This is a genomic window from Pseudomonas sp. BF-RE-21, assembly GCF_019947305.1.
Taxonomy (GTDB): domain Bacteria; phylum Pseudomonadota; class Gammaproteobacteria; order Pseudomonadales; family Pseudomonadaceae; genus Aquipseudomonas; species Aquipseudomonas migulae.
Map to the genome: position 1 here is coordinate 1 of NZ_JAGYGF010000031.1, position 57,671 is coordinate 57,671.

Here is a 57,671-nt window from a genome sequence, read left to right on the forward strand (position 1 = left end):
GGTCAGTAATGTAGATGGCGACTGACCAGCCGCCATCGCGAGCAGGCTCGCTCCCACAGGTTTTGTGCCAGGCATTAGTCAATTGGTGTCGCCGGGTTTTGGTGTTCGGGCCAGGCAGTAGACGTCGACCCGCGTTGCGCCCGCATCCATTAATAGACGAGCCAATGCCTGGGTCGTGGCGCCGGTGGTCAGTACGTCGTCAACCAACGCCAGGTGACGGCCCTTGATCAGTGCTCCGGGCATCAGCGCGAAAGCGTTACGCAGGTTCTTCCTGCGCGCATCGGCCTTCAGCTCCTGTTGCGCGCTGGTGTCCTGAATCCGTTTGAGCAGCTGTTCGTCACAGGGGATATCCAGGCTGGCGCTCAACCAGCGGGCCAGCATCGCGGCCTGGTTGAAGCCCCGTTGGCGCAGACGTTTAGCGGCGAGCGGAACGGGGACCAACGCATCTGGCCGTTCCAGCCCCTCATCGAAGCGATGTTGCAGGTATTGAGCAAGAAGTTCGGCGAGCAAGCGACCAAACGGCCACTTCGCGCTGTGCTTGAATCGGGTGATCAGGCTGTCGACCGGAAAACCATAGGTCCACGGGGCAATGACTTGCTCGAAGGGCGGCGGTTGCTGCAAGCACGGGCCGCACGTCAGGCCCGCCGCGGGTAACGGCAGGGCGCAGGTCTGGCAGTGATCGCCGAGCCAGGGCAGCTCGGTTTCGCAGGCCATGCAGATCGGCGTGGCTTCTTCGGCCGTCTCGTCGCAGAGCAAACAGTGTTGGTTGTTTTTTAACCAGATGTAAACCGGTCCTTCGTATCGTGGTTGACAGCGCATCGCTCTTCCTTAAATATACCGAACATCCGTGTCGCGTCTGTGGGTATTCCGTCCCCCGACCGCTTGCCCAGCATAAAACAAAGGAAACGCCCATGAGCGCCAGCACCTCTGCAACCCTGCGTCATGACTGGTCTTTGGCCGAAGTCAAAGCACTCTTCGTTCAGCCATTCAATGACCTGCTGTTTCAGGCGCAGACCGTGCACCGCGCGCATTTCGACGCCAACCGTGTCCAGGTTTCCACGCTGCTCTCGATCAAGACCGGCGCCTGCCCGGAAGATTGCAAATATTGTCCGCAGTCCGGTCACTACAACACCGGCCTGGAAAAAGAAAAACTGATGGAAGTGCAGAAGGTCCTCGAAGAGGCCGCTCGCGCCAAAGCCATCGGTTCGACGCGTTTCTGCATGGGCGCGGCGTGGAAACATCCGTCGGCCAAAGACATGCCTTACGTGCTGAAGATGGTCGAAGGCGTGAAGGCCATGGGCCTGGAAACCTGCATGACCCTCGGTCGTCTGGACCAGGAGCAGACCGAAGCGCTGGCCAAGGCCGGCCTCGATTACTACAACCACAACCTCGACACTTCGCCGGATTTCTACACCAGCATCATCACCACCCGCACCTACAGCGAACGCCTGCAAACCCTGGCCTACGTGCGTGATTCGGGGATGAAGATCTGCTCCGGCGGCATCCTCGGCATGGGCGAGTCCCTCGATGACCGCGCCAACCTGCTGATCCAGCTGGCCAACCTGCCGGAGCATCCGGAATCGGTGCCGATCAACATGCTGGTGAAAGTCGCCGGTACGCCGCTGGAAAATGCCGAAGACATCGACCCGTTCGACTTCATCCGCATGCTCGCCGTGGCGCGCATCCTGATGCCGAAGTCCCACGTGCGCCTGTCCGCCGGCCGTGAAGCGATGAACGAGCAGATGCAGGCCCTGGCGTTCTTTGCCGGCGCGAACTCGATTTTCTACGGCGACAAATTGCTGACCACCGCCAACCCGCAGGCCGACAAGGACATGCAACTGTTCTCGCGCCTCGGCATCCTGCCGGAAGCGCGCGAAGAGCACGCCGACGAGGTGCATCAGGCCGCCATCGAGCAGGCGCTGGTGGAGCAGAAGAGCAGCGAGCAGTTCTACAACGCCGCCGTCTAACCAACGCGAAACCCTGTAGGAGCGAGGCTTGCCCGCGAAAGAGTCACTGTGGTCGCTCAGTCAGGCCTCGGCGTTCCCTTCGCGGGCAAGCCTCGCTCCTACAGGTTATGTATGTTTTCCTTACTTGCGAGGCCTGCATGTCTTTCGATCTCGCCGCACGCCTTGCTGCCCGTCGTGCCGAAAATCTCTATCGCCAACGCCCTTTGCTCGAAAGCCCCCAGGGCCCGGAAGTGGTGGTCGATGGCCAGCCGTTGCTGGCGTTCTGTAACAACGATTACCTGGGTCTGGCCAATCATCCGCAAGTGATCGAGGCCTGGCGCGCCGGGGCTTCTCGATGGGGCGTCGGCGGCGGCGCTTCGCATTTGGTCATCGGCCACAGCACGCCACATCACGAGCTGGAAGAAGCGCTGGCTGACTTGACCGGCCGCCCGCGCGCGTTGCTGTTCACCACCGGCTACATGGCCAACCTCGGTGCGGTCACCGCGTTGATCGGGCAGGGCGATACGGTGCTGGAAGATCGCCTCAATCACGCCTCGTTGCTCGATGCCGGTTTGTTGTCCGGCGCGCGCTTCAATCGTTATCTGCACAACGATGCAGCGAGCCTGGCCAATCGTCTCGAGAAAGCCACCGGCAATACGCTGGTGGTCACCGACGGCGTGTTCAGCATGGACGGCGATATCGCTGACCTGCCGGCATTGGCCCGAGAAGCCAAGGCCAAAGGTGCATGGCTGATGGTGGATGACGCGCACGGTTTCGGTCCGCTGGGTGCCAATGGCGGCGGGATCGTCGAGCATTTCGGCCTGAGCCAGGAAGACGTGCCTGTGCTGGTCGGCACCCTCGGCAAGGCGTTCGGGACGGCGGGCGCGTTCGTCGCCGGCAGCGAAGAGCTGATCGAGAGCCTGATCCAGTTCGCCCGTCCCTACATTTACACCACCAGCCAACCGCCAGCCCTGGCCTGTGCGACGCTGAAAAGCCTGGAATTGCTGCGCAGCGAACACTGGCGGCGTGAGCATCTGAAAACGCTGATCCGTCAGTTCCGCCACGGCGCCGAGCAGATCGGCCTTGAGTTGATGGACAGCTTCACGCCCATTCAACCGATCATGATCGGCGACGCCGGGCGTGCGGTGCGACTGTCGCAGATGCTGCGCGAACGCGGCTTGATGGTCACGGCGATTCGTCCGCCGACCGTGCCCGCCGGCAGTGCCCGGCTGCGGGTAACCCTGACCGCCGCGCACAGCGAAGCGCAGGTGCAGCTATTGTTAAATGGACTGGCCGATTGTTTTCAACAACTGGGACCGGAGCCAAGCCATGCGTAATCGCCTGATTCTGCTGCCCGGCTGGGGCCTCGGGATTTCTCCGCTGGAACCCTTGGCGGCTGCGTTGCAGGGGCTGGACGAACACCTGCGCGTCGAGATCGAGCCATTGCCGGAACTGGAATCCAGCGACCTTGAAGAATGGCTCGATGAGCTGGATTCGACGATCCCGCAAGACGCCTGGCTTGGCGGCTGGTCCCTCGGCGGCATGCTTGCCTCCGAGTTGGCGGCGCGACGCGGTGATCGTTGCTGCGGCTTGCTGACCCTGGCGAGCAATCCTTCTTTTGTTGCCCATGAACAGTGGCCGAGCGCGATGTCCGGCGAGACGTTTGATGCGTTTCTGGCAGGCTGCAATGCCGATCCGCGCATGACCTTGAAACGCTTTTCGCTGCTGTGCGCGCAAGGCGCCGAAGACCCGCGCGGGCTGTCGCGGCTGCTGCTCGGTGGTGCGCCAAACGCCTCTGCTGCGGTGTTGATGAGCGGCCTGGAGTTGCTGGCACAACTGGATACCCGCCAGGCGTTGCAGGCCTTTCGCGGTCCGCAGTTGCACCTGTTCGCCGGCCTTGACGGACTGGTTCCGGCCGAAGCGGCGGGGGACTTGCTGGCGTTGCTGCCGGATGTCGAAATCGGTCTGATTGAACAGGCCAGCCACGCGTTTCTTCTGGAAGACCCTCACGGTGTGGCGGGGGCGATCCAGGCCTTTTTGCATGAGTCCGGTGATGACTGATTTATCCCTTCCCAGCCTGCCCGGCGGCCTGCCGGACAAACGCCAAGTGGCGGCGTCCTTTTCCCGCGCGGCGGCCAGCTACGACAGCGTGGCCGAATTGCAGCGTGACGTCGGCAGCCAGTTGTTGAGCCGTTTGCCGGAAGATTTCGTGCCTGGTCGCTGGCTGGACCTGGGCTGTGGCACCGGGCATTTCAGTCGTGTGCTGGGTGAGCGTTTTCCTGGCGGTCACGGCGTGGCGCTGGACATCGCCGAAGGCATGCTCAATCACGCGCGGCCATTGGGCGGGGCCACGCACTTCATCGCCGGGGATGCGGAGCGGTTGCCATTGCAGGATTCGACCTGTGATTTGATTTTCTCCAGCCTGGCGGTGCAATGGTGCGCGGACTTCGCGTCGGTGCTCAGTGAAGCCCATCGCGTGCTGAAACCCGGTGGAATGTTTGCGTTTGCTAGTCTGTGCGTGGGCACACTGTTTGAGCTGCGAGACAGTTGGCGTCAGGTGGATGGCATGGTGCACGTCAACCGCTTCCGCGAGTTCGGGGTTTATCAACACCTGTGTGCGGCCAGCGGTTTGAAGGTCGCGAGTCTGCAAACCCGTCCTCACGTGCTGCATTACCCGGATGTGCGCAGCCTGACTCATGAACTCAAGGCGCTGGGCGCGCACAATCTGAACCCCGGTCGGCCGGGTGGTTTGACCGGCAGGGCGCGGATCCTCGGCCTGGTCGAGGCGTATGAGCAGTTTCGTCAGGCCCAAGGCCTGCCGGCGACTTATCAAGTGGTGTACGCCGTTTTGGAGAAACCCTTATGAGCGCAGCGTATTTCATCACCGGGACTGACACCGATGTCGGCAAGACCACCGTGGCTGCGGGTTTGCTGTATGCCGCGCGGTTGGCCGGCCTGAGTACGGCGGCGGGAAAACCGGTGGCCTCCGGTTGCGACGTGACGCCCAAGGGCTTACGCAACGCCGATGCGTTGGCGCTGCTAGCGGAATGTTCAGTGCCGCTGACTTATGCACAGGTCAATCCGGTGGCCTTCGAACCGGCCATCGCTCCGCATCTGGCGGCGCGCGAGGCCGGCGTCGCGTTGACGGTGCAATCGTTGCTGACGCCAATGCAGCAGATTCTGGAGATGCAGGCAGATTTCACTCTCATCGAAGGCGCTGGTGGTTGGCGCGTGCCGCTGGCGGATCAGGACAACCTGTCGGACCTGGCCATGGCGCTGGGTTTGCCGGTGATTCTGGTGGTCGGCGTACGGCTGGGCTGCATCAACCATGCGCTGCTGACGGCCGAGGCGATAGCCCGTGACGGTTTGCAATTGGCGGGTTGGGTGGCCAACATCATCGATGCCAAGACCGCGCGCCTTGAAGAAAACCTGGCCACGTTGGCCGAGCGGATCCCGGCGCCGTGCCTGGGGCGCGTGCCGAAACTCAAGTTGGTGACGGCCGAGGCGGTGGCGGAACACCTTCAGCTGGATTTGCTGGACTGAAGTTTCAAGCACTGGTTTTACCTATGACAAGGCACTGTGCCATTAGTGTTTTTGTCGGGCCTTTTGCAGGCGGGTCTGGTTCAATGGCCGCTGTTGATCCTTTGTAGGACGAGTTCTCCCATGGAAATCTCAGGAAGTACCGCTTTTTATGCTGGTCTGAGCACTATTCAGACGGGGCAGAACCGTGTCGATCAAGCCTCCGGCCAGATTGCCAACAATTCGGTCGAGCGTTCGGTGACCAGCCAGTCCTCCGATGCTCAGGTCAATCGCCTGCGCTCGGTTGATCGCAGCCAGCAGTCGGACCTCGCCAGCAACATGGTCGAGATGGCTCAGGGCAAGTTTCAGGTCGAGGCCGGTGTCAAAGTTGCCAAAGCTTCCGATGAAATGCTCGGTACGCTGATCGACACATTCGCTTGATCATCTGCTGAAACCGCTCTGCCAACGCCGCGACCCTTCGCGGCGTTTTTGTGTGTAAGTCCTTCTCTCCCAACTAAACTTTTCTGCAGGACGTGTTGCTCAGTCAACGGCGTTGCGTTGTCGCGTGTGCAGCTTTGCGCGGGGAGTGAAGACGAACGGCAAAAGATCGGCGCTTGACAAGATTTGGGCGTAAACGTATGTTTCAAACAACTGTTTGACCGTCACAACAAATCAACGCGGTCGTTCATTCCCGGTTACATCAGCAGAGGTTTATCGCTATGCCTGACTACAAGGCCCCCTTGCGTGATATTCGCTTCGTTCGTGACGAACTGCTCGGCTACGAAGCGCACTATCAGAGCCTTCCGGCTTGCTCGGACGCAACTCCGGACATGGTTGACGCCATTCTCGAAGAAGGCGCCAAGTTTTGTGAGCAGGTACTGGCTCCGCTGAACCGCGTGGGCGACACCGAAGGCTGCACCTGGAGCGAGTCCGGCGTTAAAACCCCGACCGGCTTCAAAGAAGCCTACAAGCAATTCGTTGAAGGCGGCTGGCCAAGCCTGGCCCACGACGTAGAGCACGGCGGCCAGGGCCTGCCGGAGTCTCTGGGTCTGGCAGTCAGCGAAATGGTTGGCGAAGCCAACTGGTCGTGGGGCATGTACCCGGGCCTGTCGCACGGCGCGATGAACACCATTTCCGAGCACGGCACGCCGGAGCAGCAACACGCCTACCTGACCAAACTGGTCTCCGGCGAATGGACCGGCACCATGTGCCTGACCGAACCGCATTGCGGCACCGACCTGGGCATGCTGCGCACCAAGGCCGAACCTCAGGCCGACGGTTCCTACAAAGTCTCCGGCACCAAGATCTTCATCTCGGCCGGTGAACACGACATGGCCGACAACATCGTCCACATCGTGCTGGCTCGCCTGCCGGATGCACCGGCTGGCACCAAAGGCATCTCGCTGTTCATCGTTCCGAAATTCATGCCGAACGAAGACGGTTCGATCGGTGCGCGCAACGCCGTGTCCTGTGGTTCCCTGGAACACAAAATGGGCATCCACGGCAACGCCACCTGCGTGATGAACTTCGACGCGGCCACCGGTTTCCTGATCGGCCCGGCGAACAAAGGCCTGAACTGCATGTTCACCTTCATGAACACCGCACGTCTGGGTACCGCGCTGCAAGGCCTGGCCCACGCCGAAATCGGTTTCCAGGGCGGCCTGAAATACGCTCGCGATCGTCTGCAAATGCGCTCCCTGACTGGCCCGAAAGCGCCGGAAAAAGCCGCCGACCCGATCATCGTGCACCCTGACGTCCGTCGCATGCTGTTGACCATGAAAGCGTTCGCCGAAGGCAACCGCGCAATGGTTTACTTCACCGCCAAGCAAGTCGACATCGTCAAGTACGGCGTGGACGAAGAAGAGAAGAAGAAGGCCGATGCACTGCTGGCGTTCATGACGCCAATCGCCAAAGCCTTCATGACCGAAGTCGGTTTCGAATCCGCCAACCACGGCGTGCAAATCTACGGCGGCCACGGCTTCATCGCCGAGTGGGGCATGGAGCAGAACGTTCGCGACAGCCGCATTTCGATGCTGTACGAAGGCACTACCGGCATCCAGGCACTCGACCTGCTGGGCCGCAAAGTGTTGATGACTCAAGGCGAGGCCCTGAAAGGCTTCACCAAGATCGTCCACAAGTTCTGCCAGACCAACGAAGGCAACGAAGCCGTTCAGGAATTCGTCGCACCGCTGGCTGCAATCAACAAAGAATGGGGCGAGCTGACCATGAAGGTCGGTATGGCAGCCATGAAAGATCGCGAAGAAGTCGGCGCGGCCTCCGTGGACTACCTGATGTACTCCGGTTACGCCTGCCTGGCCTACTTCTGGGCTGACATGGCACGCCTGGCGGCCGAGAAACTGGCAGCCGGCACCACCGAAACGGCGTTCTACACCGCCAAGCTGCAGACTGCGCGCTTCTACTTCCAGCGCATCCTGCCGCGTACCCGCACTCACGTTGCAACCATGCTGTCGGGCGCCAACAACCTGATGGACATGAAAGAAGAAGACTTCGCACTGGGCTACTAAGCCTTAACGCAGCCTTCTGAAAAAACCGCTGCTCCTTCGGGAGTGGCGGTTTTTTTTCAACTCGACTTTGGTGAAAAAACCACGGTCGGGGGCAGTTCTCCCGTCTTTTGTAACGACCTTTGATGGGGGAACCGTGCATTGCTGGTTGGCCGGATAGTAGTCAGTAATGCGGCGTCAAAAAAACCTTAGCAAATCACTCAGAAAATCAGGGTCACTGCCGTTAAAGTAGTGGGCACAATGCCATCTATAGACATGACGGGTCGGAGCTTTACCCTTGCCGCGTTCTTCCGCTGTACGTTTCAGTCATTTCCTACCCTCACTTCTGCTTTTGCTTGCGGGGCTGGCGGCTGCGTACGTCAAGGACCTGAACGTCTTCTTCACTTCGCTGTTCAACGTGCTGCCTACGTTGGTGCTGTTGCTCGGCGGCGCTTATTGCGCGGTTTACCGACGTCAGCGTGAACTGTTTCTGATGGTCACGGTATACATCGCCTACTACCTGCTCGACACCCAGACCGACTATTACCGCGACAACGGCAGAGTGCGTGAAGACGCCGCCGTGGTCTTTCACCTGTGCTGTCTGTTGCTGCCGCTGATGTTTGGCATATTCGCCGCGTGGCAGGAACGCACCCATCTGTTCCAGGACATGATTGCGCGTTTCGCAGTGTTGCTGGCCGTCGGCAGCGTGGCGTTGGGCCTGGAGCAAAGTTACCCACAGGCGCTGTTGATGTGGCTGTCGGAAATCCGCTGGCCAGCCCTGCATGGCGCGTGGATGAGCCTGATTCAGCTGTCCTACCCCGTGTTTATCGCCTCGTTCCTGCTGCTGAGCTGGCAATACTGGCGCAACCCCAGACCTTTGCACGCCGCCCAGTTGGTGGGTTTGCTCGGGTTGTTCTGGGCGTTGCCGAAGACGTTCATCCTGCCGTTCACCCTGAACATCATGTGCAGCCAGGTGATGTTGATGATTGCCGCGGCGGTTGCCCATGAAGCCTATCAAATGGCCTTCCGCGATGAGCTCACCGGTTTGCCTGGCCGCCGCGCGTTGAACGAACGCATGCAGCGCCTGGGGCGCAATTACGTGCTGGCCATGAGCGACGTCGACCACTTCAAAAAATTCAACGACACCCACGGCCACGACGTCGGCGATCAGGTGCTGCGGCTGGTAGCCAGCAAACTGTCGAAAATCGGCGGCGGCGGTAGGGCGTATCGCTACGGCGGTGAGGAATTTGCGCTGGTGTTCGCGGGCAAGACGCTTGAAGAGTGCATGCCGCACCTGGAAGTCATCCGCGAATCCATCGCCACCTACAACATTCAACTGCGTAACCAGGACAACCGTCCTCAGGATGACCAGCAAGGTCGTCAACGTCGTTCCGGATCAGGGGCTTCGAGTGTGTCGGTCACCGTAAGCATCGGCGTCGCCGAACGCGTGGAACAGCGCAACCCGGAAAAAGTGCTCAAGTCCGCCGACGAGGCGCTCTACGCCGCCAAAGGCGCCGGGCGAAACTGCGTGGTGGCTTACGGTCAGAACCGTCGTGGTGCGGTGCGCGAGGCGGCTGCGGGTTGAGTGATGATGGCGCATTCAGCGTCTGGACTGTGATTGTGAGGCGTGGTCGGCGGCAGTAGGTTTGATCAATCTGCTGCCGGAGAAATGACCATGCCCGAGTACAAAGCTCCCCTGCGCGACATGCGCTTTCTGATCGACCACGTCTTCGACTTTCACAGCAACTACGCCGCACTGGGCGCCACGGATGCCAGTCCGGACATGGTCAATGCGATCCTTGAAGAAGGCGCGAAGTTCTGCGAGAACGTGCTCGCACCGCTCAATCGCAGCGGCGACGAAGAGGGCTGCCATTTCGACAACGGCGTGGTGACAACGCCTACAGGCTTCAAGCAAGCCTTCGCACAATACGTCGAAGGTGGCTGGCATGGTCTGGCGGCCGATCCCGCTTATGGCGGCCAGGGCTTGCCGAGTTCCCTGGGGCTGGTCATCAGCGAGATGGTCGGGTCCAGCAACACTTCCTGGGGCATGTACCCGGGCCTGACGCACGGCGCGATGTCGGCGATCCATGCCCATGGCACCGAAGAACAGAAAAACACCTACCTGAGCAAACTCACCGCGGGCCAATGGACCGGCACCATGTGCCTGACCGAAGCCCATTGCGGCACAGACCTGGGCATCATCAAGACCCGCGCCGTGCCAGCAGCCGATGGCAGTTACGCGATCTCCGGCAGCAAGATTTTCATCTCTGCCGGCGAACACGACATGAGCGACAACATCATTCACCTGGTGCTGGCGAAACTGCCGGATGCGCCTGCGGGCACCAAGGGCATTTCGCTGTTCATCGTGCCTAAATTCCTACCCGATGCCGAAGGTGAGGCGGGTGCGCGCAATGGCGTTTCCTGCGGCTCGATCGAACACAAGATGGGCATCAAGGCTTCGGCCACCTGCGTGCTGAACTTCGACGAGGCCAAGGGCTTTCTGATCGGTGAGCCGAACAAGGGCCTGAACTGCATGTTCACCATGATGAACCATGCGCGTCTCGGCACGGGGATGCAGGGTTTGTGTCTGGGGGAAGCGAGTTTTCAGGGCGCTATCAAATACGCTAATGACCGTTTGCAGATGCGCTCGCTGACCGGCCCCAAAGCACCGGAAAAAGCCGCCGACCCGATCATCGTTCATCCAGATGTGCGTCGAATGTTGCTGACCATGAAGGCCTTCAACGAAGGCAATCGCGCGCTGACCTACTTCACCGCGCAACTTCTGGATGCCGCGCACCTGAGCCCGGATGAAGCCGCGCGGCAGGACGCCGAAGACCTGTTGGCGTTCCTGACGCCGATCTGCAAGGCCTTCATGACCGACACCGGGCTGGAGGTGACCAACCACGGCATGCAGGTGTTCGGCGGCCACGGCTTCATTCGTGAGTGGGGCATGGAGCAGTTGGTTCGCGATTGCCGGATCGCACCGATCTACGAAGGCACCAATGGCATTCAGGCGCTGGATTTGCTCGGGCGCAAAGTGCTCGGCAGCCAGGGCAAATTGCTACGCGGCTTTACCAAAATCGTTCACAAGTTCTGCGCGGCGAACGCCGATCACCCGCAACTCGCCAGCTACGTGGCGCAACTCAACGGGTTGAACCAGCAGTGGGGCGAACTGACCACTCAGGTGGGCATGGCCGCGATGAAGAATCCGGACGAAGTGGGCGCCGCGTCGGTGGATTACCTGATGTACAGCGGTTACATCATCCTCGGTTACTTGTGGCTGCGCATGGCGCTGGTGGCTCAGGCACAGCTGGATGCGGGCAGCGGCGATGCCGATTTCTGCCGGGGCAAACTGGCGACCAACGAGTTTTACTTCAAGCGATTGCTGCCACGCACCGCCGCACATCGCGCGGCCATCGAAGCGGGTAGCGATTGCTTGATGCAACTGCCGGCTGAGTTGTTTGCGCTGTAGCGGTTGCGTTTGAATAGCTTCGCGGGCAAGTCGGATCGCCGCATCGCTCGCTCCTACAGGTCATGCACCAAATCGAAATGGCGCAAACCCTGTAGGAGCGAGGCTTGCCCGCGAAGGCGTTCTCGCAGACACAAAAATGCAATGACCAAAAATTACAAAACGGTCACAGCCTGACCCTATGTGTCGCAAAAGTTGTTGGGTTACACTCGGACCCAACGAAAACACTCTTCCTACGAATCACCTGTAAAGATCCTGCGAGGTTTGCCATGGCTGACTACAAAGCGCCCCTGCGCGATATGCGCTTCGTCCTCAATGAAGTATTCGAGGTCGCCAAGCTCTGGGCCGAGTTGCCTGCACTGGCCGATACCGTCGACGCAGAAACCGTTGAAGCCATTCTTGAAGAGGCCGGCAAGGTCACCAGCAAAAGCATCGCGCCCCTGAGCCGTGCGGCTGACGAAGAAGGTTGCCATTGGGCGGACGGTGCTGTCACCACGCCGGCAGGTTTCCCACAGGCTTATCAGACTTATGCTGAAGGCGGTTGGGTCGGCGTCGGTGGCGATCCGACCTACGGCGGCATGGGCATGCCCAAGGCGGTTTCGGCCCAGGTCGAAGAAATGGTCAACTCCGCGAGCCTGTCGTTCGGTCTGTACCCGATGTTGACCGCCGGTGCTTGCCTGTCGATCAACGCCCACGCCAGCGACGAGCTGAAAGCCGCCTACCTGCCGAACATGTACGCCGGCGTCTGGGCCGGTTCCATGTGCCTGACCGAGCCTCACGCCGGTACAGACCTGGGCATCATCCGCACCAAGGCTGAGCCTCAGGCGGACGGTTCCTACAACGTCAGCGGCACCAAGATTTTCATCACCGGCGGCGAACACGACCTGACCGAGAACATCATTCACCTGGTACTCGCCAAACTGCCGGATGCACCGGCGGGGCCGAAAGGCATTTCGCTGTTCCTGGTACCGAAGTTCATGGTCAATGCCGATGGCAGCCTCGGTGCACGTAACCCGGCGACCTGCGGTTCGATCGAACACAAGATGGGCATTCAGGCCTCCGCGACTTGCGTGATGAACTTCGACGAAGCCGTGGGTTACCTGGTCGGCGAGCCGAACAAAGGCCTGGCGGCGATGTTCACCATGATGAACTACGAGCGTCTGGGCGTCGGTATCCAGGGCCTGGCCTCTGGCGAACGTTCTTACCAGAACGCCGTTGAATACGCCCGCGACCGCCTGCAAAGCCGTTCGCCGACCGGCGCGCAGAACAAGGACAAAGTGGCCGACCCGATCATCGTCCACCCGGACGTGCGTCGCATGCTGCTGACCATGAAAGCCTCGAACGAAGGCGGCCGTGCTTTCTCGACTTACGTGGCCATGCAACTGGACACCGCCAAGTTCAGTGAAGACGCGACCACCCGCAAACGCGCGGAAGACCTGGTGGCGCTGCTGACCCCGGTAGCCAAGGCATTCCTGACTGACCTCGGTCTGGAAACCACCGTTCACGGCCAGCAGGTTTTCGGCGGCCACGGTTACATCCGTGAGTGGGGCCAGGAACAACTGGTTCGCGATGTGCGCATCACTCAGATCTACGAAGGCACCAACGGCATCCAGGCGCTGGACCTTGTAGGACGCAAGATCGTTGGCAGCGGCGGGGCGTTCTACAACCTGTTCGCCGACGAGATTCGTCACTTCACCGCGACAGCCAGCACTGAGCTGGACGAGTTCACCAAGCCGCTGAACGATGCTGTGACCACCCTCGACGAACTGACGGCGTGGTTGCTGGATCGGGCGAAAAACAACCCGAATGAAATCGGTGCGGCTTCGGTCGAATACCTGCAAACTTTCGGTTACGTGGCTTACGCCTACATGTGGGCACTGATGGCCAAGGCCGCCTTCGGCAAAGAAGCGCAGGACGATTTCTACGCGAGCAAATTGGGCACGGCGCGGTTCTATTTCGCACGCCTGCTGCCGCGTATTCACTCGTTGAGTGCGTCGGTGAAGGCCGGTAGCGAGTCGCTGTTCCTGCTGGACGCGGCGCAGTTCTGACAATGTAACGTCATGTAAGCATTCTCTTACATGACGTGCTGCTTTTCTCCCATAGATGCAAATTGGATCCACGGCTAATCTACTTCACATGGACGTCGCGCAGGAAGCGCAAAGCAACAACACGGACACGTAGGATTCTGCCAGGACGGCGGAGTGAAATGGATGTCAGGGAAACAGTCTGCAAAGCCCCGCTTCGGCGGGGTTTTCTTTTGCCCGCAGAAAAGTAGTCAGCTCATCCCGTCCAGGGTTGTCGGGACTTCATTCGGGCCATTCATCACTTCTTCAAGCAAGGTCCGCAACAACGCCAATGACGCTTGTTGCCGTTGCACATCGCGACACACCAACCCGACTTTCAATGGCACCCGTGGCTCGGTCAGCGGCTTCCAGAGCAGTTCGTCATTGCCCAGCATCTTCTGCGAGCGGCCGGGCAGGACGGTCGCCAACCGTGTGTGCGGCAGGCTGTCGAGAATCCCCGCCATGTTGTTCAGTTCTGCCTGCACTTGCGGGCGTCGTCCCAGGCTGGCCAGTTGCGTCTGCCAGATCTGTCGCACTTGAAACTCTTCACCCAGCAGCAACATCGGCAACTCGGCGGCCTGACTCATGGAAACTTTCTTGAATTCGCGCAGCGGATGATCCGCCGGGATGACCAGTGTCAGTTCATCTTCGTACAGCATCACGCCGTGTAGCCCCGGCTGACGGGGCGGCAGGTAACTGATGCCGATGTCCAGCGAACCGTTGAGCAGCCGTCGTTCGATTTCCAGTCCCGTCAGTTCATAGATCTGCACCACCAGGTGCGGCTGCGCCTTGCGCACGCGTTCGAGCATCTGCGGCACCAGGCTGGTGTGGACGGTTTGCAGCACGCCAATGGCCAGGGTGCGCAGCGCTTGTCCCTTGAAGTTGCCCAATGCTTCACGCGCCCGTTGCAGGCCATCGAGCAAGGGCAGGGCGTGGTTGTACAACGTGTGCGCGGCCAGGGTCGGCAGCAAGCGTTTACTGCTGCGCTCGAACAGGCTCACATCGAGGTGTTGTTCAAGCTGGCGAATCTGTTGGGAGAGTGCCGGTTGGGAGATTGAAAGCCGCTCGGCGGCCCGGCCCACATGGCCCTCTTCGTAGACCGCGACGAAATAACGCAGTTGTTTAAAATCCATAAGTTTTACTTATCGAAAATGCTGGGAAATCGAAATGGCTCAAGGTCCTGCCTGAGCCTAGTCTAACCGCATTCACAGGGCTTACAGGGCCATAGAACGCGATGACTACCGTTTACGCCGAAGGTGTTTACATAGGTAAGGCAAAACACTTCAAACGAGGTGTTTTCGGATGAATTTGTTCAATTTACGACGCAACGCTCCCAGCCTTGATGACCTGAGCGCGGACACTTTCCTGTCGTACAGAAGTGACAATCTTTCCAGTGAGTGCTTGATGCCCAGTGTCGAGCGGCCGAAACAGATTTTTGTGCGCGGTCAGGGCTCCTGGTTGTGGGACAGCGAAGACCGCGCCTATCTGGATTTTTCCCAGGGCGGCGGGGCCAATAGCCTCGGACATAGCCCTTCGGTACTGGTCAACGCAATCACGGCGCAAGCTCAATCGCTGATCAACCCCGGTTTCGGCCTGCACAACCGCGGCATGCTCAACCTCGCCGAGCGGCTCTGCATCAGCACTGGCAGTGACCAGGCGTACCTGCTCAACAGTGGCAGTGAAGCCTGTGAAGCGGCGATCAAACTGGCGCGCAAGTGGGGCCAGCAACATCGTGGCGGTGCGTCGCGGATCATCGTGGCCAACAACGGTTGCCATGGCCGTAGTCTCGGGACGATCCCGGCGTCGGACAGTTCCAGGCTGACCAACCGCTTCGAGCCGCAACTTCCAGGCTTCAGCCACGTACCGTTCAATGATCTGGCCGCCCTGCACGCCGCCGTTGATGCCCGGACCGTGGCAATCATGCTTGAGCCGATCCAGAACGAAGCCGGGGTCATTCCCGCTACCGAGGATTACCTCAAGGGTGTCGAACGCCTGTGCCGTGAGCTTGGCATCCTGTTGATCTTCGACGAAGTGCAAACCGGTCTTGGTCGACTCGGCACCTTACTCGCGGAACAGTCCTACGGTGTGCGAGCCGATATCGTCGTCCTCGGCAAAGGCCTGGGCGGAGGTGTGCCCTTGGCGGCGCTGCTGGCGCGAGGCAAAGCCTGCTGCTTTGACGTCGGCGAGCTGACGGGCACTCACCATGGCAACGCGCTGATGACCGCTGCTGGCCTGGCTGTGCTCGATAGTGTGCAGGACAAGGGCTTTCTCGAGCATGTCAGGGAAACCGGCCAGCACTTGGGCGAAGGCCTGGCACGTCTGGCTCATCGCTATGGACACGGCGAACTGCGTGGTCAGGGATTGCTCTGGGGTCTGACCCTGTCCGACGATTCGGCTGACGCCGTAGTCAAAGCAGCGCAGTACGAAGGCTTGCTGCTCGACGCCCCGCAAGCCGATTGCCTGCGATTCACCCCAGCGCTCACGGTCAGCAAATCCAACATCGACGAAATGCTCCTGCGCCTGGCCCGCGCCTTTTCCCGCGTGCGCACCGCACAACTGCAATGCCGCAAAGGGATTGCCGTCTGATCAGAACCGCCCTACACGAATTCCCGAACCGTCTCGCGGTATAACGCATCGCCCCACGTTTGATTCTTTTGACGTGGGGCGTTTTTTTGTCTCTGCGTTTTGCCAAGCGCACTTCGTCGCTTGAACGGGAGCTAAATCGGTGGCTTTTTAGAAAAGCCGGCAGGGAGTGCCGGTGCCAGTGAAGGATTCCTGGTTTTGATTTCTATACCACTCAGTGGTATGTTTTTTGGAAGGGATGCCGATTTCACCGAGAGGGAAAGTGGCGAAGACCTACGAGGGGCTGACAGAGTTGCAAGTCCAGTACCTACTGGATACGAGGGAGTTTGTGGAGATACACCATGAGTAAGAAATACAAAAGCGACGTGTTTGAGTCGATTCACGAATCCGCCAGTGCCTTGTACGCCATCGGCGCAATCAGCAAGGCAACCATGCGCGAGTTCGATGAATCCTGTCTCGCGACGGTGCCGGACGCGATTCCTGCAGAGCAGATCAAAGCGCTGCGTGAGCGCAACAACGTCAGCCAACCGGTGTTTGCGCGTTATCTGAACACGAGCGCGTCGACGGTCAAACAGTGGGAAGCTGGGGCTAAACACCCCAGTGGCATGGCGCTGAAGTTGTTGAGCATCGTACAGAAACACGGTCTGGAGATACTGGCCTGAGGAACAGCACTGAACCCTGACGAACGGTGTTGGTCGATTAGCAGTAAGGCTCACGTGAGCCCACTTCAATTCAGGAGCTACCCCATGGATTTCATTCGCATCCTCATCGCCATTCTATTGCCGCCACTGGGCGTGTTTCTGCAAGTCGGTTTCGCTGGCGCGTTCTGGCTGAATATTCTGCTGACGTTGTGCGGATACATTCCGGGGATCGTGCATGCGGTGTACATCATCGCCAAGCGCTAAGGTTCGCAGCGCAAGATAGATCGCATTCGCTGGCAAGCCAGCTCCCACAGAGTTTGTGCACGCTGAAGATCCTGTAGGAGCGTGGCTTGCCCGCGAAGGGCGCGACAAGGTTTCAGCTTTCGAGCGCCATCACCCGTCGATAAAACAACCACTCCTGCTCTAGCGCATGGGCCTGATTGCCGGCCTTGCGGAAGCCGTGACGTTCGTCCGCGTAATAATGCGCCTGTACCAGAATGCCGTTTTGCTGCAGCGCCTCGGCCATGTCGCGGGTCTGTTGCGGCACGACCACAGCGTCCAGTTCGCCCTGAAAGAAAATCACCGGCACGCTGATGTTGCTCGCATGCAGCAGGGGTGTGCGTGCGGCGTAGCGCTCGGCGTCCAGCTCGGGATCGCCAATCAGCCAATCCAGGTAATCGCCTTCGAACTTGTGGGTTGCGCGGCCCAGGGCAACGGGATCGCTGACGCCGTAAAGGCTGGCACCAGCGCGAAAGACCTTCTTGAACGCCAACGCACACAGCGTGGTGTAGCCGCCGGCACTGCCACCGCGAATAAACGCCTGGTCGCCATCGATCAATCCGCGCTCTGCGAGATGGGCGACTACTGCGCAGGCATCTTCCACATCCACTTCACCCCAACTCAAATGCAGCGCCTGGCGATAGGCCCGGCCGTAGCCGCTGCTGCCACGGTAGTTGAGGTCGGCCACGGCGAAGCCGCGTTGTGCCCAGTACTGGATGCGCGGATCAAGCATCGGGTAGCACGCCGAAGTCGGACCGCCGTGGATGAAAACCACCAGCGGCGGTTTCGCTTCGCCGGTCATCGCCGGGTAGAAGAAGCCGTGAGCCTCGCCCGAACCGCTCGGGTAGCGCAGGGTTTGCGCGATGCTGATCTGATCGGCGGGCAGCGGCGCGATTCCACCGGCCAATACCCTGACGGCTCGGGTCTTGCGGTCGATGGCGATCACGGCTGATGAACTGACCGGCGAAGCGGCGATGCAGTAGATGAATTGTTCATCCAGTGCGAGATGTCGGAATCGGCTGTAGTCCCCGGTGAAATCTTCTGTAGCGTCACCGCCAATGCCCAGTCGGCCGAACCCGCCTTCGGTCCAACTGGCCAGATAGCTGTTTTCACTCAAGGGCAGCCAAGTGCAACCACCCAACTGCCAGGGCGCGGGTCCATGATCCGCCGCAGCGCTGGGCAACGGGCGCAACCCATCGGAAGACTCCGCCCACGGCTGCCAGTAACCGCCGCGATCCGTCAGGCAAAGCAGTCGGCCACGGTCATCAAATCGCGGTTGTTGCAACGACTCCTGAATATCTTCACCCGCCAGGCAGCGCACTTGAGCGTAACGGCCATCGCTCTGGCGCTCGGCAACCATTAGGCGCGTCGCGGTCCATGGCTGGTCCGGACGGCTCCATTCGATCCAGGCCAGCCGTCGAGCATCGGGGCTCAGTGTCGGCGAGGCATAAAAGTCAGCACCCTCGGCCAACAGATGCCGCGTGCTGTCCGCCAGATCGATGGCCACCAGACGATGTCGATCCCGATGTTCTTCAACGGCCAACACTTGCCCGTTGGCAAATTGCAGATCGCCGTAGCGGCATTCACCGGACGTCAGCGCTTCGGGCGTTTCGCCTTTGAGCGATTGGCGATACAGCTGCTGATCCGCCTCGTTGACGAAAACTACCCCGTCATCTGTCAGACAGAATGCTCCGCCGCCATATTCGTACACCCGACTGCGCACGCTGAAACCCATTGGCGTCAGGCAATGCGCCTGGCCATCACGCCAATGCCAGATTCGACAAGCGGCGTCCTCGGGACGGTACTCGTTCCAGAACAGGCCATGCTGGCCAACCTGCAGTTCGGCAAAGTCGACACCGGCAGCGACCGCTTTGGCGGCGCTGAAGGGTTCAGCTTTTTGCGATGAGTCGTGAGTTTCGTTCATTGCGAAAGGCCAGTTGTTCGATGGTCTGGGTCGCGTGCTCGGCTTCTTCGCGGGCCTTGAGAATCACGCCGTGATGTTCCGACTTGCTGCACACCGGGTCGGCGTTGCTGGCGTCACCGGTGAGCATGAAGGCCTGGCAGCGGCAGCCACCGAAGTCCTTTTCTTTCTCGTCGCACGAGCGGCAGGGCTCGGGCATCCAGTCGTAACCGCGAAAGCGGTTGAAGCCAAACGAGTCGTACCAGATGTGCTGCATGCTGTGATCGCGCACGTTAGGAAACTGCACCGGCATCTGTCGGGCGCCGTGACACGGCAGCGCGGTTCCGTCCGGGGTTACTGTCAGAAAAATACTGCCCCAACCGTTCATGCAGGCTTTCGGTCGTTCTTCGTAATAGTCCGGCGTGACGAAAATCAGCTTGCACGGATGCCCTTCGGCTTCCAGTTTGGCGCGGTATTCGTTGGTGATGCGTTCGGCCCGGACCAGTTGTTCCTTGGTCGGCAACAGACCGACCCGATTGAGCTGCGCCCAGCCGTAGAACTGGCACGTGGCGAGTTCGACGAAGTCCGCCTCAAGGGCGATGCACAGCTCGATGATCCGGTCGATCTTGTCGATGTTGTGCCGATGGGTGACGAAGTTCAGCACCATTGGATAACCGTGTGCTTTCACTGCGCGAGCCATTTCCAGCTTCTGCGCGAAGGCCTTTTTCGACCCGGCCAGCAAGTTGTTCACCTGCTCGTCGCTGGCCTGGAAGCTGATCTGGATATGGTCCAGGCCGGCCTTCTTGAAGTCGCTGATTTTCTGCTCGGTGAGGCCGATGCCTGAGGTGATCAGGTTGGTGTAGAAACCCAACTTGCGCGCCTCGGCAATCAGTTCGGCGAGGTCCTGGCGCACCAGCGGTTCACCGCCGGAAAAGCCCAGCTGCGCCGCGCCCATTTCCCGTGCTTCGCGGAACACCTTGATCCACTGTTCGGTGCTCAACTCTTTGCCTTGCTCGGCGAAATCCAGTGGATTGGAGCAGTACGGGCATTGCAACGGGCAGCGGTAGGTCAGCTCGGCCAGCAGCCACAACGGCAGGCCGATTTCCGGTTTGGGCGGTAACTTGTCCGACACGGAATCAGGCAAGTTCGATCCAGTGCTGAGCACGGGCGACCTCCATGAATTGCTCGATGTCATCACCGAGCTCCGGCACGCCGGGGAACTGCTCGTCGAGTTCGGCGATGATCGCTGCGACATCGCGTTCGCCGTCGATCAAACCGCCGATCAGCGCGGCGCTTTCATTCAGTTTGATCATGCCTTCCGGGTACAGCAGCACATGGCCTTTCTGCGCCGGTTCGTACTGGAACCGGTAGCCTGGACGCCAGGTTGGGGTCTTGCTGCGATCAAAACTCATAAGCTGATTCCTTTGTGCCAGACCCGTTGCTCGGTCACGCTGTGATACGGCGGGCGTTTCAGTTCGTAGGCCATGCTCATGGCATCGAGCATGCTCCAAAGAATGTCCAGTTTGAACTGGAGAATTTCCAGCATGCGCTCCTGTCCTTCACGCGTCGTGTAGTGCTGCAGGGTGATCGCCAGACCGTGTTCGACGTCGCGGCGCGCCTGGCCCAGACGGGTGCGGAAATATTCGTAACCGGCCGGGTCGATCCACGGGTAATGCTGCGGCCAGCTGTCGAGGCGCGACTGGTGGATCTGCGGCGCGAACAGCTCGGTCAAAGAGCTGCTGGCGGCTTCCTGCCAACTGGCCCGGCGGGCGAAGTTGACGTAGGCGTCCACGGCGAAACGCACGCCGGGCAACACCAGTTCCTGCGAGCGCAGTTGGTCCGGGTCGAGGCCGACGGCCTGTCCCAGACGCAGCCACGCTTCGATGCCGCCGTCTTCGCCGGGGGCGCCGTCATGGTCGAGCAGGCGTTGAATCCACTCGCGACGGATTTCCCGGTCCGGGCAGTTGGCCAGAATCGCGGCGTCCTTCAGGGGGATGTTCACCTGATAGTAGAAGCGGTTGGCGACCCAGCCCTGGATTTGCTCGCGGGTCGCCCGGCCTTCGTACATCGCCACGTGATAGGGGTGATGGATGTGGTAATAGGCGCCCTTGGCGCGCAGGGCGGCTTCGAATTCGGCGGGGGACAGTGGGGTGTCAGTCATTTTGGTCTCCGGGGAATAACCGGTGGATTCTGTTGTGTCTGTTCGGACGCTTTCGCGGGCAAGCCTCGCTCCTACAGGGATAGCGCTGCCTCTGTAGGAGCGAGGCTTGCCCGCGAAGAGGCCATCCGCTACAACACAATACTCATGCCGTCATACGCCACTTCAACGTCCCGCCGAGCCAGCTCGGCGCGCTCCGGCGAATCCTCATCAAGGATCGGGTTGGTGTTGTTGATGTGGATAAGCACCTTGCGCTGCTTGGGCAACTGTTCCAGCACTTCCAGCATACCGCCGGGGCCGTTCTGCGCCAGATGGCCCATTTCCCGACCGGTGCGGGTGCCGACACCACGGCGCTGCATTTCGTCGTCGTCCCACATCGTGCCGTCCACCAGCAGGCAGTCGCTGCCGGCCATGATCTCCAGCAGCGGCGCGTCGACCTTGCCCAGGCCCGGCGCGTAGAACAGCTTGCCGCCGGTGTTCAGGTCTTCAATGATCAACCCGATGTTGTCGCCCGGATGCGGGTCGAAGCGGTGCGGCGAATACGGTGGCGCGGCACTGCGTAGTGGCAGTGGAGTGAAACGCAGACTCGGGCAGGTCGGGATGGTGAAGCTGCAGTCGAGTTCGATGCGGTTCCAGTTCAGCCCGCCGTTCCAGTGGGTCAGCATGGTAAACAGCGGGAAACCGGTGCTCAGGTCTTCATGGACCATGTCGGTGCACCAGACGTTGTGCGGGCAACCCTCGCGCAGGCTGAGCAGGCCGGTGGTGTGGTCGATCTGGCTGTCCATCAGGATGATCGCGCTGATACCGGTATCGCGCAGGGCGCGGCCCGGTTGCATCGGGGCAAAATTCTGGAGCTGGGCGCGGATGTCCGGCGAGGCGTTGCACAGCACCCAGTTCACGCCGTCATCGGAAATCGCGATGGACGACTGGGTCCGCGCCTTGGCGTTCAGGCTCCCGTCGCGAAAACCTGCGCAGTTCACGCAGTTGCAGTTCCACTGGGGGAAACCGCCGCCGGCGGCGGAACCTAGAATCTGGACAAACATGGGTGCTCCATCATTTCAACGCTGAAAATAAAAACGCCTCGGCAAACCGAGGCGCTGAACGGCAGGACAAGCTTAGCGGCTTGCGAAGTACATGGTGACTTCAAAGCCGATACGCAGGTCGGTGTAAGCAGGTTTGGACCAGGACATGGGAGCGCTCCTTCAGGTGATGGGACGGTTGAGATCTATACATATAGTCCACCTCCAGCCGGAGATGTTCAGATAGTTAGGTGGCTATGTTACTCAAAATTACAGAGCGATTGGCCTGCAATCTCGGAAAAAGCTAATTGCACCAGCGGTAATGATCATTTTGTCACTTGCCAAGGCGCCTCCGGTTGCGAACTGCTGGCCAGACCGCGCCAGCCGCCCTCGGCGTTGATCAGGCGTTGTGCGGCGGCGCGCAGGGCAGAACGATCGATGTCCAGAATGGCTTGGGGAAGCTGCGCCAGATAATCCGACGAGTGGCCGGCCAGCTTGCCCTGCCAGAGCAGTTCGGCGGCCTGGGCGACGGGCAACGCAGCGATCTGGAATTGATCGGCCAAGGCCTGACGCTGGGCAACGAAGGTCGCCTCGTCGATGCCGTCGATCATTGCGGGCACGTCGTTCAGAAAGTCTTCCATGTGTTGCAGCAGGTTCAGAGGCGCGACGCTCGGTGATTGCACGCCGAACAGAACACCCGTCTGCCCATGGACCTGACGCAGCGCACTGAACACCGCATAACCCAGTTGCAACTCAACACGAAGACGCTGGTAGAACGGTGTCTGACAAATATGCGCGAGCAAACGCCACGCAGCTTCGTCAGAGATTTCCTGCGTGGCCGTCGGACAGAACAGCAACAGCGCGTGTTCGCTGGAACCGGTGTCGACGGCGGTCCACAGACGCTGCCCGTTGATCGAGGACGGCGGCGACGGTTGAGTGTCCGCAATGCCGGGCACGCGACTCAGGGCGAACCCCATCGCTGCTTGAGTCTGTGCCGACAACCCGTTTGCCAAACCTTCCCAGCGCGCCGTCGACCACAGCTGCTGCAAGTCATCAGCGACTGAGCTTTGCTCAAGGCAATGATCAGGCAGCGCTTTCAGCAGTTGTTTAATCGGTATCAACGCGGCGCTTTTCGGTTCTTCCTGTGAGAAACCGGCGTCAGGGTTTGTCAGCTCTTTCAGCGCATGTTCGAGGACGGTCGGCATCGACTCTTGCAGCCCCGTCATTTTCAGTAGCCATTCATTTCCTGAAGCGCTGAAGGAAACGTCGACGCCTGCCTGACGGGCATCCTCGCGCAGCGGCTGCAGGCGATTTTCCAGACCCTGCTGATGGCGGGGTTGAGGTCTGGACTCTAATCGCCAGCGCAGATAAATCGCGCCTTCAGCGCTGTTGTCCGGCAGGGCTAGGCTGAATTGCATCGGCGAGTTTTCGCGACGGCTGCGCGAGCGGTCCTGCGCGAATGTCCGCAGGCCACGGTGTTTGCTGGTCTGGCCGCGAATCAGTCCGGCATTTGAGGGTGGCGCCTCGGTGCGCAAGAACGGATTCGGTGTCGGCAGTTGCCATTCACCGCTGAAGTTATCCACAGCGCCGATTTTCTTCAGGATGTCCTTGAGCGCTACAACGCCTTGCTCGGATAACCCGGTTTCAAGCTGTTCGCTGTCGAGTCGGGCCAGCTGCATAGCACTGCTGACTTGTTGCTGGCGCTGAAGCACGGCAGCGTACTCGTCACGCAGAAGGGCCCAATCTTGTTGAGCAGCAAAAAAGCCCAGCCAATCCAGGAGCTTCTCGCTCAGGATGCTCGCCGACGCGGTCGTTGTGAATTCAACGTGCAGCACGGCCTGTCCGGCAAATTGATACAGCGGCTTGGCATTCAGATGCTCAGCCAAACCACATTCGCGCAATACAGTCAGCAGCCCGCCGGGTTTCGCGGCGTTCAACCAATGGCACAGAAACGCCAATGCTTCGGTCGACGCATTGGGCAGTGCTTCGAAGGTAAACAGCAGATCCTGCCGACGCTCGCCAGCCTGTTGATAACTTGCGACTGAAGACTCCATCAGCGGCACAGGAGCCTGTTGTGGGAGGTTTTCTCCCTGGGAAATCACCGCGCCGAACGTCAGCGCCATTTGCTTCAACTCTTCGATACTTTGCGGGCCGGCCAGGCTCAGCGTCATCTGTCCGGTCTGATAAAACCGCTGATGGAAATCCTGCAGCGCTTGCTGAAACTCCGGTTGCTGCACGGGCAGGCTGTCGCGGTTGCCGGCATGAAAGCCGCGCAACGGATGAGTCGGCGAAAGCCCATCGAACAACGCCAGTTGCTGCTGTGCCGTAGGATCCTGCGACCAGGCGACAAACTCCGCGTGCAGCACTTCCCGTTCCCGCAACTGATCGTCCAGATTCATACGCGGATGAGCGAGCATGTCTGACAGACGCTGCAGTCCTCCGTTGAAAACTTGAGGCGGCAATTCGAAAAAGAAGTCGGTGGTGCGCTCGCTGGTCCGTGCATTCACCTGCCCGCCATGACCTTGTACGTAGGCCATCAGCCCTTGTTCCGCAGGAAAACGCTCGGTACCGAGAAACAACAGGTGCTCAAGAAAATGCGCCAGGCCTGGCCATGCCAATGGCACGTCATGACTGCCCGCGGCGACCCGCAACGCGGCCGCACAACGCTTCAGATTCGGGGCATGACGCAGCGTCACCCGCAGGCCGTTGGCCAGGGTTTCAGTGTGAGGGCGAGGGGGATTCAGCGCAGGCATGAGCACTTCCAGAACAGGGAAGCGCTAATGCTAGCGGATTACTGGGTGTCAGCGCTTGCTCAGCTCGCCGTAAAGCTCGGGGCGGCGATCGAGGAAGTAACGATTGGCGGCGCGGGAATCGATCATCAACTGGCGATCCAGCTCACCGACAATCAGCGCTTCATCGAGGCCCGCCTGAGCGATGCGGTTGCCATCCGGTGCGGCGATGCTGCTCTGGCCGCAGTAGTGGATGTCGCCTTCGTTGCCGCAGTAATTGGCATACGCCACGTAACACTGGTTTTCGAAGGCGCGGGCGCGGACGGTGACGTCGGCGATGAAGTCGTAAGGAATCATGTTCGCTGTCGGCACCAGAATCAGCTCGGCGCCGGCCAGGGCCAGACGCCGCGCGTTCTCCGGGAACTCCATGTCGTAGCAAATCAGGAAACCGAGCTTCCAGCCGTTGAGCTCCACCAGCGGAAAATCATCCTGGCCGGCGCTGAACATCGAGTGATCGAGGTCGCCGAACAGGTGAGTCTTGCGGTAGTTGCACAGGCGTTCGCCATTGGCGTCGATCAGTTGCACGGCGTTGTAGATCTGCCCGTCTCCGGTGCGCTCGGGATAGCCATACAAAATGGCGATCCCCGCGGTCTTGGCAATGCGCGCGATCTGCTGCGCCGACTCTCCGTTGTGCACCTCTGCCAAGACACTGACGGCATCGACGCCGATGTTGTAGCCGGTCAGGAACATCTCCGGCAGCACCAGCAAATCGGCGCCTTTGGCCTCCAGCGCCAGTTGATGCAGGCGTTGCAAATTGCCGGCGACGTCCAGAGGCAGCGGTGGACATTGGTAAAGGGCTACGCGCATTTCGAACTCCTTTTACTCGGGCAGGGCGATCGGACCGATCTCGTTGAACACATCTCCTGGACCCGGGTTCTCGGCGTGAGTTTCACCGCCGAAGTGTTTCATGATGCCCCACACCGCATTGAGCGAGGTCTGCACCGCGCCTTCGACCCACGCCGGTGTCCACGAAACGTCATCGCCGGCGATGAAAATCCCGCGCTGTTCGGCCGGCATATCAGCCTGCATGAAGTGCGCGTACATGCGCTGGTTGTAGCGGTAGTGACCGGGCAACGCGCCTTTGAATGCGCCAAGGAAATGCGGGTCGGCTTCCCACGACACGGTGATCGGATCGCCGATGATTCGCGCGGCGATGTCGACTTTCGGGTAGATCTTTTTCAGCGCGTTCAACGCCAGTTCGACGCGTTTTTCCACCGGGTGTGGAAGCATTTTCAACGCATCGCTCATCCACGAGTACGACAGGCAAATCACGCCCGGCTTGTCGTCGCCGTTGTCGAACAGATAGGTGCCGCGGGTCAGGCGATCGGTGAGGGTCATGCTCATCAAGTCGCGGCCGGTTTCCGGATCCTTGTCCTTCCAGAACGGGCGGTCGACCATCACGAAGGTTTTCGACGATTGCATGTAGCGGGTGCGGTCGAGGGCCATCCACATCTTTTGCGAGAACAGGGTTTCGTCGCACTCGATCTGGGTGGTCAGCAGCCAGCTCTGGCAGGTGGTCAGCACCGCCGCGTACTCGCGGGTATCGCCGTTGTTATCGGTGACCGCAAAACGGCCGTCCGCGGCGTGAGCGATTTTTTTGACCCCGGAGCGTGGTGCGCCCCTGTGCAGCGACTTGAGGCTGGTGCCTTCGGGCCAGTGCACGCAACGTTCCGGCGCATGGCGCCAGATGCCTTGCGGCACTTGTTCGACGCCGCCGACGACCAGGTGTTGGTGATCGTCGCAGTTAGTCATCACTACGCGGAAGATTTCCAGCATCGAGTTCGGGAAGTCCGAGTCCCAGCCACCGGTGCCGAAACCAACCTGGCCGAATACTTCGCGGTGATGGAACGACAGCTTGGCGAAGGCTTCGGAGGTGGCGACAAAGTCGTAGAAGGTGCGGTCGTCCCACAGCGGAACCAGGGTGTTCCACAACTCTTTGAGGCGCGGCACGTCACGGTCGCGGATCGCTTGCTGGATATCGGAGAACTGTGAGCCGGCTTCCAGTGCATCCGCCCACGCGTCAGCCACTTCCTGGAACAGTGCCGGCAGATCCGCCAGTTTCTGTGCGTAATGGGTTTTGCCTTCCAGGTCGATGACGGTGCTGCCAGAGGCAGGGGTCAGCGGATTGGGAAAGGGTTTGGTCTCGAGGCCGAGCTTGTCGACGTAGTGGTAAAACGCGGTGGACGACACCGGGAAGCGCATGCCGCCCAGTTCGGCGACGATGCCATCGGTCCCGTTGAACGCCTGCGAGCGCAGACGGCCGCCCAATTTCGAGGCTTCATAGACGACGGGCTTGAGGCCCAGTTTCATCAGTTCGTAGGCCGCGACCAAACCGGCGATACCGGCGCCGACAATCGCTACTTCGGCGCCGTGGTTGTGCGCAGGAATGCTGCCGAGGCCGGCCGGGTGTTCGATCCAGTCGTCGAAAGCGAAAGGAAAGTCCGGGCCAAAAATGGTGACTGGTTTTTTACCGTCTGCAGGATGGCGATTGTTCTTGTTCATGGCTGACCTTGCTGGCGACCGGACGCGGGGTGCGCGTCTGAGTATAGGAAAAGATGGCAGCCATTCTAGAGAGCGTAGAACACGTTAATAAGACGCAATGTGTCGTCGTTTTGCTAATTAATTGAGCAAAATGACGAGCTGTTGCTACACACCGTCCAGTGTGGGAGCGAGCCTGCTCGCGATGACGGAGTGTCAGTCGACATTGATAGTGATGGGTAAATCGATTCGCCGGCAAGCCAGTCTCGCTCCCACCTTGGCCGGCGTTAAACCGGCTGGCCGCGATCTATCTTGCTGCTGAGAATGATCGACGTGGTCGTCTTCTCCACCCCGTCCACACTGCCGATCTGATCCAGCAACTGATCCAGTTGCTCCGGCGAATCAGTGCGCAGCCACGCCACATAATCAAATTCGCCACTCACTGCACACAACTGCTGAACCTGAGCCATCGCACTCAAGCGCCGCAACACTTCCTTGCCAGAGCGCGGTTGCACCGTGATCCCGACGTACGCCTGCAATCCGCCGTCCACCACACGCTGGCCCAAGCGCACGCCGTAACCGGTGATGACCCTGGCCTTCTCCAGACGCGACAGCCGTGACGTCACGGTGGTGCGGGCGATGCCCAATTGCCGGGCGAGCATGGCCACGCTTTCGCGGGCATTGATTTGCAGGGCCGCGATCAATTGGCGGTCGATTTCGTCAAGAACGGGCGGGCGAGTGTCAGGCAATGGTCGTCTCCAGCAACACAAATCAATGGGTCAGCATGTTACAGCACCGCTCGCATACCGGATGTTTGATCTAGCCTCAGTACCGTTCATGCCATTTTTACCTGCGACAATTTGCCATAAGTAACTAGGTAGTACATTATTCCGCGCTTGTCACAAATGGGGAAAATTACCGACATGAATAATTCTGGGGCTGCCGGCGGCGGCAAATGGTTGCTGTCGGGGCTGGGTGTCCTGATTGCGTTGATCGGACTCGGCCTGGCCGGTGGCGGCGGTTATCTGGTCTCGCTGGGTGGCAGCTGGTATTTCCTGCTGATGGGCCTGGCGATGCTGGTGTCCGGGCTGATGATCGCCCGTCGCAAGCCGCAAGGTGCGTGGCTGTATGGCGTGGCGCTGATTCTTACCGCGATCTGGGCCGTATGGGACACTGGTTTCGAATACTGGCCACTGGTCTCGCGCGTGCTGACCTTCGCCGTGATCGGCGTGGTCGTTGCGCTGATCTATCCGACGCTGGTCCATGCTTCAGGCGCGACTGCCGGCCGTGGCGCTTATGGCCTCGCCGGTATCCTGGGTGTCGGCGTTGTCGCAACGATGGCCTACATGTTCGTGCCGACCCATGTGGTCAAGGCCAGCATTGAACCGGCTGTTACGCCGGTCGCTCCGGGTACCGAGCAGAAAGACTGGGCCCATTGGGGCAACACCACCGCAGGCAACCGCTTTGCCGCGCTGGACCAGATCAACAAAGGCAACATCGACAAGTTGCAGGTGGCGTGGACCTTCCGCACCGGCGACATCCCGCAAAGCACCGGCGCTGGCGCTGAAGACCAGAACACCCCGCTGCAAATCGGCGACACGGTCTACACCTGCACCGCTTACGGCAAAGTCTTCGCGCTGGACGTCGACACCGGCGCCCAACGCTGGAAGTTCGACCCGCAAGGTACTGCGCCAAACTGGCAGCGTTGCCGTGGCCTGGGTTACTCCGAAACCCCTGCGTCTTCGGACATCCAGCCGACTGCCTGTACGAAACGTCTGTTTCTGCCGACCGGCGATGCCCGTCTGATCGCGATCAATGCCGAGACCGGCAAGCCGTGTGAAGAGTTTGGCAACAAAGGCACGGTCGATCTGACCACCGACATGGGTGAAGTGAAGCCCGGTTACTACCAGCAAACCTCGACCCCGCTGGTCGCAGGTGACGTGGTGATCGTCGGTGGCCGTGTGGCCGACAACTACTCCACCGGTGAACCGCCAGGCGTGGTCCGCGCTTACGATGTACGCAGCGGTGAACTGGTGTGGGCGTGGGATCCGGGCAATCCGAACACCACCAAACGTCCACCGGCTGGTGAGACCTACACCCGTGGCACACCAAACGTCTGGTCGGCGATGTCCTACGACGCCAGACTCGGTCTGGTCTACTTGCCCACCGGCAACGCCACGCCAGACTTCTTTGGCGGCCAACGCACGGCATTCGATGACAAGTGGAGCTCGTCCATCGTCGCCATCGACGTGAAGACCGGTCAGGTGCGCTGGCACTTCCAGACCACCCATCACGACCTGTGGGACTTCGACCTGCCGGCTCAACCGTTGTTGTACGACGTGCCGGACGACAAGGGCGGCCTGCAGCCAGCCTTGGCGCAAGTCACCAAACAAGGCGAGATCTTCCTGCTCAACCGCGAAACCGGCGTGCCGATCGCGCGCGTCGAAGAGCGCCCGGTTCCGCAAGGTAGTGTGCCCGGCGAACGCTATTCGCCCACCCAGCCGTTCTCGGTGGACATGCCGTCCATCGGCAACAAGACCCTGACCGAAGCCGACATGTGGGGCGCCACGCCGTTTGACCAGTTGATGTGCCGCATCCAGTTCAAAGGCATGCGCCACGAAGGCGTCTACACCCCACCGGGCATGGACCGCGCGCTGCAATTCCCGGGCTCGTTGGGTGGTATGAACTGGGGCAGCGTCTCGGTAGATCCAAACACGAACTACATGTTCGTCAACGACATGCGCCTGGGCCTGGCCAACTACATGATCCCGCGCAACAAGATCGCCGCCGGGGCCAGCGGTATCGAAATGGGCGTCGTGCCACAGGAAGGCACACCGTTCGGGGCGATGCGCGAACGCTTCCTCTCGGCGGTGGGCATTCCGTGCCAGAAGCCGCCGTTCGGCACCATGTCCGCCATCGACCTCAAGACCCACAAACTGATGTGGCAAGTTCCGGTCGGCACCGTGCAAGACACCGGTCCGCTGGGCATCCGCATGCATTTGCAGATTCCGATTGGCATGCCGACCCTCGGTGCTTCCCTGGCCACCCAGTCCGGCCTGTTGTTCTTCGCCGGCACCCAGGATTTCTACCTGCGGGCGTTCGATACGGGTAACGGGAATGAGATCTGGAAGTCGCGTTTGCCGGTGGGTAGCCAGTCGGGTCCGATGACGTATGTTTCGCCGAAAACCGGTAAGCAGTACATCCTGCTGACGGTGGGCGGTGCGCGTCAGTCGACGGATCGTGGGGATTACGTGATTGCGTATGCCTTGCCTGAGTAAAGGCTGAATCGCACGTACGAAAAAGCCGCGCGATTGCGCGGCTTTTTCATTTTTGAAATTACTCCGTTATCTGCCAGAACGGGTCTTGGTGCCACTCCTGTGGAAATCCCATTGCTCGCTGATTCAGACTGGGAAATTCCTGCATCAGCTCTAGTAAACGGCGATCCCAATGGGTGTGTGGGCTCACTTGGTGCATCAAGTGTTTAAGGATGCACAAAACCGAAAAAATTCGCGGATGCTGTCCCTGTTGAAGTAATGCCTGTGGCCATTGAAAACTGGTTTTCTTAGGCAGTTCCGGTCGTATCCCCAGCTCCCGATTCCACAGCCGCGCGTGATGGGCGCAAATGTTGCGAATGGTGGTCAGGGTATGCAGCCACGACTGCAGCAGAGGTGCAGGTAATGCAAGGTACTTGGCGATAACTTTCTTGTCTGCATCGCGGGCAAGTCCCTTGTACAGGTGAGAAAGATCTCCCAGGGTCAGCTCTTCCAGCATGGCCCATCCGGGCATCAGTGACGGCTGGTCGTACGTTACCGGATAGTGCCGGGCATAGCTTTCTTTCGCACGTTGCCGCTTAAGGTGATCTTTACGCCGGGTATCGGTTTGCAGGCGGTCTATCCGTTGGCATTCCTTTTCGTAATCGCGTTTGGCGGTGTTTTGCTTGGTGCGTATGGTCTCCATCAATCGAGCATGGTCATAGGTGTGCTGAAATAGCCGGACTTCCATGTACCAATGCCCGCCGTGAGTAGGGCCCATGTGGTTACTGATCAATGAACGAACGGCAACTTCGACACGCTCGATGGCATCCATTGCAAGTAGGCGCAGCCTGCGGTCGAACTCATAGAGCGTGGTCAGTTCACGAAATTCGGAACCCTTGCGGAAAGGGTGATCTTGAGCGTCTGCATGCTGAAACGTACGCATGTAAGGTGTGAGGCGGAAGAAGCTGACAGCTTGCAGGAAGTACCGTGCTCGAGCCTCATCCTGGATTTGCAGGCCACGTTGCTTGAGCAGTTCGATTTGGGCAGTGATGTCGATCGCCGGTTTACCAAAGACTCTCATGCCCTAAAAACTCCGGGCAAAAAAAACCCGCTCAATTTGTGCTTGGCTGCTGACGCAACTATAGGCATGGCGGGTGTGTTGCGGCGAAGACTAGGTAGAACCGCTTCGCTTTGCAAGTTTTTTGCTGAAAGGTCGATAAGCGGATAGGCCAGGTTTTGCATGAGGAATCTCGCTGTTTTTGTTGACGAGGAACCTTGTCTTTTTCAGGTTTTGAGACTGATTGTACTAGTTGCAAACACAGGCCCGAGCTCGATAGGTCACGTAACTGGGCCTATAAGAATAGAGCTTCAACAACTTGGGAATCTTCCTACTTCGCTCGACAAAATGGACACTAACAGTCAGTCATAGTCGAATTCGAAGAGTGCGGGGCGATGGAAATGACAACGAAGATGTCTCCCGCTATACGGGATCACGCATTACAGATCGCCCATCACGAAATGGGCCACTACGTCGTGGCCCGCGCTTTGGGGTTTGCAACCGGCGGCGTGACTCTGTCCGTGACCATGGATTTGCGCCATCAAGGGGGCGCTGCCATTACCCTGGCGCGCCCGATTTCATCGATTGACGCAATGAAAGCGCACGTGGAAGCCCGAATAATGGTCCTGATGGCTGGCGCCATGGGGCAGACACTGTCTTCGACACATCGGTCCGGGAATCGCGTCGACAAGACGAAAGCCGTCACCATCCTGAAAGGTGCGCTGGGGGCGGAACAGGATTATGCAAAAGTAAAAGAGCTTCAGCATTTGCTGCGCAACATCACCTGTCCCGATACGGACCCTGCGTCATCTGACCGTATTGCGGCTGAGCTTCAAGCGATGACTGATCGCATGTGGGGCCGGACTCAAGCAATCGTCGAGGATCTGGCGGACACGATTACCGAATTGGGGCGCGTGTTGGTCGACGCCATGGTCATCGTGGAGCAGTGGGGCAGGGCGGCGGATACGTATGAGGTGGTGTTTACGCGTGAGATGCTTGAGCGGTTGCGGCCAGTGCAGGCCATTCCGGCGTTGGGTGTTTCGGCGTAAGACAACGCACCACCGATCATCCTGTGAAAGCCCCGAATTCTCGGGGCTCATTCCACGGCCCATCGGCCGTTATTTTTTGGACTTCGTATCGGTGCGATCAGGTCCGCGCTCCAGCACCTTCATCACATCATCGACCACGGCCTTGCTCATCGACGTCAGGTAATGCGCGGCCCAGGCGTGGCGGTCGGTGTCTTTGGCGTAGGCGGCGTCCATGGTCAGCTCCTTGGCGAGGTACAACAGATTTGAGGCCTGAGCTAGAGCATCGGCGAGGGGGACGCCACTACTGACATGGAACAGCGGTTGGTTTGAGCAGTAGATGAAGGGGGTGAGGCCGATGGTTTTCAGTTCTGAGGGGTGGGGCGGATTTGTTTGGGGCATGGTTTTACTCCAGGGTTCCAGGAGCTGCCATTTTTCGTTACCACACGAAAAGGTGGCAGCTGTACGCAGGGTGGTAAACCGGGAACCAAGGAAACCGGCACGCCCGAGGGCGTCCCACGCACAGCCGCCATATCAAGAATTCAGGCCTGAAAACTACCTTCGTTCGTAATGCGTGCATTAGTGCGCTGGTTTCGCCGGGTTACCACACCCGATCACTGCATTTGCAGCGACGTCCGGAGACTATCCCGTCGAAGAACAGCGCAACAAGGCATCAAAGTGCCCACAAAACACGATTCGGAGTTTGCCTACAAGGTCTGCGGACGTCATCCGATATTGCGCCACCTGAAGTAAACAAAACCAAACGCCATTCACGCAAAAGCCGCGCATTGCGCGGCTTTCTTGTTTGGACGGTTTCGATGTCGCTGGGCAAGTTGGGCTTTATGCTGCTGTGCGGTAAGGACTGGTTGCGGCGACCTGGTTCGACCAAACGCTAGGGACAGAAACGAAAAAAGACGCCATAGGCGTCTTCTACGATTCGGTAAAGCAGATCCGGACACCACTTACGAACCGCCTTGCGCGGTTACGGCTTTCGCCGCTGGGAAGCGCTCAATCTCATCCGGTCAGTCGCTTCGACGAGTCAAATCTAATGAAAGTTGATATTCACGTCAATCATTAAGTCTGACGAAAGCCGCGCAGTGCGCGGTTTTCTTGTTTGGTGGGCCCACACGGACTTGAACCGTGGACCAAAGGATTATGAGTCCTCTGCTCTAACCAACTGAGCTATAGGCCCTCAGTAGGCCGCGGATTATAGCGACGGTTTCTCGGCTGTGCTATCCGAAAAATCCGATACGGCTATACGAAGAAACGTCGCGGCGAATTCGTCCGCCCGCAACGGCAAGCTGACGATGTAGCCCTGAATCTGTTCGCAGCCTTCTTCGGCGAGAAATAGTTGCTGCGCCAGAGTCTCGACACCTTCGGCTATCACGGTGAATTGCATGCTGCGGCCCAGCGCGATGATGGCGCGAACGATTGCCGCATCGTGGGGATCATCCGGCAGGCCGCGGACAAAAGACTGGTCGATCTTGAGAATATCCAGCGGCAGGCGTTTGAGGTAGCTCAGGGAGGAATAGCCCGTGCCGAAGTCGTCGATGGCCAGTTGCACACCCAGGTGTTTGAGTTGATGCAGCACCGCCAGCGCTTCCTCGGCCTGGCTCATGATGAAGTTCTCGGTAATTTCCAGTTGCAATAACCCGGGCTGAAGACCGTTGTCCTTGAGCAGTTGTTCGATCCGGCCGAGCAGGTTGGGTTGACGAAGTTGTGCGCCTGCGAGGTTGACCGACAGCGGGCCGAGGCATTCATAGGTCTGATTCCATTCGTACATCTGCCGACATGCGGTCTCGAGCACCCAGTCGCCGATTTGCAGGATCATCCCGTTCTCTTCGGCCAGCGGAATGAAGTGCTCTGGCGGCACGGCACCGAAGGTCGGGTGATGCCAGCGGATCAGCGCTTCGGCCCCGACAAGGCGATGGTCCTCCAGGCTGATTTTGGGCTGGTAACACAGGGACAGCTCATTGCGCTCGATGGCACGGCGCAGTTCGTGCTCCAGTGCGACGCGCTCGCTGGCCTGGGCGGTCAGGTCGCGGGTATAGCTTTCGACCCGGTTGCGGCCCTTGGCCTTGGAGCGATACATCGCCGCGTCGGCGTTTTTGACCAGCGTGGCGACGTCACAGCCGTCTTTGGGATACAGGCTGGTGCCGATGCTGGCACTGATGAAGAACTCATGCTCGCCCGCCTGGAATGGCGCGCTGAAGCAGTTGAGCAACTTGGTTGCGATATTGTCGGCGTCGGTGGATTGCTGCAGGCCCGGTAGCAGGATGATGAACTCGTCGCCGCCCAGTCGCGCCACGGTGTCGATATCACGCAACTGCTCCTTCAGACGCACGGCGATGCCCTTGAGCAGCAGGTCGCCGACCGGGTGGCCGAGGCTGTCGTTGATGTGTTTGAACCGGTCCAGGTCGAGGAACAACACCGCGCCCTGGCCGCCGTTTTCCTGCTGGTTGTTGAGCGCGGTCAGCAGCCGGCTTTCGAACAGTGTGCGGTTGGGCAGGCCGGTGAGCGGGTCGTGGTGCGCCTGATAATCGAGTTTGGCTTGCGCGTGCTTCAGGCTGGAAATGTCCGCGAACACGGCAACAAAGTGGGTGATGAACTTGTCGCGGTTGCGCACGGCGCTGATGGTCAGCCAGCTCGGGTACAACTCGCCGTTTTTGCGCCGGTTGGAAATCTCGCCCTGCCAATGGCCTTCGGCGGTCAGTTGATGCCACATCGCCGCGTAGAAAGCGCTGTCATGCAGGCCCGAGGCTAGCAGGCGCGGGGTGTGGCCCAGTGCTTCGCTTTCGCTGTAGCCGGTAATTTCGGTAAACGCGCGATTGACCGCGCTGATGTGTTGCTGCGTGTCGGTGATCAAAACCCCCTCGGCGGTGCTCTCGAACACCGTCGCGGCTTGTTGCAGTTTTTCCTGCATCAGGTGTCGCTCGGTGATGTCCCGGGCGATGGTCAGCATGCAGTCTTCATCGCCGATCGGCAGCGGCCGGCTGGACACCTCGCAGAGGCGGATCTGCCCGTCGCTGCGGCGGATATGGCAACTGAAGTCACGGACGAAACCGTCCCGGTGCAGCAGGTCGAGCATCTGTTTGCGTTCGTTGAGGTTGACCCAGATCCCCAACTCAAGCGCCGAACGATCCACCGACATCGCACTGTTGAAACCGGTAATGCGGCTGAAGCCTTCGTTGACCTCCAGCAGCAAGCCATCGCTCTGCCGGGACAGCAGCAAACCGTCGGGGGACGCGTGGAAGGCTTTGGCGAATTTCTCTTCGGACGTTTGCAGCTGTTGCTGGGTTTCCTTGAGCTTGCTGATATCGCGCACAACCACCACCAGCGCCGGGGTCGTGTCGAGGTCGAAAGGTTCGGCGGAGATCAGGCCGGTAAACACTTGGCCATTGCTGCGGCGAAAGGGCATCTCCAGGTTGCGGATGCTGCCGGCCTGCAAGCGTTGCAACAGGCCTGGCCCAACGCCGGGTATGCCCCAGATGTTCAGGTCGGTGGCGGTCTGACCGATGACTTCCTCGGCTTTGAGACCAATTTGCTCCTCGAACGCTTCGTTGACCTCCAGCAGGCAGCCATCCGACAGCCGTGCAATGACCAGAATGTCCGGGCATTGCTGGAACACCGAGGCAAACTTCTGCTCCGACAGGCGCAACGCCTCTTCGGTGCGCTTGGTTTCGCTGATGTCGATCATCAACCCGCGCATCACCGGCTCATGACCGTGCTCGATCAGGCTGACGATGTCGCGCACCCACAGGCAACGGCCGTCGGCGGTGATGACCCGGTAATCGAGGCTGTGATCGCGCCCGGCCAGGACCTCGTGATCGCAGAAGGTCTGGGCGCGGGTCAGGTCGGCGGGGTGGATGATGTTGCGCCAGAACCCCGGAATCAGCCAATGGGACAGGGGATAACCAAGCAATTCTTCGGCGTGGGGCGACACATAGCTGTAGGTGAAATCGGTGATCCGCGCTTCCCAGGCAATGGCCGAAAGGCTCTCCACCAGCCCGCGATAATGGTATTCGCTGCTGCGCAGTTCCTGTTCAAGGTCGACGCGGCGGGAGATTTCCGAACTCAGTCGGCGATTGATCCGGATGACCACCGCCAGCACGGTGATCAGCAACAGCAACCCCGGCAGGCCGTAAACGATCAGATCGGACCAGAAGGTTCGATGATCGAGGACGTTACCGACCCAATGTTCCTGGATGGCGCTGATTTCTGCCGGTGTCATGTCCGCCAGGACTTTGTCGAGGATGCCGACCAGAATCTTCTTGTTCTGAGGCACGCCCATGGCCAGTTGATAGCGATAGGGTGTCTCGCCGCTGACATAGAGCCCATCGAGCTTGAGTTGGCGCAGGCTCCAGACGCTGGAAGCGAGATCGCCGACCACCGCGTCCACTTCATCGGTCGCCAGTGCCTGCAAGGCTGAACTGACGTTGGGCATGCCCACAAGGTTCAGGTCGGGGTGGTGAGTGCGCAGCAGTTCATGAGGCGCGTAGTTTTCCACCACGGCGATTTTCAGACCGTACAACTCTTCAAGCTTGTGCGGTTGAGCGCCTCCGACGTGGGCAAGGATGACGATCGGAAAGTCGAGGTAGGGGCGCGTAAACGCCAGGTATTTCTGACGCTCCGGGGTCGACATGATGCCCGGCAACAGGTCCAGTTTCGCTTGTTTGGCCTGCTCAAGCACAGCCGTCCAGCTCACAGGCTCGATGGGCGTGAGCTTGATGGCCAGGCGTTGGCGAATCAGGTCGATGTAATCCGCCGCAAGGCCCTGATAGCGGCCCTGATCGTCACGAAACTCAAAGGGTGGCCATGACGCATCGACACCCAAGCGTAAGTCAGGGTGGGCCGTCAACCAGCTACGTTCTTCGTCGGTCAGAGTCAGCGCGCCAGCCGTTGCGGTCCAGGTCATCAGCGACAGCAAAAAAAGCACGGTCGGCAGTCTGGGCATAACGGTCTCGTTATGGCTCGGGGGAATGTTTCGAGTGTAGACGGGCAATTCGGCGGGAGGGAAGTGCGGGGGATTTAATCTGCATAAAGCAAAACCCCCGGCCTGGGCCGGGGGTTTTGTGATCACTCGTCGAGGAAGGAGCGCAGATGCTCGCTTCTCGTCGGGTGGCGCAGCTTGCGCAGCGCCTTGGCTTCGATCTGACGAATCCGTTCACGGGTCACGTCGAACTGCTTACCAACCTCTTCAAGCGTGTGGTCGGTATTCATGTCGATACCGAAGCGCATGCGCAGAACCTTGGCTTCACGGGCAGTGAGGCCGGACAGGACTTCGCGAGTCGCTTCTTTAAGGCTCTCAACGGTAGCAACATCGATTGGCGACTGCATGGTCGAGTCTTCGATGAAGTCACCCAGATGGGAGTCTTCGTCATCACCGATCGGGGTTTCCATGGAGATCGGCTCTTTAGCGATCTTCAATACCTTGCGGATCTTGTCCTCAGGCATTTCCATGCGTTCGCCCAGCTCTTCCGGGGTCGGTTCGCGACCCATTTCCTGCAACATCTGCCGGGAAATACGGTTGAGCTTGTTGATCGTCTCGATCATGTGCACCGGAATACGGATGGTGCGGGCCTGGTCGGCGATCGAGCGAGTGATCGCCTGACGGATCCACCAGGTGGCATAAGTCGAGAATTTGTAGCCGCGGCGGTATTCGAACTTGTCTACCGCTTTCATCAAACCGATGTTGCCTTCCTGGATCAGATCGAGGAATTGCAGGCCACGGTTGGTGTACTTCTTGGCGATGGAGATCACCAGACGCAAGTTCGCTTCGACCATCTCTTTCTTCGCGCGGCGGGCCTTGGCCTCACCGATCGACATGCGACGGTTGATGTCCTTGATCTCGGCGATCGTCAAACCTGTTTCGGTTTCCAGCGCGGTCAGCTTCTGCTGGCAACGAATGATGTCCGGCTGCAGGCGACCAATGGCTTCAGCATATTTGCTTTTGCCTTTGGCCAGAGCATCGCTCCAGCTTTCGTCAACTTCGTTGCCCGGGAACTGGCGCAGGAAGTCGGCACGCGGCATACGGGCATCACGCACGCACAATTGCATGATCGCGCGCTCTTGCTGACGCAGACGATCCAGGGCACTGCGAACACGCTCGACCAGGCCTTCGAATTGCTTCGGCACCAGTTTGATCGGCATGAACAGCTCAGCCAGGGCCAACAGTTCAGCGATAGCTGCCTTATTGTTGCGACCGTGCTTTTTCAGAGCCTTGCGGGTGATTTCCATCTGATCAGCGACAGCGCCAAAACGCTGTGCGGCGATGATCGGATCCGGACCGCTTTCGGCTTCTTCTTCGTCATCCGAAGCTTCGGCGTCATCGTCGTCGGTATCGTCGTCCGCTTTCACGGCTTTCGGATCGACTGGCGGCGGCACTTCTGCAGCAGGCGGCGCAATGCCGTCGTCCGGGTCGATATAACCGCTCAGGACGTCGGACAGGCGACCACCTTCGGTGGTGACGCGAGTGTATTCGGAGAGAATATGGTCAACCGTGCCAGGGAAGTGCGCGATTGCGCCCATCACTTCGCGGATGCCTTCTTCAATACGTTTGGCGATTTCGATTTCGCCTTCACGTGTCAGGAGCTCTACCGTACCCATTTCGCGCATGTACATGCGCACCGGGTCGGTGGTGCGACCGATGTCGGTTTCGACCGCTGCCAACGCTGCTGCTGCCTCTTCGGCCGCGGCTTCGTCGGTATCGGCGTCGGCCAGCATAAGGGAATCCTTATCTGGCGCAACCTCGAATACGTTGATCCCCATGTCATTGATCATGCGGATGATGTCTTCCACCTGTTCCGGATCTGAAATATCCTCCGGCAGGTGGTCGTTGACCTCCGCGTAAGTCAGGTAGCCCTGCTCACGACCAAGTGTGATCAACTCTTTGATACGAGACTGCTGTTGCGCTTTTCCGGACATAACACCCTATCCACTGAAGGTCTTGGCGGGCAAAAAACAAGCCGAGGATTATACCTGAGCTATGACCTCACGCGCCAGTTGAGGTCGGGTTTGGTACAGTCATATTGCGTTTTAATAGGTCGCGCATCTGATTTGCGATCTGATTTGCTTCCTCTGCGGTCAATCCCGGCTGTCTTGCTTTTCTGATAAGTGCTTCCAGGCTATCGGTGTGTTGACCGGCTGATAGCCTAGTAATGGTGTCTAAAAACTGTTGTTCAAGGTTGCCGCCTTCAATCAGCCATTCCTTTTCCGCCAATGCTTTGAGAAGGCGTCCCTGCTCCGTCCCATGCCAGCGGGCCATTAACTGAATTGAGTTTAGCTTAGGATTTTTTTGCACGGCCTCGATAAGGGCTACCAGCAATTGCGCGTAGGTGTTGCTCTCATTGGCGAAGTGATCGGCGGTTTCTACCCTGCCAGCCAGTTCCGGATGATGAATGAGCGTGCGAAGCGCAATCAGGGTCGGGGCTTCCACGGCAATCGGTGTGCGCGGGGCGCTTTGTTGATCGCGATCACCGCCACGCTTGCCATTTTTGTCCCACGGTTTCTTGTCCCATTTCTTGCCGCCGGCGCCGGGTTTCTTCGGCGTCCATTCCTGCTGCGGCACGTACATCTCTTGTGCCTGCGGCTGATGGTAATCGCTGTAATCCGGCATCGCGTCGTAATCGATGCCCGGATCATAAGCGGGCGGCGCGTCCTGAGGTGCGCTTTGCACCAGCTGGGTCACCGCTTCGCCGCTGAGCCCGGTGATTTCGGACAGGCGCTTCCGCATGAGGATCCGCAGGTTCGCGCCCGGAACCTTGTCGATCAGCGGCGCCGCGAGGGTGGCCATGTGGGCCTTGCCTTCGAGCGAGCGCGGGTCCGATTCCTCGGTCAGTTGCTGGAAAAAGTAGTCTGCCAATGGCTGCGCGTGCTGGTTGATCCGCGCGCGGAACGCATCGGTGCCTTCGGAGCGGACCAGCGTATCCGGGTCTTCGCCCTCGGGCAGAAACAGGAAGCGCGCCCGTCGCCCGTCTTGCAGGCAGGGCAGGGTGGCTTCCAGTGCTCGCCATGCGGCGTTACGGCCAGCCTGGTCGCCGTCGAAGCAGAACAAAACGTTGGGCACGACGCGAAACAGACGCTTCAAGTGCTCTTCGCTGGTGGCGGTGCCGAGTGTGGCGACGGCATTGCGCAGGCCTTGCTGGGCGAGGGCGATGACGTCCATGTAGCCTTCGACGACGATGATTTCGTCGAGGTTACGGTTGTTTTTGCGTGCTTCATAAAGGCCGTAGAGTTCCTGGCCCTTATGGAATACCGGGGTTTCCGGTGAGTTCAGGTATTTCGGTTTGTCATCGCCCAGCACCCGTCCACCAAAAGCAATGATGCGGCCGCGGCTGTCTCGGATCGGAAACATCACGCGATCGCGGAAGCGGTCGTAGCGCTTGCCGGTTTCGGCGTTTTCGATCAGCAGGCCGGCATCGACCATGGCTTTCTGTTGCAGCGTGTCGCTGCTCAGGTGCTTGAACAGATTGTCCCAGCCGGGCGGAGCGAAACCGAGGCCGAAGTCCCGGGCGATCTCGCCCGTCAACCCGCGACCCTTCAAGTAATCCACCGCGGCTTTGCGCGACGGATGGCTTTTCAGTGCCTGGCGATAGAAATCGGCGGCGGCAGTGAGCAGCGGGTAAAGCGGCGAATCGGTCGGCTGCCGCGGTTTGTGCGGCCGGCCGCTTTCTTCGCGGGGGATTTCCATGCCGGCGGCTTTGGCCAGTTCTTCGACAGCCTGGATGAAGTCCAGGTTGTCGTGGTCCATCATGAAGCCGAGGGCGTTACCGCCAGCACCGCAGCCGAAGCAGTAATAGAACTGCTTGTCGGGGCTGACGCTGAAAGACGGGGTTTTTTCTTTGTGGAACGGGCAGCAGGCAGTGTAGTTCTTGCCGGCCTTTTTCAGTTGCAGGCGCGAGCTGACCACATCGACGATGTCGGTGCGGTTCAGAAGGTCGTCAATGAAGCTCTGGGGAATTAGCCCGGCCATGGCGGTCTCGTCATCTGCGCTGAAATGGACCCAAAACGAAGGGCCGGCGAACGCGGGTCATTGCTTGAGGCGCGCAAAGTGTGCGGCTCGACCAGTGTCGTCTGCGTAATCGCTGTCGGGAAGTGTATCTGCCGAAAATCCACTGACGTTAATACCAATCAGTATTCGACTATTTGAAAGTGTTTCGCTGAATCCGCTGCGGCCAGTCGATGGCCTCGGATAGCTCATAAGCGGGCACGCAAGAAGGTGCCTTGGGCTGATCGTCGTGAGAGGAATCAGTGGGTGTGCTCGTCAGTAGCCTTGGAAGGCTCGTCAGAAAAGACGTGCACCGCTGGCAAAAGAGCCAGGTCTGACGCTGTGAAGCAGGTTTGTCTCGGTCGCGTCTGCGGCTTTGACGGTGAAGCATCAAGCGTTGTCCGCAAATGCCATTAGCCCGGCTGAGGGCCGGGCTTGGCAGAAGCTTGCTACGAACGTCTGTGTATTAGTACAGACGAACGGCGCGGCGCTGTTCGCGCTGAACTTTCTTGGCGTGACGCTTAACAGCGGCTGCTGCTTTGCGCTTACGCTCAGAAGTTGGCTTCTCGTAAAATTCGCGGCTACGAACTTCAGCCAGTACACCGGCTTTTTCGCAGGAGCGCTTGAAACGACGCAGAGCTACGTCGAAGGGTTCGTTCTCTTTTACTTTGACGGCTGGCATCCAGAGCTACCTTCATTCATTACCGGGGTCAACATCCTCGCGGCAAAAGAGCACTTGAAGACGTCGGTTTTTAAGGGTTGCGGATGTTAACCCCTCATCGCTCGGAATGCAAAGCCTCTGATCGAAAACCGCTAGTCGGGGCATCACATGGCGACTATTATGCGCGCCTTCGAATTCAGCCTAAACAAGGCGCAAACCCATGCTAGTACTGGGATTAGAAACCTCCTGCGACGAAACCGGTGTCGCATTATATGACAGTGAACGCGGCTTGCTGGCCGACGCGCTGTTCAGCCAGATCGACCTGCATCGCGCCTATGGTGGCGTGGTGCCGGAGCTGGCTTCGCGTGACCACGTCAAACGCATGCTGCCCTTGATTCGTCAGGTGTTGGCCGAGGCGGGCTGCGTGCCCACCGAGATCGACGCGATCGCCTATACCGCGGGTCCGGGGCTGGTCGGGGCGCTGCTGGTCGGTGCTTCCTGCGCTCAGGCGCTGGCCTTTGCCTGGGGCATTCCGGCGCTCGGCGTGCACCACATGGAAGGCCATTTGCTGGCGCCGATGCTGGAGTCGCAACCGCCGGAATTCCCGTTCGTCGCTTTGTTGGTGTCGGGCGGTCATACGCAGCTGGTTCAGGTCGACGGGATCGGTCAATACACGCTCTTGGGCGAAACCCTCGACGATGCTGCCGGTGAAGCCTTCGACAAGACCGCGAAGATGATGGGGCTGAATTATCCGGGCGGTCCGGAAATCGCTCGTCTGGCGGAGCAAGGCGTTGCAGGACGTTTCACTTTTCCGCGTCCGATGTGCGACCGTCCGGGCCTGGCTTTCAGCTTCAGTGGCCTGAAAACCTTCGCCCTCAACACCTGGCAGCAGAGCGTCAGCGCCGGGGACGACAGCGAGCAAGCCCGTCGCGACATCGCGCTGGCGTTCCAGCAGGCCGTGGTGGAGACTTTGACCATCAAGTGCAAGCGCGCCCTGAAACAGGCGGGCATGAAGCGTCTGGTCATCGCAGGGGGCGTCAGTGCCAACAAGGCGCTGCGCTCTTCACTGGAAAAAATGCTCGGCGACATGAAGGGCGACGTGTTTTACGCCCGTCCGGAGTTCTGCACCGACAATGGCGCAATGATTGCGTTTGCCGGCTGCCAGCGCTTGCAGGCCGGTCAACACGAAAGTCTGGCGATCAGCGTGCAGGCTCGCTGGCCGATGGAGCAATTGTCAGGGCTGTGATGAACGGCGCTCACGTCCGGTATTTAAAAATGCCGTTCGCGCCCGGCAAACAGGTCGCGTAGATTGCCCCGATGACGCCAGACGATCATGCCCGTGAGCGCGCTCATGGGCAGCAAGGCCGCCGGTTCCTGCCAGGCCAGCAGCGGCAGGGTCAGCGGTGTGGCGATCAGCGCGGCGAGTGAGCTGGTGCGGGTCAGGTAGAACGTCAGCAGCCAGGCACAGACCGCCAGCAGGGCTGCTGGCGGGTAAAGCCCCAGTAACATGCCGGCAGCAGTGGCGACACCTTTGCCACCGCGAAAGCGAAAATACAGCGGGAACAGGTGACCGATGACGGCACAAACGCCGATCCAGGCCTGTTCTTGCAGCGAAAGACCCGCAACACCGGCGATCAGCACCGGCAACAGCCCTTTGCAGAGGTCGCCGATCAAGGTCAGGATGGCGAGTTTCTTGCCGGCCAGACGCAACATGTTGGTGGCACCGGCATTGCCCGAGCCACTCATTCGCGGATCGGGGCTACCGGTCAGGCGGCTGAGCAAAATGGCGAAGGACAGAGAGCCGAGCAGGTAGGCGAGAGTCGCCAGTAACCAAAACATGCTAACTATTCCGGGCGAGGACGCCCTGATTCTAACGGCGCATTGCGCCCTTGTCGTGCAGCGGAGAAAAGTGCTTGGACAGAGTGTTTATCGAGGGCCTGGAAGTCGACACCGTGATCGGTGCCTACGACTGGGAGCGAGGCATCCGACAGTGCTTGCGTCTTGATCTGAGCTTCGCCTGGGACAATCGCCCGGCCGCGGCGGGTGATGACTTGACCCTGGCGCTCGATTACGCGAGCGTTTCGTCGCGCATCCAGGCCTTTGCCGAGCAAGCGCAGTTCCAGTTGGTCGAGACCTTTGCCGAACGTCTGGTTGAAGTGCTGATGAGCGAGTTCAACATTACCTGGATGCGTCTCAAACTGACCAAGCCAGGTGCCGTCCCGGCGGCTACCGGTGGTGTGGGCGTGGAGATCGAGCGCGGATGTCGCTGACTCAGGTGTACCTCGGGCTCGGTAGCAATATCGAGCGCGAAACCCATTTGCAGGCTGGCCTGGAAGCCCTGGCGGGTTTTCTGGTGGATATAAGATGCTCGGCTGTGTTTGAAAGCCAGCCGGTGGGGATCAAGAGCGGGCCGTTCTTCAATTTCGTGGTCTCGGCTTACACCGATTTGCCGCTGATAGAACTGGACCGCCGACTGAAATTCATCGAGGCGGACAATGGCCGCTATGCACCGGACCGCAAGGGTTTGCCGCTGGATATCGACGTGTTGTTGTTCGGTGATCTGGTGGGTAACTTCGACGGATTGATTCTGCCGCGTGCAGAGATCCTGAAAAATGCCTTCGTGTTGTGGCCGTTGTCGCTCATTGCGCCGGATCGTGTGCATCCGGGTGTAGGCAAAAGCTTTGCGACGTTGTGGGGCGAAGCGCAGATTGATCAGGTGTTGGCGCCGGTGGCGTTTGAATGGCGTGGGAAGCCGTTGACTCCCCAGAATTTGCTGTGACCTGAATGACGCCTTCGCGGGCAAGCCTCGCTCCTACAGGGCAACGCATACGTGTAGGAGCGAGCGGTGCGGCGATCCGACTTGCCCGCGAAGCTTTTCAGGAAGGCGCCGTCTCTTTGTAAATCTTCAGCGCTTTAAGCCGCTCACGCTTGATCGCCTCTCCCAACTCCGGCCCCTTGAATCCCTTCTCCAGCAACGGTTGTACCGCCACGCTGCGGGCTGCATTCGCCGCCCCGCGCAAATAATCCGCCTGTGGATAACTTCTCTGCTCCAGCCCTTTGCGCCCGCGCGCGTCCATTTCACACGCCGCAATAAACTCCTCAAACCGCTGCGGGCGACGATAGACGTCAAAACTCTGAAGCAGCTCCAGCAGCGTCGAGGGCTTTAGCTCCAGGGCGCGATGGCCATGGGTGTGATATTGCCCCACCAGCAAAGCCAGTTCCTGGCAGTCCTTCGGTGCCTTGAAGCGTTCATTGACCGCTTTGATCAGCTTCAGGCCGGTGTGTTCGTGGGCGATGTGCCGCGGCCAGTCTTCTTTCGGCGTCAGTCCTTTGCCCAGGTCATGCAGCAGGCAAGCCCAGCGCACAGTCAGTGGTTGTTTGTGCAACGCTGATTGCTCAAGCACGCTCAAGGTGTGTACGCCCGTGTCGATTTCCGGGTGATGAGCTTCCGGTTGCGGTACGCCGAACAGGGCATCGACTTCTGGCATCAGCACCTTGAGAGCGCCGCACTCGCGCAGCACTTCGATAAATACCTGCGGTTGATCTTCCAGCAGTGCGCGGGAAATTTCTTTCCAGCTACGTTCGGCGGTCAATGCCTCCAGTTCGCCCGACTCGCTGAGTTGGCGCATCAGCTCCAGCGTTTCCGGTGCGACGGTGAAGCCCAACTCCGCATAACGAGCGGCAAAGCGCGCAACGCGCAGAACACGGAGCGGATCTTCGGCGAATGCGGGGGAAACGTGACGCAGAACGCGAGCTTCGAGATCGCGTTGGCCATGGTACGGGTCGGTCAAATTCTGTTTATCGTCTTCAGCCATGGCGTTGATCGTCAGGTCGCGACGAATCAGGTCTTCTTCGAGGGTGACTTCAGGGCTGGCGTGAAAGGTAAAGCCGCCGTAACCGCGTCCGCTTTTGCGTTCAGTCCGGGCGAGGGCATATTCCTCACCACTTTTTGGATGAAGAAACACCGGGAAGTCCGCGCCCACCGGGCGATAGCCCTTGGCGAGCATTTCTTCGGTGGTGGCGCCGACCACGACCCAGTCGATATCGGTGACAGGTTTGCCCAGCAGGCGATCGCGTACCGCACCGCCGACTTTATAAATCCGCATAAAAAACCTCCGTTAGCCCGACAGAATAACCGTTGCGTCGAGCTTGCGGAGGCACGAACAGGATCAAAGATGAATGACGGCCAGGTCCAGCCGGCCGTATTCGCCTTCGCTGTGCTCGCTTCTGGGCGGTACGTGGTGGGTTTTCATCACCTGATCCCCTTGCAGGGTTTCCAGGTGAATGTCGAAGCCCCAGAGGCGGTGCAAGTGTTTAAGCACTTCCTCGGTGGACTCGCCCAGCGGTTTGCGGTCGTGTTGCTGGTGACGCAGGGTCAGGGAGCGGTCTCCGCGGCGGTCGATGCTGTAGATCTGGATATTGGGTTCGCGATTGCCCAGGTTGTACTGTGCGGCCAGGGTTTCCCGAATGGTGCGGTAGCCATCTTCGTCGTGGATGGCCGGTACCAGCAGGTCGTCCTTCTGATCATCATCGAGAATGCTGAACAATTTCAGGTCGCGGATCACCTTCGGCGACAGGTACTGCAGGATGAAGCTTTCATCCTTGAAGCTGCTCATGGCGAACTTGATGGTCGATAGCCAGTCGGTGCCGGCGATTTCCGGGAACCAGCGGTAATCTTCCTCGGTGGGGGTTTCACACATGCGCCGGATATCACGGTACATGGCAAAGCCCAGGGTGTAGGGGTTTATTCCGTTGTAGTACGGGCTGTCGAAGCCCGGCTGGAAGACCACGCTGGTGTGGGACGTCAGGAACTCCATCATGAAGCCGTCGGTGACCAGCCCTTCGTCGTACAGGTCGTTCATCAGGGTGTAATGCCAGAACGTGGCCCAGCCTTCGTTCATCACCTGAGTCTGGCGTTGCGGGTAAAAATACTGGGCGATCTTACGCACGATCCGCACGATCTCCCGCTGCCAGGGCTCCAGCAGCGGCGCGTGTTTTTCGATGAAGTACAGGATGTTTTCCTGCGGTTCGGCGGGGAAGCGTGCGTTGTCCCGGTCGCTGTACTTGTCCGCGCCTTTCGGGATGGTGCGCCACAGATCGTTGATCTGTTTCTGCAAATGCTCCTCCCGGTCCTTTTGCCGACGACGTTCTTCCTCGGCGGAAATCGGGTAAGGGCGTTTGTAGCGGTCAACCCCGTAGTTCATCAGCGCATGGCAGGAGTCCAGCAGGTCCTCGACCGCGTCGATGCCGTGGCGCTCTTCGCACTGCATGATGTACTGCTTGGCGAACACCAGGTAATCGATGATCGAGCTGGCGTCGGTCCAGGTGCGAAACAGGTAGTTGCCTTTGAAGAAGCTGTTGTGCCCGTAGCAGGCGTGAGCCACCACCAGCGCCTGCATGCAGATGGTGTTTTCTTCCATCAGGTAGGCGATGCAGGGGTCCGAGTTGATCACGATTTCGTACGCCAGCCCCATCTGCCCGCGAGTGTAGGATTTTTCGGTGCTGAGGAAGTGTTTGCCGTACGACCAATGGTGATAACCCAGCGGCATACCGACGGAGGCATACGCATCCATCATCTGCTCGGCCGTGATCACTTCGATCTGGTTAGGGTAGGTGTCGAGCGCATAGCGAGCCGCGATACGACTGATTTCGCGGTCGTAGGCCTGGATCAGCTCGAACGTCCATTCGGAGCCGGTGGAAATGGGTTGGCGCTTCTGCTCTTTGGCGGTCATGTCACTAACCTGCGCTGGAAGAGTTCACGGAAGACCGGATAGATATCCCCGGCCGAGACCAGTTGTTGCTGGGCAAAAGTGTCTGAAAAGGCTTCGGCGATGCGCTCGTACTCGAACCACAGGGCCTGATGTTCGCGCGGGGTGATCTCAACGTAAGTGTAGTACTGCACGAACGGCATGATCTGGTTGATCAGAATGTCGCGGCAGATCGGCGAGTCGTCATTCCAGTTATCGCCGTCGGAAGCCTGGGCGGCGTAGATATTCCACTCGTTGCTCGGATAGCGTTCGGCCATGATCTCCTGCATCAGTTTCAACGCGCTGGAAACGATGGTGCCGCCGGTTTCGCGGGAATAGAAGAATTCTTCCTCATCCACTTCCCGGGCACTGGTGTGGTGGCGGATGAAAACCACGTCAATCTTGTCGTAGTTACGCTTGAGGAACAGGTACAGCAGGATAAAGAAACGCTTGGCGATGTCCTTGGTCGCCTGGGTCATGGAGCCGGACACGTCCATCAGGCAGAACATCACCGCCTTCGAACTGGGGTTGGGTTGCTTGACCAGCAGGTTGTACTTGAGGTCGAAGGTGTCGAGGAACGGTATGCGATGAATGCGCGCACTGAGTTTTTCTATTTCCGCCTCGATTTCCTGAATATCGCCGAAGTTGTCCGGTTCTTCCTGCCTGAGTCGCAGCAATTCCTCTTTGGCTTCGCGCAGTTTCGCCCGGCTGCTGCCGGACAGGGCGATTCGTCGGGCGTGGGCCGAGCGCAAGGTGCGGATGATGTTGATCCGCGACGGGTTGCCTTCGTTGCTGATGCCTGCACGAACGGTTTTGAAGGTATCGGTGCCGGTCAGGTTGCGCTTGACCAGATTGGGCAGTTCCAGGTCCTCGAACATGAACTCGAGGAACTCTTCCTGGGTGATCTGGAAGACGAACTCGTCCATGCCTTCGCCCGAGTTGCCAGCCTTGCCGGGCCCTCTGCCGCCGCCACCTCCGGGCGGACGGGCGATGTGCTCGCCACTGGTGAACTCTTTGTTGCCGGGGTGCACGACGGTCTGTTTGCCCCCGCGACCGTGGTGAAGCACCGGCTCGTCGATGTCGCGGCCGGGAATGCTGATCTGTTCGCCGTGTTCCATGTCGGTGATGGAGCGCCGGCTGACCGCCTCTTCGACAGCCTTTTTGATGTGATCACGGTAACGCCGCAGAAACCGCTGACGGTTCACCGTGCTCTTGTTCTTGCCATTGAGACGTCGGTCGATCACATAGCTCATGACTGCTCCTTAGAAGCTGTCCTGAAAGGGGCGAGCGGTGATGCAGCATCGGACCGAAGGCCAAGGGATATTCAACGCTCCCCCAAGCGCTTTGGATGCTGCCTGAACTCGCTACCGACTTTCGAACACCTTCCAGAGGCCTGTGTAACAGAAAATGCGTACACAGGCCTCTGGCTGACGACAACCGGTCTGACCGGCAGCGGGTTATTGTGATTTTCTGACCCGCAGGTACCACTCGGACAGCAGTCGTACCTGTTTGTCGGTGTAGCCCCGCTCGACCATCCGTGTGACGAAGTCGTTGTGTTTCTGCTGGTCCTCTTTGCTCGCCTTGGCGTTGAAGCTGATGACGGGCAGGAGGTCCTCGGTGTTGGAGAACATTTTCTTCTCGATGACCACCCGCAGTTTTTCGTAGCTGAGCCAGGTCGGGTTCTTGCCGTTGTTGTTGGCACGGGCGCGCAGCACGAAGTTGACGATTTCGTTGCGGAAATCCTTCGGATTGCTGATGCCGGCCGGTTTTTCGATTTTCTCCAGTTCTTCGTTCAGCGCCACGCGATTGAGGATCTCGCCTGTTTCCGGGTCGCGGTATTCCTGGTCCTGGATCCAGAAGTCGGCGTACAGCACGTAACGATCGAAGATATTCTGGCCGTACTCGCTGTACGACTCGAGGTAGGCGGTCTGGATTTCCTTGCCGATGAACTCGATGTAACGCGGCGCCAGGTACTCCTTGAGGAAGCGCAGGTAGCGTTCGCGGGTTTCAGCCTGGAATTGTTCCTGTTCGATCTGTTGTTCCAGCACGTAGAGCAAATGCACCGGGTTGGCGGCGATTTCGTGCGGATCGAAGTTGAAGACCTTCGACAGAATCTTGAACGCGAAACGGGTCGACAGGCCGTTCATGCCTTCGTCGACACCGGCATTGTCGCGGTATTCCTGGATCGACTTGGCCTTTGGATCGGTGTCCTTGAGGTTTTCACCGTCGTAGACCCGCATCTTGGAGTAGATGTTCGAGTTTTCCGGCTCCTTGAGGCGCGAGAGCACGGTGAACTGGGCGAGCATCTTCAGCGTGTCCGGTGCGCAGTGCGCCTTGGCCAGGGAGCTGTTGAACAAGAGCTTGTCGTAGATCTTCACTTCGTCGCTGACCCGCAGGCAGTACGGCACTTTGACGATGTAGATCCGGTCGATGAAGGCTTCGTTGTTCTTGTTGTTGCGGAAGGTGTGCCATTCCGATTCGTTGGAGTGAGCCAGCAGGATCCCGGTAAACGGAATCGCCCCCAGACCTTCGGTGCTGTTGTAGTTGCCTTCCTGGGTGGCGGTCAGCAATGGGTGCAGCACCTTGATCGGTGCCTTGAACATTTCGACGAATTCCATCAGGCCCTGGTTGGCCCGGCACAGTGCGCCCGAATAGCTGTAGGCGTCGGCGTCGTTTTGCGGGAATTCTTCCAGTTTGCGGATATCGACCTTGCCCACCAGTGCCGAGATGTCCTGGTTGTTTTCGTCTCCCGGCTCGGTTTTGGCTACGGCGATCTGGTTGAGGATCGACGGATAGAGCTTCACCACGCGGAACTGGCTGATGTCGCCGCCGAACTCGGCCAGACGTTTGGTGGCCCATGGCGACATGATGGTGTTGAGATAGCGCCGCGGAATGCCGAAGTCTTCTTCGAGGATCGCGCCATCTTCGGTGGCGTTGAACAGACCCAAAGGAGATTCGAAAACCGGCGAGCCTTTGATCGCGTAGAAAGGCACCTTCTCGATAAGCTGTTTCAGCTTCTCGGCCAGGGACGATTTACCGCCGCCGACGGGGCCGAGCAGATAGAGGATTTGTTTTTTCTCTTCCAGGCCCTGAGCGGCATGGCGGAAATACGAGACGATCTGGTCGATGCATTCTTCCATCCCGTGGAAGTCTTCAAAGGCCGGATAGCGGCGGATCACCTTGTTGGAAAAGATTCGCGAAAGCCTCGAGTTGGTCGAGGTGTCGAGCAGCTCCGGTTCTCCGATGGCCAGCAACAGACGCTCGGCGGCGGAAACGTAGGCGCTGCGGTCCTTTTTGCACAGCTCCAGGTACTCTTGCAGTGAGAGTTCTTCCTGGCGTGTGGACTCGAAGCGTTGTTGGAAGTGGCTAAAGATACTCATGACGTCACCTCGCTCGATACGTGGAGCCGACGCCGGATCAGTCAGTCGATGCTGGCAGCGACCGGATATGCAGTCGCTGTTTACCCCCCAGAACCCTTTCAAAGCGTACCGCCCCGAAAGCTACTCCCGATGACCCGCGCGCCGGTGTACCGGCTCTCCCCTGTTTTGGATGGCCTGCGCTTAAGGATAGTTGCTTATTCGGGAGGTAAAGGCGAGATACGTAATTAGTTGTGGCAGACCGTTCGTCTGCCACCGCGCGAGCCCGCGGCAGCCGGGGCTTGCACGTTACAAAAAAATTATTCGGAAGTGCCTTGCGCAGTTTCCGAAGGATAAGTCGTACGCCACAGCTCAAAACCGCCATCCATGCTGTAGACATCGGAGAAGCCCTGGCTGATCAGGTAGGCCGCTGCGCCCTGGCTGGAATTGCCGTGATAGCAGACCACCACCGTCGGTGCGTCCAGGTCCGCGCCCTGAATGAAAGCATGCAGGGAATGGTTGTCCAGATGCTTCGAGCCGCTGATGTGCAGCGCGGCAAATGTTGCCGGGTCTCGAACATCGACCACCACTGCGCCTTGTTCGCGCAGGGCCTGGGCCTGTTCTGGGGGGATACGTTTGAATTCGCTCATGGCGGGCTCCTGTGGCTCGGCTGAATGCGCAGTCTAGCGCCGGGCGCTGGCTGGCGTTTGTTCGGAAATGGGGGAGGCGACTGACGGCAGGAAGGTGTGGCCATGCTCGTCGCATTTGCACTGCAGTCGCTCAAGGGTGTCGACGTTCATCAAGGTCATCGAACCGCCCCAGACGCAACCGGTGTCGAGGGCGAAGATGCCCGGCTCGTTGCACTGGCCTTCGAGCGCTGCCCAGTGGCCGAAGATGATCTTCACGTCCCTGGTCTTGCGCTCCTTGTAAGTGAACCACGGCGCATAACCTGGCGGCGCGGTGTCGACGCCTTCCTTGCCCTTGAGGTCGAGTTTGCCTTCGCTGGTGCAGAAACGCATGCGGGTGAAATAGTTGGTGATCACACGCAGGCGGGTTACGCCTTTGAGATCGCTGTCCCATTTCAGCGGTTCGTTGCCGTACATGCCGTCGAGGTAAGGCGCGAAGCGATTGTCGTCGCGCAGGGCTTCTTCGACTTCGGCGGCGCACTTCAGGGCTTTGCGCAGCGACCATTGCGGGGGGATGCCGGCGTGGACCAGCGCGATGTTGCGCTGCTCGTCGTAATGCATGAGCTTTTGCTGGCGCACCCATTCCAGCAGTTCCACACGATCCGGTGCTTCGAGAATCTCGCGCAGGGTGTCGGCTTTCTTCAGGCGTTCGATGTTATGCCCGGCGGCCAGCAGATGAAGATCGTGGTTGCCGAGCACGCACACCAGTGATTCGCGAATGCTATAGAGGAAGCGCAAGGTTTCCAGCGACTGCGGGCCACGGTTGACCAGATCGCCCACCAGCCACAGTTTGTCCCGGGCAGGGTCGAAGGCGACTTGCTTGAGCAGGCATTTCAACGGTTCGAGGCAACCTTGCAGGTCGCCAACGGCATACGTTGCCATCAGTGCAGGGCTCCGGGCACCGCCAGACGGAATGGAGCGATGATGGCGTCGAAGTGTTTGCCGTCTTCGGCAATCATTTGATAGCTGCCTTGCATGTTGCCGACCTTGGTCGTCATCACCGTGCCACTGCTATAGGTATGGCTCTCGCCTGCCTTGATCAACGGCTGTTGGCCAACCACGCCGGCACCGCGAACCTCCTCGACATGCCCGTCACCATCGGTGATCACCCAGTGCCGCGACAACAGCTTGGCCGGTAATTCGCCATTGTTGTGCACGGTGATGGTGTAAGCGAAGGCAAAGCGGTTTTGCTCGGGTTGCGATTGTTCTGCCAGATAGCGGGTGACGACGCTGACGTCGACCTGATAACGAGGATCGGACATTCAAGAGGCCTTAAAAACGAAGCGGGACGCGGGGCGTAGCTGATGGAATTCAGTCTAGGCCAAGTATCGGGTAGTAAACCAGACATGAGGGCTGGTGTCCTACCCGATAACGCTTGTTGCCTGTCAGTCGGCGGCGGGTTTCTGTAGGACTTGTTCGCTGAGTTTGTCGGCCAAGCGTACGAAGGCGGCCAGATCGAGCTGCTCTGGGCGCAGGCTGCCGTCGACACCGGCGGCGGTGATTTCGTCGTTGCTCAGCAGCAACTTGAGGGTGTTGCGCAGGGTCTTGCGGCGCTGGTTGAAGGCTTCGCGCACGACGCGCTCCAGCAAACGGTGATCCTTGGCCGGGTGCGGCAGTACGGCGTGAGGCACCAGGCGCACGATGGCAGAATCGACTTTCGGCGGCGGGTTGAATGCGCCGGGGCCAACGTTGAACAGGTGCTCTACACGACAATGGTACTGAACCATGATCGACAGACGACCCCAGTCACCGCCGCCAGGGCCTGCCGCCAGACGCTCGACCACTTCTTTCTGCAGCATGAAGTGCATGTCGCGAATGATGCCTGCGTTGTGCAGCAGGTGGAAAATCAGCGGCGTGGAGATGTTGTACGGCAGGTTGCCCACCACGCGCAGGCTGTTCGGCGCGGCGTTCAGGCTGTTGAAGTCGAACTTCAGCGCATCGCCCTGGTGCAGGTTGAAATTGCTCTTGCCGGCGAACTGCTGGTTGAGGATCGGGATCAGGTCTTTATCCAGCTCTACTACGTCCAGCTGGGCACCGCTGTTCAGCAGGCCTTGGGTCAGCGCGCCCTGGCCCGGACCGATTTCCAGCAGGCGGTCTTCGGGCTTGGCATGGATGGAGCGCAGGATGCGGTCGATAACGCCGGCATCATGCAGGAAGTTCTGGCCAAAGCGTTTGCGCGCCTTGTGTTGGTAATGCTCGGTCATAAACGGGTCTCGGCCATCTGGTAGGCGGTTTCCAGGGCGACTTGCAGGCTGCCGGTGTCGATTTTGCCGCTGCCGGCCAGGTCCAGGGCAGTGCCGTGGTCGACCGACGTGCGGATGATCGGCAAGCCGAGGGTCACGTTGACTGCTGCGCCGAAGCCTTTGTATTTCAGCACAGGCAAGCCCTGGTCGTGGTACATCGCCAGCACCGCGTCGCAGTGCTCCAGATATTTGGGGGTAAACAGAGTGTCGGCGGGCAGGGGGCCGCGAAGGTCCATGCCTTCGCCACGCAGGCGCTCTAATGTAGGTTCGATGATGTCGATTTCTTCATGGCCCAGGTGTCCGCCTTCGCCGGCATGGGGATTGAGCCCGCACACCAGGATACGCGGCTGGGCGATGCCGAATTTTTGTTGCAGGTCGGCATGCAGAATCCGCGTGACCCGCTCCAGACGCTCCGGTGTGATTGCATCGGCAATCTCGCGAAGGGGCAGGTGAGTGGTGACCAGCGCCACGCGCAATCCGCGGGTCGCAAGCATCATCACCACTTGCGCGGTCTGCGTCAGGTCGGCGAGAAATTCTGTATGCCCGGAAAAGGCGATACCCGATTCGTTGATCACGCCCTTGTGCACAGGGGCGGTGATCATGCCGGCGAAGTGCCCGTCCAGGCAGCCCTGACCAGCGCGGGTCAGGGTTTCCAGAACGAAAGCAGCATTGGCTTTGTCGAGTTGACCGGCAGTCACCGGCGCATTGAGCGGCGTATCCCAGACATACAGGCTGTTGGCTGGCGCGGGGACATCCGGCCAGCTGTCCGGGGTCACCGGCAGCAAATCAACGACCACGCCCAGCTGCGCGGCCCGCTCAAGGAGCAGGTCGCGGCTGGTAATGGCAATCAGGGGATGTGGCTGGGCTTGCGAGGCAACCAGCAGGCACAGGTCAGGACCTATGCCGGTCGGTTCGCCGGGTGTCAGCGCGAAACGTTGGGGTTTCACTGCGCTGCCTGGTCTGCACCAGGGAGTTTGATCTCTACGTACGCTTCGTCACGGATCTGACGCAGCCAGGTTTGCAGCTCTTCGTCGTATTTGCGGTTACGCAGTACGGTCATTGCTTGCTGCTCACGGGCCTGGGTGGTGCTGTCAGTGGCGCGGCGGCCAAGGACTTCCAGGACGTGCCAGCCATATTGGGTCTGGAACGGCTTGGACAGCTGACCTTGCGGGGTATTGGCCATCACTTCGCGGAACTCGGGCACCAATGCATTCGGGTCGATCCAGTTCAGGTCGCCGCCGTTGAGGGCGGAACCCGGGTCTTCCGAGAAGCTTTTCGCCAGTTCGCCGAAATCTTCGCCCGCTTCGATACGGGTGTAGAGCGATTGGGCCAGGGCCTTGGTTTTTGCTTCGTCGCGGATCGGGCTAGGTTTGACCAGGATATGACGCACGTGTACTTCGTCACGGGTCTGGGTCTCGCCGCCACGCTTGTCGAGGATCTTCAGGATGATGAAGCCACCCGGCGTGCGCATCGGCTGGGTGACATCGCCGACCGACATGGTGCTCAGCATGCGATCGAACGGAGGTGGCAATTGAGCGGCTTTACGCCAGCCCATGTCGCCGCCTTCCAGTGCGGTTTCGCTGGCGGATTTGGCGATTGCCAACTGAGCGAAGTCAGCGCCTTGCTTGAGCTGCTGGTAAACCGCGTCGGCCTGTTTGGCAGCACTCTGAATCGCATCGGAGTTAGCACTTTCCGGTGTAGGAATCAGGATGTTGGCCAGGCGGAACTCTTCGGACAGCTGCATTTTGCCAAGGTCGGAAGCGAGGAAGTTCTTCACTTCCTGCTCGGACACTTGAATGCGCTCAGCCACACGGCGTTGACGCACGCGGCTGATGATCATTTCACGACGAATCTGCTCGCGAGCGTCTTCATAAGACAGGCCATCACGAGTCAGGGCCGCGCGGAATTGATCGATCGACATGTTATTGCGCTGGGCAATGGTGCCGACCGCCTGATTCAGCTCTTCATCGGTGATGCGAATGCCGGAGCGTTCGCCGATCTGCAGTTGCAGGTTTTCGACGATCAGGCGCTCAAGCACCTGCTGATCCAGCACGCTGGCCGGCGGCGCAGCAGAACCGCGTTTGGCGATGGTTTGCTGAACTTCATGAACACGTTGGTCCAGCTGGCTCTGCATGACCACATCGTTGTCGACAATGGCCACCACTTTATCGATGGACTGTACCGCGGCATTCGCCGCAGTACCCAGGAACAGCGCGCCCAGCATCAGCGGGCGCAGACAATCAGAAAGCTTGGTCTTCACGTTCACGATAACCTTGGATGCCTTTGTCGAGGAAGCTCTCTACTTTTTGGCCAACAACGCCGCCGAGACCTTTCAGAACGATTTGGAGGAAGATGCCATGGTCGCCTTTTTCGTTTTGCGGAGCTTCCTGACTGAATTCGTCATAGGAAACCCAGTAACGGTTGATCAGGCGCAGTTTCCAGCAGCAGTTGTCGTACTCGAAACCACCAAAGGCTTCCAGAGTACGGTTCTGGTTGTAGTCATACTGCCAGCGGCTGATGGCGTTCCATTGCGGCACGATCGGCCAGATCACCGAGAAGTCGTGCTGCTGGATCTTGTAGTAGTCCTTCACGTAACCCGGGGTTCCCGGCGTGCCATAGTCACCACCACCCACCGACCATTGACCGGTGTTCTGGTCGTAACGGACCTGGTCATTGCGATAGCGATAGCCGGCGTTGATGACCTTGTTCGGGTTGTCTTCAGGCTGGTAGTGGAACATCGCACTGCCCGAGCGAGGGCTGTGGCTGTCCGGATCCCAGTTGTAATCGGCAGTCGTGCGCCAATCGCGGTTCCAGCGGTATTCGTATTCCAGCGCATACGGAGAAACGTTGGCCTGCGCATCTTCGCGGGTTTTTGCGTCGATACCCGGCAACTGGACTTCGCGATCCTTGAAGTACAAGGCCTGGCCGACGCTGATGCGTTGACGTTCAAAGCCGTTTTCTTCGATCCAGCGGCTGGTCACGCCCAGCGACAGTTTGTTCTCGTCGCCGACGCGGTCGGAGCCCGAGAAGCGGTTGTCGCGGAATAGCGACGCATAGTTGAAGGTGTACTCGCCGGTGTCGAAAACCGGAATGTCCTTCTGGTCTTCTTCAGGGACATACAGGTAGAACAGGCGCGGTTCCAGGGTCTGGCGATAGTTCTTGCCGAACCAGGTGGTGTTGCGATCGAAATACAGGCCGCTGTCGACGCTGGCGATCGGGACGCCGCGGTTTTGCGAGCTGCTGAAGGACTCGCCAAGCGCCGAAGCGTTATTGCGGTTCGTCAGGAGATCGTTTTTACCGGTGCCATCGAG

At 59.4% G+C, this 57,671-nt stretch carries 48 protein-coding genes and 1 tRNA gene (1 of these 49 running past the window's edge); 18 read left to right on the plus strand and 31 right to left on the minus strand.

The window, feature by feature from the left end; genetic code table 11:
• Positions 1 to 78: 78 nt before the first annotated feature.
• A complete protein-coding gene (locus KGB25_RS19195) occupies positions 79 to 819 on the minus strand; it encodes a ComF family protein (protein WP_223436253.1) in 741 nt (246 codons plus the stop codon).
• A 92-nt stretch (positions 820 to 911) separates the two neighbouring features.
• Between KGB25_RS19195 and bioB the strand changes: the two genes are divergently transcribed.
• The 10 genes from bioB to KGB25_RS19245 all read left to right on the plus strand — a co-directional run bounded on the left by bioB (position 912) and on the right by KGB25_RS19245 (position 13,483).
• A complete protein-coding gene (bioB, locus tag KGB25_RS19200) occupies positions 912 to 1,967 on the plus strand; it encodes a biotin synthase BioB (RefSeq protein ID WP_008024223.1) in 1,056 nt (351 codons plus the stop codon).
• A gap of 137 nt (positions 1,968 to 2,104) precedes the next feature.
• A complete protein-coding gene (bioF, locus tag KGB25_RS19205) occupies positions 2,105 to 3,283 on the plus strand; it encodes an 8-amino-7-oxononanoate synthase (protein WP_223436255.1) in 1,179 nt (392 codons plus the stop codon).
• Positions 3,276 to 4,007 (plus strand): alpha/beta fold hydrolase, encoded by a 732-nt coding sequence (locus KGB25_RS19210; protein WP_223436257.1) that lies wholly within the window; start codon positions 3,276 to 3,278, stop codon positions 4,005 to 4,007. Before bioF ends, KGB25_RS19210 begins: the two co-directional genes overlap by 8 nt.
• On the plus strand, positions 4,000 to 4,812 hold the full coding sequence (gene bioC / locus KGB25_RS19215; protein ID WP_223413648.1) for a malonyl-ACP O-methyltransferase BioC: 813 nt from the start codon (positions 4,000 to 4,002) through the stop codon (positions 4,810 to 4,812). The genes KGB25_RS19210 and bioC overlap by 8 nt, the downstream gene beginning before the upstream one ends.
• A complete protein-coding gene (gene bioD, locus KGB25_RS19220; protein WP_223436259.1) occupies positions 4,809 to 5,489 on the plus strand; it encodes a dethiobiotin synthase in 681 nt (226 codons plus the stop codon). Before bioC ends, bioD begins: the two co-directional genes overlap by 4 nt.
• A gap of 120 nt (positions 5,490 to 5,609) precedes the next feature.
• On the plus strand, positions 5,610 to 5,906 hold the full coding sequence (locus KGB25_RS19225) for a hypothetical protein (RefSeq protein ID WP_008024213.1): 297 nt from the start codon (positions 5,610 to 5,612) through the stop codon (positions 5,904 to 5,906).
• A gap of 278 nt (positions 5,907 to 6,184) precedes the next feature.
• Complete coding sequence (locus KGB25_RS19230; protein WP_008024212.1) at positions 6,185 to 7,990, plus strand: phenylacyl-CoA dehydrogenase; 1,806 nt, start codon at positions 6,185 to 6,187, stop codon at positions 7,988 to 7,990.
• Positions 7,991 to 8,264: 274 nt separating this feature from the next.
• Positions 8,265 to 9,551: a GGDEF domain-containing protein gene (locus KGB25_RS19235; protein WP_008024209.1), complete on the plus strand. Its 1,287-nt coding sequence runs from the start codon at positions 8,265 to 8,267 to the stop codon at positions 9,549 to 9,551.
• A gap of 90 nt (positions 9,552 to 9,641) precedes the next feature.
• Positions 9,642 to 11,438, plus strand: coding sequence for an acyl-CoA dehydrogenase C-terminal domain-containing protein (locus KGB25_RS19240; protein ID WP_223436261.1), 1,797 nt, complete (start codon positions 9,642 to 9,644; stop codon positions 11,436 to 11,438).
• Positions 11,439 to 11,704: 266 nt separating this feature from the next.
• Positions 11,705 to 13,483 (plus strand): acyl-CoA dehydrogenase C-terminal domain-containing protein, encoded by a 1,779-nt coding sequence (locus KGB25_RS19245; protein WP_207284822.1) that lies wholly within the window; start codon positions 11,705 to 11,707, stop codon positions 13,481 to 13,483.
• 227 nt (positions 13,484 to 13,710) lie between these two features.
• Here the strand turns inward: KGB25_RS19245 and KGB25_RS19250 are convergent, their stop codons facing one another.
• Positions 13,711 to 14,631: a LysR family transcriptional regulator gene (locus KGB25_RS19250; RefSeq protein WP_008024202.1), complete on the minus strand. Its 921-nt coding sequence runs from the start codon at positions 14,629 to 14,631 to the stop codon at positions 13,711 to 13,713.
• Positions 14,632 to 14,800: 169 nt separating this feature from the next.
• Here KGB25_RS19250 and KGB25_RS19255 point away from each other — a divergent pair, with 169 nt between their 5' ends.
• The 3 genes from KGB25_RS19255 to KGB25_RS19265 all read left to right on the plus strand — a co-directional run bounded on the left by KGB25_RS19255 (position 14,801) and on the right by KGB25_RS19265 (position 16,986).
• Positions 14,801 to 16,084: an aspartate aminotransferase family protein gene (locus KGB25_RS19255; protein WP_207284821.1), complete on the plus strand. Its 1,284-nt coding sequence runs from the start codon at positions 14,801 to 14,803 to the stop codon at positions 16,082 to 16,084.
• A gap of 338 nt (positions 16,085 to 16,422) precedes the next feature.
• Positions 16,423 to 16,743 (plus strand): helix-turn-helix domain-containing protein, encoded by a 321-nt coding sequence (locus KGB25_RS19260; protein WP_192227622.1) that lies wholly within the window; start codon positions 16,423 to 16,425, stop codon positions 16,741 to 16,743.
• An 84-nt stretch (positions 16,744 to 16,827) separates the two neighbouring features.
• Entirely contained in the window at positions 16,828 to 16,986 is a 159-nt protein-coding gene (locus KGB25_RS19265) for a YqaE/Pmp3 family membrane protein (RefSeq protein ID WP_207284819.1), read from the plus strand.
• Positions 16,987 to 17,098: 112 nt separating this feature from the next.
• On the opposite strand, the gene KGB25_RS19270 is transcribed toward KGB25_RS19265, so the two are convergent.
• From KGB25_RS19270 to KGB25_RS19315, 10 genes are all read right to left on the minus strand, one after another.
• A complete protein-coding gene (locus KGB25_RS19270) occupies positions 17,099 to 18,925 on the minus strand; it encodes a S9 family peptidase (protein ID WP_223436263.1) in 1,827 nt (608 codons plus the stop codon).
• Positions 18,891 to 20,066 (minus strand): pyrroloquinoline quinone biosynthesis protein PqqE, encoded by a 1,176-nt coding sequence (pqqE, locus tag KGB25_RS19275; RefSeq protein WP_008024195.1) that lies wholly within the window; start codon positions 20,064 to 20,066, stop codon positions 18,891 to 18,893. The genes KGB25_RS19270 and pqqE overlap by 35 nt, the downstream gene beginning before the upstream one ends.
• Positions 20,038 to 20,313 (minus strand): pyrroloquinoline quinone biosynthesis peptide chaperone PqqD, encoded by a 276-nt coding sequence (gene pqqD / locus KGB25_RS19280; RefSeq protein WP_223436265.1) that lies wholly within the window; start codon positions 20,311 to 20,313, stop codon positions 20,038 to 20,040. Before pqqD ends, pqqE begins: the two co-directional genes overlap by 29 nt.
• Positions 20,310 to 21,062 carry a pyrroloquinoline-quinone synthase PqqC gene (gene pqqC / locus KGB25_RS19285; protein WP_192416808.1) on the minus strand — a complete coding sequence of 251 codons (753 nt, stop codon included), beginning with the start codon at positions 21,060 to 21,062 and terminating at the stop codon, positions 20,310 to 20,312. The genes pqqD and pqqC overlap by 4 nt, the downstream gene beginning before the upstream one ends.
• Positions 21,063 to 21,190: 128 nt before the next feature.
• Positions 21,191 to 22,102: a pyrroloquinoline quinone biosynthesis protein PqqB gene (gene pqqB, locus KGB25_RS19290; RefSeq protein ID WP_192227626.1), complete on the minus strand. Its 912-nt coding sequence runs from the start codon at positions 22,100 to 22,102 to the stop codon at positions 21,191 to 21,193.
• Positions 22,103 to 22,174: 72 nt separating this feature from the next.
• Positions 22,175 to 22,249: a pyrroloquinoline quinone precursor peptide PqqA gene (gene pqqA, locus KGB25_RS19295; protein WP_009045898.1), complete on the minus strand. Its 75-nt coding sequence runs from the start codon at positions 22,247 to 22,249 to the stop codon at positions 22,175 to 22,177.
• 155 nt (positions 22,250 to 22,404) lie between these two features.
• Entirely contained in the window at positions 22,405 to 24,831 is a 2,427-nt protein-coding gene (gene pqqF, locus KGB25_RS19300) for a pyrroloquinoline quinone biosynthesis protein PqqF (RefSeq protein ID WP_223436267.1), read from the minus strand.
• A gap of 48 nt (positions 24,832 to 24,879) precedes the next feature.
• Positions 24,880 to 25,674, minus strand: a complete 795-nt coding sequence (locus tag KGB25_RS19305; RefSeq protein ID WP_223436269.1) for a carbon-nitrogen hydrolase family protein — start codon at positions 25,672 to 25,674, stop codon at positions 24,880 to 24,882.
• A 12-nt stretch (positions 25,675 to 25,686) separates the two neighbouring features.
• Complete coding sequence (locus KGB25_RS19310; RefSeq protein ID WP_008027019.1) at positions 25,687 to 27,369, minus strand: flavin monoamine oxidase family protein; 1,683 nt, start codon at positions 27,367 to 27,369, stop codon at positions 25,687 to 25,689.
• 263 nt (positions 27,370 to 27,632) lie between these two features.
• The gene (locus KGB25_RS19315; protein WP_008027020.1) at positions 27,633 to 28,094 is read right to left on the minus strand and encodes an Lrp/AsnC family transcriptional regulator; all 462 of its coding nucleotides are present in this window, start codon (positions 28,092 to 28,094) and stop codon (positions 27,633 to 27,635) included.
• Positions 28,095 to 28,268: 174 nt separating this feature from the next.
• Here KGB25_RS19315 and KGB25_RS19320 point away from each other — a divergent pair, with 174 nt between their 5' ends.
• Positions 28,269 to 30,623, plus strand: coding sequence for a glucose/quinate/shikimate family membrane-bound PQQ-dependent dehydrogenase (locus KGB25_RS19320; protein ID WP_223436270.1), 2,355 nt, complete (start codon positions 28,269 to 28,271; stop codon positions 30,621 to 30,623).
• Between the two features lie 58 nt (positions 30,624 to 30,681).
• Here KGB25_RS19320 and KGB25_RS19325 read toward each other — a convergent pair whose 3' ends face one another.
• The gene (locus tag KGB25_RS19325) at positions 30,682 to 31,680 is read right to left on the minus strand and encodes an Abi family protein (protein ID WP_223436272.1); all 999 of its coding nucleotides are present in this window, start codon (positions 31,678 to 31,680) and stop codon (positions 30,682 to 30,684) included.
• 377 nt (positions 31,681 to 32,057) lie between these two features.
• Here KGB25_RS19325 and KGB25_RS19330 point away from each other — a divergent pair, with 377 nt between their 5' ends.
• Positions 32,058 to 32,705 (plus strand): peptidase M41, encoded by a 648-nt coding sequence (locus KGB25_RS19330; protein ID WP_223436294.1) that lies wholly within the window; start codon positions 32,058 to 32,060, stop codon positions 32,703 to 32,705.
• Positions 32,706 to 32,774: 69 nt separating this feature from the next.
• On the opposite strand, the gene KGB25_RS19335 is transcribed toward KGB25_RS19330, so the two are convergent.
• The 6 genes from KGB25_RS19335 to rpsU all read right to left on the minus strand — a co-directional run bounded on the left by KGB25_RS19335 (position 32,775) and on the right by rpsU (position 42,349).
• A complete protein-coding gene (locus KGB25_RS19335) occupies positions 32,775 to 33,083 on the minus strand; it encodes a DUF3077 domain-containing protein (protein WP_223436274.1) in 309 nt (102 codons plus the stop codon).
• A gap of 713 nt (positions 33,084 to 33,796) precedes the next feature.
• Positions 33,797 to 33,873: transfer RNA gene (locus KGB25_RS19340), tRNA-Ile, on the minus strand.
• A gap of 15 nt (positions 33,874 to 33,888) precedes the next feature.
• A complete protein-coding gene (locus tag KGB25_RS19345; RefSeq protein WP_008027034.1) occupies positions 33,889 to 37,635 on the minus strand; it encodes a bifunctional diguanylate cyclase/phosphodiesterase in 3,747 nt (1,248 codons plus the stop codon).
• 122 nt (positions 37,636 to 37,757) lie between these two features.
• Positions 37,758 to 39,605, minus strand: coding sequence for an RNA polymerase sigma factor RpoD (rpoD, locus tag KGB25_RS19350; RefSeq protein WP_008027035.1), 1,848 nt, complete (start codon positions 39,603 to 39,605; stop codon positions 37,758 to 37,760).
• A gap of 67 nt (positions 39,606 to 39,672) precedes the next feature.
• Positions 39,673 to 41,652 carry a DNA primase gene (dnaG, locus tag KGB25_RS19355; RefSeq protein ID WP_223436277.1) on the minus strand — a complete coding sequence of 660 codons (1,980 nt, stop codon included), beginning with the start codon at positions 41,650 to 41,652 and terminating at the stop codon, positions 39,673 to 39,675.
• Positions 41,653 to 42,133: 481 nt separating this feature from the next.
• Positions 42,134 to 42,349: a 30S ribosomal protein S21 gene (gene rpsU, locus KGB25_RS19360; RefSeq protein ID WP_002551877.1), complete on the minus strand. Its 216-nt coding sequence runs from the start codon at positions 42,347 to 42,349 to the stop codon at positions 42,134 to 42,136.
• 199 nt (positions 42,350 to 42,548) lie between these two features.
• On the opposite strand from rpsU, the gene tsaD reads away from it, so the two are divergent.
• On the plus strand, positions 42,549 to 43,574 hold the full coding sequence (tsaD, locus tag KGB25_RS19365; protein ID WP_223436279.1) for a tRNA (adenosine(37)-N6)-threonylcarbamoyltransferase complex transferase subunit TsaD: 1,026 nt from the start codon (positions 42,549 to 42,551) through the stop codon (positions 43,572 to 43,574).
• Positions 43,575 to 43,597: 23 nt separating this feature from the next.
• Here tsaD and plsY read toward each other — a convergent pair whose 3' ends face one another.
• On the minus strand, positions 43,598 to 44,167 hold the full coding sequence (plsY, locus tag KGB25_RS19370) for a glycerol-3-phosphate 1-O-acyltransferase PlsY (protein ID WP_008035949.1): 570 nt from the start codon (positions 44,165 to 44,167) through the stop codon (positions 43,598 to 43,600).
• A 74-nt stretch (positions 44,168 to 44,241) separates the two neighbouring features.
• Between plsY and folB the strand changes: the two genes are divergently transcribed.
• Together folB and folK are read left to right on the plus strand one after the other, a co-directional pair.
• Positions 44,242 to 44,598: a dihydroneopterin aldolase gene (gene folB / locus KGB25_RS19375; protein ID WP_008027044.1), complete on the plus strand. Its 357-nt coding sequence runs from the start codon at positions 44,242 to 44,244 to the stop codon at positions 44,596 to 44,598.
• The gene (gene folK, locus KGB25_RS19380; RefSeq protein ID WP_223436281.1) at positions 44,589 to 45,107 is read left to right on the plus strand and encodes a 2-amino-4-hydroxy-6-hydroxymethyldihydropteridine diphosphokinase; all 519 of its coding nucleotides are present in this window, start codon (positions 44,589 to 44,591) and stop codon (positions 45,105 to 45,107) included. The genes folB and folK overlap by 10 nt, the downstream gene beginning before the upstream one ends.
• A gap of 97 nt (positions 45,108 to 45,204) precedes the next feature.
• On the opposite strand, the gene KGB25_RS19385 is transcribed toward folK, so the two are convergent.
• The 11 genes from KGB25_RS19385 to KGB25_RS19435 form a co-directional block, all read right to left on the minus strand.
• A complete protein-coding gene (locus tag KGB25_RS19385) occupies positions 45,205 to 46,434 on the minus strand; it encodes a multifunctional CCA addition/repair protein (protein WP_223436283.1) in 1,230 nt (409 codons plus the stop codon).
• 63 nt (positions 46,435 to 46,497) lie between these two features.
• On the minus strand, positions 46,498 to 48,060 hold the full coding sequence (locus KGB25_RS19390; RefSeq protein ID WP_008027050.1) for a SpoVR family protein: 1,563 nt from the start codon (positions 48,058 to 48,060) through the stop codon (positions 46,498 to 46,500).
• The gene (locus tag KGB25_RS19395) at positions 48,057 to 49,328 is read right to left on the minus strand and encodes a YeaH/YhbH family protein (RefSeq protein WP_008035961.1); all 1,272 of its coding nucleotides are present in this window, start codon (positions 49,326 to 49,328) and stop codon (positions 48,057 to 48,059) included. The genes KGB25_RS19390 and KGB25_RS19395 overlap by 4 nt, the downstream gene beginning before the upstream one ends.
• Before the next feature lie 204 nt (positions 49,329 to 49,532).
• Entirely contained in the window at positions 49,533 to 51,455 is a 1,923-nt protein-coding gene (locus tag KGB25_RS19400) for a PrkA family serine protein kinase (protein ID WP_008027052.1), read from the minus strand.
• Between the two features lie 296 nt (positions 51,456 to 51,751).
• A complete protein-coding gene (gene glpE / locus KGB25_RS19405; protein WP_008027054.1) occupies positions 51,752 to 52,081 on the minus strand; it encodes a thiosulfate sulfurtransferase GlpE in 330 nt (109 codons plus the stop codon).
• Positions 52,082 to 52,114: 33 nt separating this feature from the next.
• Entirely contained in the window at positions 52,115 to 52,999 is an 885-nt protein-coding gene (locus tag KGB25_RS19410) for a symmetrical bis(5'-nucleosyl)-tetraphosphatase (RefSeq protein WP_008027057.1), read from the minus strand.
• A complete protein-coding gene (gene apaG, locus KGB25_RS19415; protein ID WP_008027059.1) occupies positions 52,999 to 53,379 on the minus strand; it encodes a Co2+/Mg2+ efflux protein ApaG in 381 nt (126 codons plus the stop codon). The genes KGB25_RS19410 and apaG overlap by 1 nt, the downstream gene beginning before the upstream one ends.
• Positions 53,380 to 53,502: 123 nt before the next feature.
• Entirely contained in the window at positions 53,503 to 54,321 is an 819-nt protein-coding gene (rsmA, locus tag KGB25_RS19420; protein ID WP_008027060.1) for a 16S rRNA (adenine(1518)-N(6)/adenine(1519)-N(6))-dimethyltransferase RsmA, read from the minus strand.
• Positions 54,318 to 55,307 (minus strand): 4-hydroxythreonine-4-phosphate dehydrogenase PdxA, encoded by a 990-nt coding sequence (pdxA, locus tag KGB25_RS19425; protein WP_223436285.1) that lies wholly within the window; start codon positions 55,305 to 55,307, stop codon positions 54,318 to 54,320. The genes rsmA and pdxA overlap by 4 nt, the downstream gene beginning before the upstream one ends.
• Positions 55,304 to 56,620 carry a peptidylprolyl isomerase SurA gene (gene surA / locus KGB25_RS19430; protein ID WP_223436287.1) on the minus strand — a complete coding sequence of 439 codons (1,317 nt, stop codon included), beginning with the start codon at positions 56,618 to 56,620 and terminating at the stop codon, positions 55,304 to 55,306. The genes pdxA and surA overlap by 4 nt, the downstream gene beginning before the upstream one ends.
• Positions 56,601 to 57,671, minus strand: partial view of an LPS-assembly protein LptD gene (locus KGB25_RS19435; protein WP_223436289.1) — the 3' portion only. The gene runs 1,728 nt beyond the window's last position; the window shows 1,071 of its 2,799 coding nt (coding positions 1,729–2,799); the start codon falls outside the window, past its right edge; it ends in the stop codon at positions 56,601 to 56,603. Before KGB25_RS19435 ends, surA begins: the two co-directional genes overlap by 20 nt.

Excerpts from the sequence above, each read along its gene's own strand:
- KGB25_RS19395 (WP_008035961.1), bottom strand. The coding sequence starts at position 49,328 with ATGAGCTATGTGATCGACCGACGTCTCAATGGCAAGAACAAGAGCACG.
- KGB25_RS19400 (WP_008027052.1), bottom strand. The coding sequence starts at position 51,455 with ATGAGTATCTTTAGCCACTTCCAACAACGCTTCGAGTCCACACGCCAG.
- apaG (WP_008027059.1), bottom strand. The coding sequence starts at position 53,379 with ATGTCCGATCCTCGTTATCAGGTCGACGTCAGCGTCGTCACCCGCTAT.
- rpoD (WP_008027035.1), bottom strand. The coding sequence starts at position 39,605 with ATGTCCGGAAAAGCGCAACAGCAGTCTCGTATCAAAGAGTTGATCACA.
- bioD (WP_223436259.1), top strand. The coding sequence starts at position 4,809 with ATGAGCGCAGCGTATTTCATCACCGGGACTGACACCGATGTCGGCAAG.
- KGB25_RS19245 (WP_207284822.1), top strand. The coding sequence starts at position 11,705 with ATGGCTGACTACAAAGCGCCCCTGCGCGATATGCGCTTCGTCCTCAAT.
- pqqB (WP_192227626.1), bottom strand. The coding sequence starts at position 22,102 with ATGTTTGTCCAGATTCTAGGTTCCGCCGCCGGCGGCGGTTTCCCCCAG.
- KGB25_RS19385 (WP_223436283.1), bottom strand. The coding sequence starts at position 46,434 with ATGCGGATTTATAAAGTCGGCGGTGCGGTACGCGATCGCCTGCTGGGC.
- KGB25_RS19260 (WP_192227622.1), top strand. The coding sequence starts at position 16,423 with ATGAGTAAGAAATACAAAAGCGACGTGTTTGAGTCGATTCACGAATCC.
- rsmA (WP_008027060.1), bottom strand. The coding sequence starts at position 54,321 with ATGACCGAGCATTACCAACACAAGGCGCGCAAACGCTTTGGCCAGAAC.
- KGB25_RS19330 (WP_223436294.1), top strand. The coding sequence starts at position 32,058 with ATGACAACGAAGATGTCTCCCGCTATACGGGATCACGCATTACAGATC.
- tsaD (WP_223436279.1), top strand. The coding sequence starts at position 42,549 with ATGCTAGTACTGGGATTAGAAACCTCCTGCGACGAAACCGGTGTCGCA.
- KGB25_RS19310 (WP_008027019.1), bottom strand. The coding sequence starts at position 27,369 with ATGAACAAGAACAATCGCCATCCTGCAGACGGTAAAAAACCAGTCACC.
- KGB25_RS19345 (WP_008027034.1), bottom strand. The coding sequence starts at position 37,635 with ATGCCCAGACTGCCGACCGTGCTTTTTTTGCTGTCGCTGATGACCTGG.
- bioC (WP_223413648.1), top strand. The coding sequence starts at position 4,000 with ATGACTGATTTATCCCTTCCCAGCCTGCCCGGCGGCCTGCCGGACAAA.
- KGB25_RS19255 (WP_207284821.1), top strand. The coding sequence starts at position 14,801 with ATGAATTTGTTCAATTTACGACGCAACGCTCCCAGCCTTGATGACCTG.
- KGB25_RS19410 (WP_008027057.1), bottom strand. The coding sequence starts at position 52,999 with ATGGCAACGTATGCCGTTGGCGACCTGCAAGGTTGCCTCGAACCGTTG.
- folK (WP_223436281.1), top strand. The coding sequence starts at position 44,589 with ATGTCGCTGACTCAGGTGTACCTCGGGCTCGGTAGCAATATCGAGCGC.
- bioF (WP_223436255.1), top strand. The coding sequence starts at position 2,105 with ATGTCTTTCGATCTCGCCGCACGCCTTGCTGCCCGTCGTGCCGAAAAT.
- pqqC (WP_192416808.1), bottom strand. The coding sequence starts at position 21,062 with ATGACTGACACCCCACTGTCCCCCGCCGAATTCGAAGCCGCCCTGCGC.
- KGB25_RS19195 (WP_223436253.1), bottom strand. The coding sequence starts at position 819 with ATGCGCTGTCAACCACGATACGAAGGACCGGTTTACATCTGGTTAAAA.
- KGB25_RS19325 (WP_223436272.1), bottom strand. The coding sequence starts at position 31,680 with ATGAGAGTCTTTGGTAAACCGGCGATCGACATCACTGCCCAAATCGAA.
- rpsU (WP_002551877.1), bottom strand. The coding sequence starts at position 42,349 with ATGCCAGCCGTCAAAGTAAAAGAGAACGAACCCTTCGACGTAGCTCTG.
- KGB25_RS19250 (WP_008024202.1), bottom strand. The coding sequence starts at position 14,631 with ATGGATTTTAAACAACTGCGTTATTTCGTCGCGGTCTACGAAGAGGGC.
- KGB25_RS19225 (WP_008024213.1), top strand. The coding sequence starts at position 5,610 with ATGGAAATCTCAGGAAGTACCGCTTTTTATGCTGGTCTGAGCACTATT.
- pqqD (WP_223436265.1), bottom strand. The coding sequence starts at position 20,313 with ATGAGTTTTGATCGCAGCAAGACCCCAACCTGGCGTCCAGGCTACCGG.
- pqqF (WP_223436267.1), bottom strand. The coding sequence starts at position 24,831 with ATGCCTGCGCTGAATCCCCCTCGCCCTCACACTGAAACCCTGGCCAAC.
- KGB25_RS19390 (WP_008027050.1), bottom strand. The coding sequence starts at position 48,060 with ATGACCGCCAAAGAGCAGAAGCGCCAACCCATTTCCACCGGCTCCGAA.
- KGB25_RS19210 (WP_223436257.1), top strand. The coding sequence starts at position 3,276 with ATGCGTAATCGCCTGATTCTGCTGCCCGGCTGGGGCCTCGGGATTTCT.
- bioB (WP_008024223.1), top strand. The coding sequence starts at position 912 with ATGAGCGCCAGCACCTCTGCAACCCTGCGTCATGACTGGTCTTTGGCC.
- KGB25_RS19240 (WP_223436261.1), top strand. The coding sequence starts at position 9,642 with ATGCCCGAGTACAAAGCTCCCCTGCGCGACATGCGCTTTCTGATCGAC.
- KGB25_RS19305 (WP_223436269.1), bottom strand. The coding sequence starts at position 25,674 with ATGCGCGTAGCCCTTTACCAATGTCCACCGCTGCCTCTGGACGTCGCC.
- KGB25_RS19230 (WP_008024212.1), top strand. The coding sequence starts at position 6,185 with ATGCCTGACTACAAGGCCCCCTTGCGTGATATTCGCTTCGTTCGTGAC.
- KGB25_RS19335 (WP_223436274.1), bottom strand. The coding sequence starts at position 33,083 with ATGCCCCAAACAAATCCGCCCCACCCCTCAGAACTGAAAACCATCGGC.
- KGB25_RS19265 (WP_207284819.1), top strand. The coding sequence starts at position 16,828 with ATGGATTTCATTCGCATCCTCATCGCCATTCTATTGCCGCCACTGGGC.
- dnaG (WP_223436277.1), bottom strand. The coding sequence starts at position 41,652 with ATGGCCGGGCTAATTCCCCAGAGCTTCATTGACGACCTTCTGAACCGC.
- plsY (WP_008035949.1), bottom strand. The coding sequence starts at position 44,167 with ATGTTTTGGTTACTGGCGACTCTCGCCTACCTGCTCGGCTCTCTGTCC.
- KGB25_RS19270 (WP_223436263.1), bottom strand. The coding sequence starts at position 18,925 with ATGAACGAAACTCACGACTCATCGCAAAAAGCTGAACCCTTCAGCGCC.
- KGB25_RS19320 (WP_223436270.1), top strand. The coding sequence starts at position 28,269 with ATGAATAATTCTGGGGCTGCCGGCGGCGGCAAATGGTTGCTGTCGGGG.
- glpE (WP_008027054.1), bottom strand. The coding sequence starts at position 52,081 with ATGAGCGAATTCAAACGTATCCCCCCAGAACAGGCCCAGGCCCTGCGC.